Genomic DNA, 57551 nt, shown 5'->3' with positions numbered 1-57551 from the left:
CCAAAAAGGGCTTCTTCGATAGCCTGCGCAAAACGGCGTTTGCCCTCACCAACGCCGACGACAAGCGCGGCATGGTAATGCTGCAAAACACCGCCGCCCGCCGCGAAACGTACTCGCTGCGAAGCCTGGCTACTTTCCGCGCCCGGCTCGTGGAAAACGCGGTGCACGGCCTCCACCTCGAAATCAACGGCCAGGATGTGCAGTTTCGCCTTATTGGCGTATTCAACGCCTACAACCTGCTGGCCGTGTATGGGGCCGCCGTGCTGCTGGGCGAAGACGCAACCGAGGTACTCACGATTCTGTCGGGGCTGACGTCGGCGCCGGGCCGCTTCGAGCCAACGGTATCGGCGAAAACCCGCGTGACCGGCATTGTCGACTACGCGCACACGCCCGACGCGCTGGAAAATGTGCTTAGCACCATCGCACAGATTCGGCAGCCTAGCCAGCAGGTGATTACGGTAGTAGGCTGCGGCGGCAACCGCGACGCCGCGAAGCGGCCCATCATGGCCGACCTGGCTGTGAAAGGCTCCAACCGCGTGGTGCTCACCTCCGACAATCCGCGCTTCGAAGACCCAAACGACATTCTGGCCCAGATGCAGGCCGGCGTGGCGGCCCAAGACCTAGGTAAGGTGCTCACCATTCCAGATCGGCGCGAGGCTATCAAAACGGCGTGTGCTTTGGCCCAACCCGGCGACATTGTGCTGGTAGCGGGCAAGGGCCACGAAACCTACCAGGAGATAAAAGGCGTCCGGACAAGCTTCGACGACAAACAGGTTTTGCAGGAAATGTTCGATTTACTAGGGAAATAATTCGCCGACCTAGCCAAAAACCCTTAAAAAGACAACAGTTGACCGCAATCCAAAAAACGGAATCTTTGCAGTTTGGAATAATCTCAACTGCTACCTGCTGACCGCTGCGCCCATGCTTTATTACCTTTTCACGTACCTCTACAAACACTATCACATCCCGGGCGCGGGTGTGTTTCAGTTTATTTCGTTTCGGGCCGCCATGGCGGTTATTACCTCGCTGCTCATTGCGCAGGTTTTCGGCAAAAATCTAATTCGCATTCTCCAGCGCAAGCAGGTGGGAGAGAGTATCCGCGACCTAGGTTTGCAGGGCCAGATGGAGAAGAAAGGCACGCCCACGATGGGCGGCCTCATCATCTTGCTCGCCATCCTGGTACCCGTGCTGCTGTTTGCCAAGCTCGATAATATCTACATCGTCTTGATGATACTGAGCACAATCTGGCTAGGTCTGATCGGCTTCCTCGACGATTATATTAAGGTAGTAAAGAAGGATAAGGAAGGTCTCGCGGGCCGCTTCAAGGTGCTCGGTCAGGTGGGCCTAGGTATTACGGTTGGCTGGGTGCTGTTTTTCTCGAACGACGTTACGGTTCGTCAATACCTATTGCCCAGCGGCCAGCTCTCGGCCGTGGATGCCAGCACGGTGTACCAGGACGTGAAGCTGATGATTACGACTATCCCCTTCGCCAAGAACAACGAGCTAAACTACGGCAACCTGTTCCAATACGCAGGGCCATATTTCAACGGGCTCTACAGCTTCCTCTACATTCCCATTGTCATTCTCATCATCACGGCCGTCAGCAACGGCGCCAACATCACCGACGGCTTGGATGGCCTAGCGGCTGGCACTTCGGCCATCATTGGTATCACGCTGGCAATTTTTGCTTTCGTGAGTGGTAACTCGATTCTGGCTGATTATCTGGATATTATGTATATCCCCAACTCCGGGGAGCTGGTGATTTTCTGTACCGCCTTTGTCGGGGCTTGTGTCGGATTTCTCTGGTACAACAGCTATCCGGCCCAGGTATTTATGGGCGACACCGGCTCGCTGGCCATCGGCGGCATCATCGCGGTGCTGGCTCTGATTGTGCGCAAAGAGCTGCTGATTCCGATTCTGTGCGGGGTGTTTTTGATTGAAAACCTGTCGGTAATGGTGCAGGTCAGCTACTTCAAATACACGAAACGGAAGTACGGCGAGGGTCGCCGCTTGCTGCGCATGTCGCCCTTGCACCACCACTACCAAAAGCTAGGTTATCACGAGTCCAAAATCGTGTCGCGCTTCTGGATTGTGGGGATCATGCTGGCGGTATTAACGCTTGTGACTTTAAAACTACGCTAATGGTTTTTAGCCCGCAGAAGACGCAGTGTTTAACGCAGAGGGCGCTGAGTCGTTCTAGAACAGCCTCTGCGTCTTCTGCGAAATCACTGCGCCCTCTGCGGGCTAAAAACTTCTGAACGATAAATATGAAGATTATAATCCTAGGTGCGGCCGAAAGTGGAGTAGGAGCGGCGCTGCTGGCGCAGGCGAAAGGCCACGACGTGTTCGTGTCCGACCGCAGCCCGATCCAGCCTATATATAAGGAGAAGCTAACCAAAGCCGGTATCCGCTTCGAGGAAAATATGCACACGCTGGACGAGATTCTGACGGCTGACGAAGTCATCAAAAGTCCCGGTATTCCGGAGAAAGCGCCTGTCATTCAAGCTTTGCGCGAAAAGCAGATTCCGATTATTTCCGAAATCGAGTTTGCCGGCCGCTACACGCAGGCCAAGTGCATCTGCATCACGGGTACGAACGGCAAAACCACAACTACGCTGCTCACCTATCACTTGCTCAAAGAAGCAGGATACAAGGTGGGCCTGGCGGGCAACGTGGGTTATTCCCTGGCTGAGCAAGTACTGGAAGACAAGCACGAGTACTACGTGGTGGAGCTAAGCAGCTTCCAGCTCGATGATACTTACGAGTTCCGGCCCTGGATTGCGGTGCTGCTCAACATCACGCCCGATCACCTCGACCGCTACGGCTACTCGATGGAGAGCTATGCCCAGGCCAAGTTGCGCATCGCCAAGAACCTAGATGGAGCAGAGGACTTCTTCATCTACAACGCCGACGATGCGGTGATTCAGAAGTACTTCCAGGCCGTGTTCTGCGAAGCAACGTTATTGCCCTTCAGTCTGCACAAGCGTCCCGATTACCAACTGGCAGGCTATTACTGCGCCGAGCAGGAGCTATGCCTGCCCATGTCGGCCGTACGCACCGACGACGATGTGCATTTGAGTACGGCCGCGTCGTCGCTTATCGGCCAGCACAATCGTCAGAATACCCTGGCTGCTGTGCTGGCGGCCCGCGCTGCCGGCGTGCAGCCAGCGATGATAGAAGTGGCCCTAGGTACCTTCCGTAACGCCGACCACCGCCTCCAACCTGTGGGGGAAATAAACGGCGCTCGTTTTATCAACGATTCTAAAGCAACCAACGTGGAAGCCGCGTGGTATGCGCTGGACGGCATTAAGCAGCCTATTATCTGGATTGCCGGCGGCACCGACAAGGGCAACGATTATACCTCACTGATTTCCCTAGCCAAGGCCCGTGTGAAGGCGCTTATTTGCCTGGGAGTAGATAATGAAAAGCTGAAGGCGTCGTTCGGCGAGGTAGTGCCGCATTTGGAGGAAACGCAAAGCGTGGAAACCGCCGTGCGCCGTGCCGTCGAGCTAGCCCAGCCCGGCGATGTAGTGTTGCTCTCGCCCGCCTGCGCCAGCTTCGATTTATTTAAAAATTACGAAGACCGTGGGCGGCAATTCGCGGCAGCAGTAGAAGCAGTAGCCGAGGAGCGAAGTAGTGAAGCAAGTCATCGAGCTTAATTCTCTGTTCGTCACTCCTTATTTAATTAGTCACTCAGCCACTCTGTCATTCTATGGAACCCGTCAAACTCTGGCTGCAACGCAACCTCAAAGGTGACCCAGTTTTGTGGGGCATCGTGCTGCTGTTTTCATTTATCAGTATTGCGGTGGTGTACTCGGCCACGGGCACGCTGGCGTACAAGAAGATGGGCGGCAACACGGAGTACTTCCTCTTCAAGCACACGGGTCTGATCCTGGTAGGCTTGGTGTTCATGTGGGGAGCCCACCGCATCGACTACCGCTACTACTCGCGCCTGTCGCTGTACGCGCTGCTGCTGTCGGTGCCGCTGCTGCTGTTCACGTTCTTCTTCGGCGGCACCACCCTCAACGACGCTTCCCGCTGGCTGACTATCCCAATCATCAACCAAACCTTTCAACCCTCCGACCTAGCTAAGCTAGCTCTCATTGCGCACTTAGCCAGTATGTTGAGCCGCCGCCAGCAGCACGTGCAGGACTTCAAAACGACGCTGCTGCCCGTGATGCTGTGGGTCGGATTGATCTGCGGCATCATCATCATGAGTAACGCCTCTACGGCGCTGCTGTTGTTCGTGACGTGCCTGCTGCTGATGTTTATCGGGCGCGTGCCGCTGAAGCAGATGGTCGTGATGGTCGCCATTGGTTTGGTAGTAGGCGGGGTAGGCCTAGCTTCGGGACAGCGCTACAAAACGGTAGTGAGCCGCATATCAAGCTTCACCGACAAGTCGAAGCCAGTGCCGTTTCAGCTGGAACATAGCTATATTGCTATCGCAACGGGCGGCCTAACGGGGAAGGGACCAGGCAAGAGCACCGAGCGTAACATCTTGCCGCACCCGTACTCCGACTTTATTTACGCCGTGATTATTGAGGAGTACGGTATGACGGGCGGTGCTTTCGTGCTGTTCCTATATCTGGCTTTTCTCTATCGAGGGCTAAAAACGGTGATGAACAGCGCCGGGGCCTTCGGTGGACTGCTCTCGGCGGGGCTGAGTTTTAGCTTAGTCTTACAAGCAATGGTAAACATGGGCGTGGCCGTCGGCCTAGGTCCGATTACGGGTCTGCCCTTGCCGCTGCTGAGTATGGGCGGTACTTCGCTGATCTTCACAGGCATCAGCATCGGGATTATCCTGAGCGTGAGCCGTGGCGAGATGGAAGTACGCCCTATGACGGATCAGCCCAGCGATACGCCGCGCATTCCGAAGAAAACCGCATACGCTTAGCTAGCTTTACTGTCGAGCTTTGCGTATTGCCTAGCAACTAAGTAGGCATTCGCTCTTACTTGATTTAAGAACCAGGAAGCAGTACCAGCCAAACTCCGTTGAAACCACCCGTTCAACATTTCCACCCACCCATGCCTGCGTCTACATTTAACCAGAAAGCTGCCACTTCTCTCAGGCCTTACCGCGTCATTATCAGTGGTGGCGGCACGGGCGGGCATATTTTTCCGGCAGTAGCTATAGCCAACGAACTGCGCCGCCGTCAGCCGGAAGCGGAGATTCTGTTTGTGGGCGCTAACGGTCGGATGGAAATGACGCGAGTGCCGGAGGCGGGCTATGAAATTGTAGGGCTCGACATCAGCGGCTTGCAACGCCGTCTGACGCCGCAGAACCTGCTGTTTCCGGTGCGGGTATTCCGGAGCGTGCGCAAAGCGGGTAAGCTGGTCGAAAGTTTCCGCCCCGATGCGGTAGTTGGGGTAGGCGGCTATGCCTCCGCGCCGGTGTTGCTGGCCGCTACTTCGCGGGGCATTCCGTCGCTCATTCAAGAGCAGAACTCCTACGCAGGGCTCGTTAATAAGCTGCTCAGCCGCCGAGTCGACCGTATCTGTGTGGCCTACGAAGGCATGGAAAAGTTCTTCCCCGCCGCTAAACTCGTGCTGACGGGCAACCCCGTTCGGACGGAAATTGCGGGTGGTGATCGAGCGGAAGCGTTACAATTTTTTGGGCTTTCGCCTGAAAAGCAAACGCTGCTGGTGGTGGGTGGGAGCCTAGGTGCGCGCACCCTGAATCAAGCCACAGCGGCGGCGCTGTCGCGTTTGCGCGAAGCCGGCGTGCAGCTAATCTGGCAAACCGGCAAATTGTATTATCCCGAAGCCCAGCAACAGGCCGCCGGATACGCTGAAGCTGGACTGAAAGCGCTGGAGTTTGTGAAGCGCATGGACCTCGCTTACGCCGCGGCCGACGTGGTCATCTCTCGCGCTGGAGCGTTGTCGGTATCGGAGTTGTGCCTGACGGGCAAACCTAGCATTCTGGTGCCGTCGCCCAACGTTGCCGAAGATCATCAAACCAAAAATGCCTTGGCTTTGGTAGAGCGCGAGGCGGCCATCTTGGTTACCGATGCCGAAGCTCCTGCCAAGCTCTACGACCAAGCCCTAACCTTGCTTGCTAACCCGGGCCGCCAGCAGCAGCTCAGCCAGAACGTGCGCCGCCTTGCGCACCCCGATGCCACAACGGTGATTGTGGATGAACTCTTAGCCCTGATGGACCGCGCATGAATCCGGTAGCAGCCTTCCCTTACGTCTACTTCCTGGGTATCGGTGGCATTGGTATGTCGGCGCTGGCGCGTTGGTTTAAAGTCAACGGCCACCAGGTCAGTGGCTACGACAAGACCTGTACGCCACTCACGGAGGCTTTGGCTGCCGAAGGAATCATCGTGCACTACGAGGATGCCGTGGAGAATATTCCGGCGGAGGTGCGCACTAATCGGGCGCAAACGCTGGTGGTGCTCACGCCCGCTATTCCCGCTAACCATCAGGAATGGGCGTGGCTGCGCGAAAATGGCTACGATATCCGTAAGCGGAGTCAGGTGCTAGGTCTGCTTACGGCCGGGCAACGCACCATTGCCGTAGCCGGTACGCACGGCAAAACCACTACCTCATCGATGGTGGCGCACTTGCTTCACCACGCGAGCGTGCCGTGTGCGGCTTTTCTAGGTGGCATTGCTGTGAACCTAGGTTCCAACCTGCTATTGCCACCCAAAACAGAAGGCGAGCTGTTGGCCAATGTTCCGGTGGTAGTAGAAGCCGACGAATACGACCGCAGCTTCCTCACGCTGCACCCCGATGTGGCCATCGTGACTAGCACCGATGCCGACCACCTTGATATTTACGGCAATAAAGACGCCTTGGTAGAATCGTTCCGGCAATTTGTAAGTCAGATCAAGCCGGGTGGCATGTTGCTGCTCAACCACACCGCTGACCCTAGCTTGGCTGATGCCGTGCCCACTGGGGTGCGCGTGGTTCGCTATGGCCTAGATGCCGCGCAGGCCACCGACTTGTACGCAACCAACATCACGGCCCAAGGTCATCAGTTCCGCTTCAACCTGCACGCGCCACTCGGAGATGTGGCCGATTTAGAGCTGGCAGTACCTGGCTACCACAATGTGGAAAATATGTTGGCTGCTGCTTGCGTAGCCCAACTTGAAGGTGTTCAAGAAGATAAGCTTCGAACAGCCGTAGCAGCCTACAAAGGCGTGAAACGTAGGTTCGAATTTATCGTAACAGCGGGCCGGAAAGTATATGTAGATGACTATGCTCACCACCCGCGCGAAATAGAGGCGTTCTTACGTTCTCTGCGGGCGCTCTACCCCAAGCAGCGCCTCCGAGTGGTGTTTCAACCGCACCTGTTTACCCGTACCCGCGACTTTGCGCCCGGCTTTGCCGAAAGCCTGAGCCTGGCCGACGAAGTAGTGATGCTGGATATTTACCCGGCTCGGGAGCTACCTATTGCGGGGGTGACGTCGGATATGATTCTTTCGCAGGTGACGGCTCCGCGCAAAACCTTGCAAACCAAGGAGCAAGTGCTGGCTGCCGCTAAAACCGACACCGACTTTGACGTGCTAGCTACTGTTGGCGCGGGCGACATTGACCAATTAGTACCACAATTAAGGAGTATTTTAACCGAGCGCTGGAATGGAGCTGAAGCGTAAAGCCAACAACCTGATTTTCGCGACGGTGTGCTTAGTCTTGCTCACCGGGCTAGCTGTGTTTGCCGGCGTTCGGCAGGCAAGCCGGCCCGTGGGCAGCGTCATCGTGACCATCAGCAACGAATTCAACAACTACTTCATCAGCGAAAAGGAAGTAACGGCCCTGCTGACCCGCAACGGCCAGCAGCCGTTGGTAGGGGCTAGCCCGGATGACCTAGACTTGAAAGCACTGGAGGCGCGCCTAAAAGCACACAGCTTCGTGAAGGATGCGCAGGTGTACCGCGACCTAGCTGGCAACCTGCACGCCGATGTCCGCCAGAACCGCCCGATAGCCCGTCTCACCCACGCTGATACACGCCTCGACAGCTACCTCGACACGGAAGGCCAGCAGCTGCCGTTGTCGCCTTTGTTTACCGCCCGGGTGGTGCCGGTGCTGCGGGAGGGCAATGCGCCGTTGCAGGCTGGATTTTTTCGGGATTCCACCGGGCAGCGCTACCTCGAATTACTTCGCTATATTGATGAGCATCCGTTCTGGCGGGCGCAGGTGGCGGAGGTATTTATCGGGCCCAACGGTAAGGTTTCGTTCACCCAGCAAGTCGGTGACCAACGTGTTGAATTCGGCTTTCCAGATAATATTTCAGAAAAATTCGCGAAACTAATGGTATTTTACCGGCAAATTCCGCCGGCCCTGGGTTGGGACACGTACCACCGTGTCAACGTTGAATTCAAGGACCAGATCATTTGCGAATAACCGTACTGTACCTGCGACGCGCCTCGTTGCGTTTTCGAAGAACAACCTCTTGCAACTAAATTATCACTCTCTCTCGCCTGTCTCTACCCATGCAAAACGATAAGATTGTAGTCGGCCTCGATATTGGCACCACAAAAATTTGCGCCCTCGTTGGACGAAAAAACGAGTTTGGCAAGCTTGAAATCCTCGGCATGGGCAAAGCGGTGTCGGAAGGCGTCGTACGGGGCATCGTGTCGAACATCGACAAGACCGTTGATGCCATTAAAAAGGCCATCCGGCAGGCGGAAGAGCAATCGGGTATCAATATCGGCGTAGTCAACGTTGGTATTGCCGGGCAGCACATCAAGAGCCTGCAACACAACGGCAGCATCACGCGCGCTTCCATGGACAACGAAATCACCGTGGACGACGTGAACCGCCTGACCAACGATATGTATCGCCTCGTGACGCCGCCCGGTTCGGAAATCATCCACGTAATGCCCCAGGATTACAAGGTGGACTACGAGGAAGGTATCATGGACCCCGTTGGCATGTCGGGTGTGCGTCTGGAAGGCAACTTCCACATCATCACGGCCCAGAGCACGGCAATTAACAACATCAATAAGTGCGTGACCAAAGCCGGCTTAGAAATCGACAACCTGATTCTGGAGCCCCTGGCTTCGAGTATGTCGGTGCTGAGCGATGAAGAGAAGGAGGCTGGTGTGGCGCTGATCGACATTGGTGGCGGCACCACCGACCTAGCGATCTTCAAAGATGGGATTATCCGGCACGCAGCGGTGCTGCCTTTCGGTGGCAACATCGTTACGTCGGACATCAAGCAAGGCTGCCTCGTGATGCAAAATCAGGCCGAGCAGTTGAAGGTGAAGTTCGGCAAAGCCATTGCCGAGGAAGCCAGCGACTACGAAATCGTGAGCATCCCCGGCCTGCGCGACCGTGCCCCCAAAGAGATTTCGCTCAAGAACCTAGCTCATATTATTGAGGCTCGGATGGAGGAAATCATCGAGCTGGTATACGCTGAGATTCAGCGCACTGGTCACGGCGACAAGCTGGCAGCCGGCATCGTGCTGACGGGCGGCGGCTCGCAATTGCAGAACCTCGTGCAGCTAACGGAGTATATCACCGGTATGGATACCCGTATCGGCTACCCCAACGAGCACCTAGGTAAGAGCAAGATTGAGGCAGTGAAGTCGCCGATGTATGCTACTACCGTGGGGCTGGTGCTGTCGGGTTACCGCTCGATTGATGAGCGCGTTACCCGCACCTACGAAGAGGAGCCGCAGCAACAGCATGTGTTCCGCCCCGTAACTGAGGCTCGCCCGGCTACACCGCCTGCACCGGCGCAGCAGCCCGAACAACCTGCCCAGCCGAAGAAGCCTTCGGGTGCTGGCAAGTTCTTTATGGACATCATCAGCCGTACCAAAGGGCTGTTGATTGACGATTTTGACGATAAGCAGTATTAAAATGTAATGTTGAATTTTAAATGTTGAGTGTTGAATTAATTCGTTGAAACGGAGCTGTTTGACCCTCATTTAACATTCAACCTTCAACATTTAACATTTCTCAAATGAATTATAAATTCGACATCCCGGCGCAATCCAACTCCATCATCAAGGTGATTGGCGTGGGTGGGGGCGGCTCTAACGCTGTCAACCACATGTTTAGCCAAGGTATCAAAGACGTTGAGTTCGTCATTTGCAACACGGATAAACAAGCGCTGCAAAGCAGCTCAGTACCGAATAAACTCCAGATTGGCGTTGACCTGACCGAAGGGCTAGGTGCCGGCGCCAACCCGGAGCGGGGCAAGCAAGCCGCTATTGAAAGCCGCGAGCAAATCCGCGAATTGCTCAGCAATGGCACCAAGATGGTCTTTATCACGGCCGGCATGGGTGGTGGTACGGGCACGGGTGCCGCTCCGGTAATTGCGAAAGTGGCAAAGGAGCTAGGTGTGCTCACCGTAGGCATTGTGACGGCGCCCTTCATGTTTGAGGGCAAAAAGAAGCGTCAGCAGGCGGAGCACGGCATCAAGGAGCTGAGCGAAAACTGCGACACGGTGCTGGTGATTCTCAACGATAAACTGCGCGAGATTTTCGGCAATCTGCCTATCCGTGCCGCTTTCGCCAAGGCTGATAATGTGCTGAGCACCGCTGCGAAGAGCATCGCGGAAATCATTACTGTCACGGCAGAGGTGAACGTGGACTTCGAAGACGTGAAAACGGTGATGAAGGACAGCGGCGCTGCCGTAATGGGCAGTAGCATCACGGAGGGCGAAAACCGCGCTCATCGTGCCGCTGAAGAAGCCTTGGCTTCGCCGTTGCTCAACAACACCGACATTCACGGCGCGCAGAAGATTCTGCTCAGCATCATGTCGGGCGACCAGGCCGAGCTGGAAATGGATGAACTCACGGAAATCACGGAGTACATTCAGGATAAAGCTGGTCAGGACGCTGAGGTGATTTTCGGCCACGGCATCGACTCGACCCTAGGTCAGAGCATCCGCGTGACGGTTATTGCCACGGGTTTCGCTCGCGAGACGCACAACATCAGCATCCAGGGCCTAGGTACTAGGGCAGAGTCAACTGCGGGGCCTGATCCGCAGATCAACCTGTTCGACAAAGATCGGCAGGATGCGCCGGCACCCGTCGTGCCAACGTTTGGAGCGCCCGCACCAGTTGCTGCTGCTCCGGAGCCGCCGAAAGTGACCTTTGATCTGGAAACTTCACCTTACACGGCGCAAGTGCCGCCGGTTGCCGCGCCTTCGTCGCCGGCACCGGAGCCGGTGGTGTACCAGGCCGCACCGCAGCCGCAGCCAGTTCCGGCCCCCACGCCAGCTGCACGGCCATCGTTGGATGCCCGGGCGGAAGAGCGCCGTCGTCGTTTGCAGGAGCTCAGCAACGGCCTCACAAATGATGCTATCAAGGATCAACTCGATACGCCGGCTTACTTGCGTCGCCATGTGAAGCTGGAGAATGTAGTGCCCTCAAACGAGCGCAACATCTCTCGCTTCAACCTCTCCGACGACAACGAGCTACTAGGTGATAACCGCTTTCTGCACGACAACGTGGACTAAGCATTAGGTAGTAAATACAAAAAGCCAGGCCGGCTGAAGATTCTTCAGCCGGCCTGGCTTTTTGTATCAGGTTCATTCCTACCGCGGTACCGTTGTGGTTGAGTCGGTGAGCTGTGCCTGATTCATATTCATCGGATCAGCCATTTCGCGGTCGGCGGTAGAGGTGCGCGAGTGCGAGGCAACGCTACAGGCCGATAGGGCCGTGAGCAGGAGCAGGACGAAAAAGCGAGTAAGGTTCATGCAAATTAGAGCTACTTAAGGGTGGTCAGTTGGCAGAAGCCGGTGAGCGTCGTAAAAGGCGATTCAGCGGCTGCTCCACTGTATAATAAAGTACAATAGCTAGAATATTTAGTATGACAAAAAGCTTGCCTGAATTCTCAGTCCAATGCGTTGCCAGCCAATCGTGGATAAACCCCATGTGGATCAGATAAAAGACATAAGAGCTTTTGCCTAATAGCTGCAACGGCTTCGAGGCCAGCAGCCTCTGTAGCCAGGTGCGTTCAATAAGCAGGCCAGCAAAGAAGGTAATGATGCCGCCGGGTAGCGCCACGTTGTTCAGCGCGACACCGAAAGGGTGTTCCTGCCCATAGCTATAATCACCTTTCGTCCAAACCATAGCACTTAATGCGGCAGCTATCATCAGCAAACCTAGGCTGGTAAGCAGGCCAGGAAAGGCGTAGCGGCGGAGGCGCCCTTGGCGATACCAAATGGCTAGCTGCATGCCGGCATAAAATTCAAAGCAGCGCCCAAAAAAGGTGAACAGCAGCATAAATTTGAAATCACCGAACAAGCCATGATGCTGAAGCGAACCCAGCGTTAGCACCAGCAAACAACCTAGGCCTAGCAGCAAAAACGGTTGTAACCAGAGCTTTATCCGGCGTCGCAGGAGCATAAAAGCCAGAGGAGCAAACAAATAGAAACATTCCTCAACGGTGAGCGTCCAGCCCTGCGCGATGCCCGAGTACTTCATCTCATCGAAGAAGCCACGCAGAAAAAGGACGTTAAACAGCCAGGTACGAAAAGCGAAATGCCCTTCATCATAAAACCGCAGCAGGAAAAAGGCAGTGGTGAGCAGGAAATACATCGGGTAAATCCGAGCCACGCGGTTGCGCAGGTAAGTGCCCCACCAGCGCCGGTTCCATTGCTCAGTGCCGTAGTAGCGCAGGGTAATCAGGAACCCACTGAGTACAAAGAAGATCGGAACCCCGATGTGAAACTCCAGCACAATGCGGTTGAGCAACTCCGTAGATCCTTCCGCTTGAAAAGGGTTGAAGTGGTGGAGAAAGACCAGGTAAGCCGCCAGCGCCCGTACGCCCGTCAGAGCAGGCAGATAGGTAGTCGAAAGTGCACGCGGCTGGGGAGGCGCGGAGCGGAGGGTAGAAGGGGCCATGAGCGGAGAGATACAACCGCAAGATAGGAGCCTACCTAGCTCAGGTTACTGCTCTCAGCTGGAAACTTTTGGCTTCAAGGCTTGAATGGATCCGAGAAGCGCGGGTCCTGGATGAACGTCGAATCGGTGAGGCTGTTCAGGAAGGCAATAATCTGCTTTTTCTGTGTGGCTGTAAGCGCCAACTGGCTGCTAAACGGCGAGTTGGCAGCATCCAGCAGGTTGGGGTCCAGGTTAGGACTGGTCAGCTGGACATGGTCGCTGTAATGGTCGAGGACCTGCTCCAGAGTTTGAAACCGGCCATCGTGCATGTAGGGCGCCGTCAGGGCGATGTTGCGCAAGGAAGGCGCCTTAAATTTTCCATTATCAAAGCCTTGCTTGGTCACGCCACCCCGACCTAGGTCGGTGAACGTCGCATCGAGGCCGTTGTTGAAGAAGTCGCGGGCGGTGAACAGCGGCGCGCCGTGGCAGTGAAAGCAGTTGGCGCCGGGCAAGGTAACGGGTACCGGATGGGTATTGAACAGGTTAAGGCCTTGCAACTCTTGCTGGGTCAGCGAAGACCGGTCGCCGTTGTTGTACTTATCGAAGCGCGAGCCGGCGGAAATCAGCGTGCGCTCGAATTGCGCCAGCGCCTTGAGCGTATTTTCCTCGGTGATGATTTTCGAGCCGAATGCCTGCCGGAAGAGGGGCGGATACAGGTCCGTCTGCTGAAGCTTGGCTACGCCAGCGGCAAGCGACTGGTGCAGCTCTACCGCATTTTCAATTGGAATACGCGCCTGCGTTTCTACTGTCGTGGCGGCTCCATCCCAATTCAAACTATTTTCCCACAGCACGTTAGCCAGCGACATCGCCCCGCGTGGGTGCTCTTGCCCATCGATGCCCAGGGAGCGTGCGCGACCGTCGGTGAAGGCTTTGCTCTGCTGGTGGCAGCTGCCGCACGACATACTATTGTCGCGCGACAGTTTGCTTTCGTAAAACAGAAACCGACCTAGCTTCACGCCTTCTTCCGTCAGCGGATTGTCGGCCGGAATGGTGACGGTCTGCGGGAACTTGCTCGGCAAAGCCAGGCTGTACGGCGTCGTCACGACTGGCGTGTCATCGTCTGGTTCCTGCTCCGGGTCGTTCTTGCCGCACGCTACCAGCAGTAGAAAAGCCAGAGCCGATGCCCAAAGCCAGGGAAACAAGCGAGGAATATGGGGCACCATAGAGCGTAAGGCGAAAATTGTACTTTAAGATACTGATTTGCGGCCACAACACGGCAGAGGTAACCTAGGTTCAGGCGCGCATTACGCATCCTTAACGCGCTTACACCCGCCAGATTGCAGGGCTGTTTACTCGGTCTTCTTTTTGAGTAAGTACTTGGTTTGCTTGAAACTATAGCCCGCAGCCACCACAAAGCGTCCCGCGCTGGCCGGGTGGTCAGTCAGGGCTGTGTACACCGGAAGCTGAACGCTGGAGTTCAGCGAGAAGTTCTTGTAGTACACATCGAGACCGGGCCCGAGCAAGGCATTGTTCATCTCATGCTCGCCCGTTAAGCGTCCTTCCAGCTCTTCCCCGTTGGTTTTCTCGTAAAAGAACTGTGCTGAGGGGTACACCTGCCAGTCCGAACCTAGGGGCAACCGATAGAACAGGCTGGCAAACGTGGTGGTGCTGGGGGCGATGCTGTTCTCGAACCGATTGCGCGAGGCCACGCGGTAGCTGCTGTTCACGCTCAAACCTAGGTTGTGCCAGCTTCCGATGTAATTGGCGTACACGAAGCCATCGGTAGTGCCCGTACCAACCTGATTCAGAAGCGGGTAGCGTCGACCGTTGTGGTTTACCCGCTGAAAATCGCCGGTGGGCAGCTTCAGGCCACCACCCACAATCAGACGGCTCTGCACGCCGGCCGTTTCGATGTTCCGGATCAGGTGATAGCCGGCGAAAACCGTGACGTCGCCAATACCGGAGGTGTTCAGCTGCTTGCCGTTAATCTGCGAAGTGTTCATCACGTAGGGCACAAAAGCGTTCAGCTCCACGCGTTTAGATAGAAAGTACTTGCCGCGCAGCTCTATCACCCGGAACGCTTCGTAGTCGGTCGGGTCGCTTTGGTGCGAGTGCTCGTAGCCGGTGTCGTTGTTGAAATGGCTCGGAAAAAACGGGCGGACGTTATCCGGAAAAAACTGTGGCGTTTGCCCCAGCTGCCGGTAGCCATTGAAGATGCGGTAGCGGTGCATCAGCGAAATTCCGCTTTGATTGTCGTAAGGCGTGATGCCCATAAAGCAGCCGCATATGTCGCAGGCATAGCCCGCAGTGCTTAGGAGCAGAAGCAAAATGACGGTGAGAAAAATGTTCTTCATGAAGCTAGGTTGGTGCAGTACCAATATGATTTATAAGAAGTTATGTGCCAGGTGAGCACATGCGCCGTTCTCATTGCTGCCGCTCGGCGAGCCGCTTATCCTTGATAAACTGCTCATCCGTGAGCGTCGCTAAAAAAGCGAGCAAGTCGGTTTTCTCCGGCTTAGTGAGCGAAATACCCAGGCGGCCATCCGGCTGCCGGAGCAGTGGATCGAGGGTGGGCGAATCAACTACACCATTAGCGTAATGGTCGAGCACGTGCTTCAATGTCTGAAAGCGGCCATCGTGCATGTAGGGTCCCGTCAGAGCCACGTTGCGAAGCGAAGGCACTTTGAAGCGACCTAGGTCTGTTGAGAGGCCGGTAATATGCGCTCGACCAGAGTCAGCGGCGAAGCTGCGGTCTAGGCCATTATTGCGGAATGAATCATCACTGAACAGGTCGGTGGCGTGGCAAGCCGCGCATTTCTGCACAAACAACAAGCGGCCACGCTGCTCGGCGTCGCTGAACTGACCGCCCGCTTCCTGCCGCACGTAGTGGTCGTAGCGCGAGTTGGCTGAGGTAAGCGACGCCGTGAATTGTGCCAATGCCCGCAGAAACTGGTACGAATCGATAGGCGATGCGCCATACACCTGCTGAAAGCGCCGTTGGTAATCCGGGTCGGCGTTGAGCTTGCGGAGCGCGTTTTCCAATGTTTCATCCATCTCCACCGGGTTGGTAAGCGGCGCCAGTGGCAAGGTTTCCAGGTTTTGCGGGCCACCATCCCAGAAGAAATTTCGCTTCCAGCGCAAGTTTTGTAAGGCTGGCGCATTGCGCGTACCCAACAAGCCATCGACGCCGTGACTCACCCGATGATCAGCGTGCGCAAAGGCGACAAACTGCTGGTGACAACTCCCGCATGACACGTCGCCCGTGCGCGACAGCCGCGGATCGTAGAACAGCGTACGACCTAGCTCAAACACTTCCCGCGTCGGCGCATTAGTCTCCAGGGTGTATACCGGAGCCGGAAAATTGTTGGGCAGCACCGTACCGGGCACTGCTTCCGTGGGCCGCACATCGGAGTCGGGCTGACAGCCGGCTGCGAGAAGCCCTGCCAGCACAATAGCTGGCAGGATTTCCACCAAACGGTTCACAACCGGCTAGTTAGCGTGGATATGATCCACGGAAAACATACCTGCCGCGTAGTTGTCAGCAACACGCACGGCATTGGCGCCCGCGCTGTGACTGGTGCTGCTGGCGTCGGCGAAGCGCATTCCCGTGAACATCTTCAGCACATCTGCGTGGAAGTGAATCTCCGGCGTATGATCGGTGCGCACCATCACCGTTTTGCCATTAAAAGAAGGCGAAACCGTCCGGATGGTATTGTACGGCTTCATGAAGCCACCGATATGAAACACAAGCGCCTTACTAGGTGAATCCGGCGAAGTACCTTCGAGCTTAAGAAAGATGTAGCCTGAGTTCCAGCTCCAAAACATGTCATTGGAGGGGTCTAGTGCACCTCGTTGAGCCCCAGATACATTGTGCAGACTATCTACCCCGATGGTGAAGTTGATGCTGGTGTAGTCGCCGATGGGCACATCCGGAATCGTGAAGTGATGCGAAGTGGCATCCGATTCCTTCACTAAGTAATAGCTATCAGGCTGCACGAACTCCGTGCCGTCGGCCTTCTTTAGCTTAATGTTGGAGATGTAGTAGTTGAACTTCGTAACGGTGAAATGGTCGCCAGCTTCGGTAGTGTAGGTGCCTGTATTAAGCGCCAGTGGGGTAGTACCTACTACGTTCTCTATTTCAATGTCTAGTTCACCGGTGTTGCTAGCCGGTGAGGAATCGTCTTTATCGCAGCCAGTAAGGCTAATGGCAGTAATAGCCAGCGCTAGAAAAAGCGCGGAGAATCGAGAGAATAGCATTTTTCAAAAGCTTCGGGTAAAACAGAAAGACAGGTGCGCGCTGATGCAACCATAAGCTGTATCAGTGCAAGCACCGCAAATCGGAATTCAGACCAGAAGTGAAGGAGGATGAAAAATGCTGTGCGCCGGCGTAAATACGTAAGCCTCTGCTGCTACGGCTGCATACTGGTGCGCAGCAGACGGCCACCACATTGGCGCACTGATGAGAGGCCGATACGGAGCTAGGGCCTCGTACTTAACTTTTGCAGTGCCTGCCGGCGCTTTGCTTTCAGTCTCAGCTGCTTTGCGGAGTTGCTTGGCCAAGTGGCACTTGCCATTGCAATGCAGCTGAGGCTTGGCCTTGTTAACACAGAAAAGCTGCGTGATGCGCTCCTTGTGCACCTGGTAATCCAACACCATCAGCTCCTGACTGAACGTCTGAAGCAGGATGAGTGCGGAAAGAAACCAAGCGACCAGGCGAGCCATGCAGGAGCATGTTAGTGAGGTGGTAAATATACAGCTTGTACCTAGGTCGCCAGCTGCTTTCCAAAATTTCCTCCGGAAGCTACCAGCGTTAGAAGGCGAGGAGCTGCGTCGCTTGTTCGGCTAAGAGCTGCTGGTACAGTGGGTTCGTCAGCTCGCCGTCGGCCGTGAGGTGCTGATCAAGAAAGGGCAGCCGAACCCGCGTGGGGAGCACTGCCGTTCCCAGATACATCAGAATATCAGTCATATGGCTTAGGGCTAGCAAGCCGCCCTGACTCCCGGTACCCAGTCCTACCAGCGCCGCTTTCTTGCCCCGAATACCACCAGGGTAGGGGAGCCCATCAATAAAGGCCTTGAGTACGCCGGGATAAGAGCAGTTGTATTCCGGTACTACAAAAACCAGCTTTTTCGCTTCACTAGCAAGCTTCACGAGCTGGTTGAACTCGGTGTGCTGGCCAACATTCTCATAAAGAGCGCCCGTGATAAAGTCAGCCGGAAGCGTAGCCAGATCAAGAAGCTGGTACGCGGCGCCTTGTTTTTTCAATAGATCCGCATACAAATGCGCAATGCGAAGTGCCCGCGATTTTGGCCGGTTGGTGCCTGCAATAATGGTAATCATTCAGCTTTCGTAAAAGGGAAGTTAGCAGGTAACAGATAAGTGCGGTATTTGGCTAAGAAAGATGAGGATCAATTTGAGAAACCTAGGTTTGGGCAATGAATTAGCAATAAAAAAGCGAACCAGCAAGCTGGTTCGCTTTTTTATAAAATGCTGGTTCAGAAGGTTTAGGCTAGGTTGTTAGAAGTAGCCTTTGCCGAAATGAACTCGCGGTTTAGAATAGCAATGTTTTCAAGAGAGATGCCTACTGGGCATTCTGCTGCACATTGGCCAATGTTGGTGCAGGCGCCAAAGCCTTCCTTGTCCATTTGTGCAACCATGTTTTCCACGCGGGTTTTGCGCTCCACCTGGCCCTGGGGCAGCAAAGCTAGCTGAGATACTTTCGCCGATACAAACAGCATCGCTGAGGCATTTTTGCAGGCAGCTACACAAGCACCGCAGGCAATGCAGGTAGCCGCTTCAAAAGCACGATCAGCAATAGGTTTTGGAATCGGAATCTCATTGCCGTCAGGGGTACCACCGGTGTTCACGCTTACATAGCCACCTGCCTGAATAATGCGGTCGAAAGCTGAGCGGTCTACACTTAAGTCACGGTTAACCGGGAAAGCATTTGCACGCCAAGGTTCAATCGTGATGGTATCGCCATCGTTGAACTTGCGCATGTGGAGCTGACACGTAGTAGTGCCCTTCTCTGGACCATGCGCCCGGCCATTGATAAACAGATTACACGAACCACAGATACCCTCGCGGCAGTCATGGTCAAATGCTACCGGATCTTCGCCTTTGTGTAGCAAATCCTCGTTGAGCACATCCAGCATCTCCAGAAACGACATTTCCGGGGATATATCCTTTACATGATATTCCACGATGCCACCTTCGGCGTTGCGGTTTTTCTGCCGCCACACCTTCAGCGTGAGATTCATGGGTTTGGCATTCGGGTTACTTCCAGCCATTTTAGAGTCAATTAACAATTAGTAATGAGCAATGAACAATAAGTGCTGAGTATAAGTGGCTTTTAGAACCGCCAAAATTGCTCATTACTCATTGCTCATTGTCAATTGATTTTACTTATAGCTACGCTGCGTGAGCTTCACGTTCTCGAATTGCAGTTCCTCCTTGTTCAGGATTTCCGGCTTGCCTTCACCTGCGTATTCCCAAGCGGCTACGTAGGCAAAGTTTTCGTCGTCGCGTAGGGCTTCGTTTTCCGGCGTCTGGTATTCCTCGCGGAAGTGACCGCCGCAGCTCTCGTTACGTTGCAATGCATCTTCCACCATCAGCTCGCCTAGCTCGATGAAGTCAGCTACCCGGCCGGCATTTTCTAAGGCTTGGTTTAGCTCTTCATTGGTACCGGTTAGCTTCAGGTCGCTCCAGAACTCCTTGCGCAGCTTCTGGATTTCAGCTTTTGCGTGCCGCAAACCTTCAGCGTTGCGCGCCATACCGCAGTACTCCCACATGATATGACCTAGGGCCTTGTGGAACTCGGTAGGAGTCCGGTTGCCCTTGATGCTTATCAGCTTGTTAATCCGCTCCCGTACTTCAGCCTCAGCTTGCGCGAAGGCCGGATGCTGGGTCGTGACAGGCGTTGGCGGCGTTTGGGCCAGATAGTCGCCGATAGTATAAGGGATTACGAAGTAGCCATCAGCCAAACCCTGCATCAGAGCCGAAGCACCCAAGCGGTTAGCACCGTGGTCTGAGAAGTTGCACTCGCCGGTAGCATACAGCCCCGGAATCGTGGTTTGCAGGTTATAATCTACCCACAGGCCGCCCATTGTGTAGTGCACGGCCGGATAGATGCGCATCGGCAACTCGTAGGGATTCTCACCGGTAATCTTCTCGTACATCTCGAACAGGTTGCCATACTTCTGGCTCACCTTGTCCGCGCCCTCACGCTTGATTACGTCCGCAAAGTCGAGGTATACGGCCAAGCCGGTTGTACCCACACCGCGACCTTCGTCGCAGGCCTGCTTGGCATTACGCGATGCAACGTCGCGGGGCACCAGGTTACCGAAAGCCGGATACTTACGCTCTAGGAAGTAGTCGCGCTCATCTTCCGGAATCTGGCGCGGGTCACGCTTGTCACCCTTGGCTTTTGGTACCCACACCCTGCCGTCATTACGCAGCGACTCCGACATCAGCGTCAGCTTCGACTGGTAGTCGCCCGAAACAGGAATACAAGTCGGGTGAATCTGCGTGAAGCAAGGGTTGGCAAAATAAGCACCTTTCTTGTGAGCACGCCAAGCAGCAGTTGTGTTGCTGTATTTAGCGTTGGTGCTCAGGTAGAACACGTTGCCATAGCCACCCGTAGCTAGGATAACTGCATGAGCTGCGTGCGTCTGAATTTCGCCTGTGATGAGGTTGCGGGTGATAATACCACGCGCTTTGCCGTCTACCATCACCAGGTCCAGCATTTCGGTGCGGGTGTAGAGCTTCACCTTGCCATAAGCAACCTGCCGGCTTAGTGCTGAGTAAGCACCTAGCAACAGCTGCTGACCCGTTTGACCGCGGGCATAGAACGTGCGGCTTACCTGCGCGCCACCGAAGGAACGGTTAGCCAACAAGCCACCGTATTCGCGGGCAAAAGGCACACCCTGCGCTACGCACTGGTCAATGATGTTGACCGATACCTGCGCCAAGCGGTAAACGTTGGCTTCGCGGGCGCGGTAGTCACCACCTTTGATAGTGTCGTAGAACAAACGGAACACCGAGTCACCATCGTTCTGGTAGTTCTTGGCCGCATTGATACCACCCTGCGCTGCAATCGAGTGCGCGCGCCGGGGCGAATCGTGGTAGGTGAAGGCTTTTACGTTGTAGCCTAGCTCAGCAAGCGAAGCTGCCGCCGAAGCGCCTGCCAAACCCGTACCGACGATAATGACGTCGTACTTGCGCTTGTTGGCGGGGTTTACGAGCTTAACGTTAAACTTATGCTTCTCCCATTTCTCGGCCAATGGGCCCTCGGGAATTTTGGAATCCGGTAGCATCTTAGTGAGCGAGTTCTGGTTTGAAGAAGAAGAAGTACAAAGGCATAATCGCGAACCCGGCGCACACAAGAACAGCGAATGCGTAACCAATAGCGCGGATAATCGGCGTGTATTTGCGGTGATTCAGACCTAGGGTCTGGAAGGCACTGCGGAAACCGTGGATGAGGTGGTAGCACAAAGCAACCTGCGCCGCTACGTACAGCAGCACATACCACCATTGTTTAAAGGAGCTGTACACCAGGGTGTAGAGGTCCGCGTTGTTGTTAATATCGGGGTCCAGATCGCCGAACCGGGCCCGATAAAAGAAGTTATACATGTGCACCAGCAGGAAGACCAGAATAATGGTGCCTAGCAGTGCCATGCTACGCGAATACCAAGGGCTATTCTGACTCGGCCGGCTTTCGACATAAGCAACGGCACGCGCTGCCCGGTTCCGAGCCGCCAGCGTATACGACTCATAAATATGGAATACAAAGCCCAGCAGCAGCACCCATTCTAGAGTGCGAATGACAGGGTTGGTACCCATAAAGTGTGAGTAGATGTTGAAGGCGGCACCACCATCGTTTTTGAACAACTGAAAGTTGCCAATCAAGTGGACCACTAAGAACGAGCACAGAAACAAGCCCGTGATGGCCACCAGAACTTTGCGGCCGATGCTGCTGCTAAACGTGTTACTAATCCAACTCATAGGAGCTACTAGTGGGTAAAAAAGGTTGGTTGTAGTGGTCAAAGGTAAGGGGCACCCGTGTACGAAACAACGCAAATTATTCGTTTGGGCTGTACATGAATCTATCCTGCCCCAGTGCCGTTAGAACGTAACAACGCAATAGCTAACCTAGCTCTTCCGGTTTTTGTTAGGTTTTCAGAGGTTTTTTCTGCTCTTTTTTCGTGTTCCTGCTTCACAACCACGTTCCTGTATGATACTTCCGCTACCTGCTTCTACCAGGCGGTTGCTGCTGGCATTATGGGTAAGCTTACCCTTCTTGCTGCTGCTAACAGCTCCTATCGCTCGCGCCTCTCACCTTAGGGCTGGCGACATTCAAGCCAAAGTGGACACGACGGCCGGGCGTAATCCGCGACGCATCTTCTTCAAGATGATTCTGTACACGGATAACAACCCTGCAAGTGTACGCCAGCCTACTGCAACTATCTTTTTTGGTGACGGTACCAGCAGCGGCGTTGAGGCGATAAAGCGCTCAACAAACGATCCTATTCGAGTATCGAACACAACTGACCTTAACGTTTACTATTTCGAGCACACTTACAATGCACTCGGAACTTATACGGTGAGCTTCATTGGCGAAAACCGTAACAAGGACGTCTTAAACATTCCGGATTCTTTTAACCGGTCTTTTTATATCTCTACCACCATCACTCTCGATCCGGCCCTAGGTTTTAACCGTTCGCCGATTTTGACGGCCCCAGCTATCGACCGCGCCGGGCGTAATCAGGTGTTTCTGCACAATCCGGCTGCCTACGATGCCGACGGCGATTCGCTGAGCTATAAGCTGGTGCCGTGTCAGTATGTGCCGGAAGGCGTGGAAGGAACAGTACCGCCCAGAGGCACTAATCGCCCGAACAATCAGGTTTGTCCCGGTTATACCTACCCCGATAACCCTTCTTTTGGCGGGGCCAGCGTGCCGTATAGCGGTCCGCCGAGCGACCCTGGCGGTGGCCCCGTGCGGTTCACTCAGAACGTGCGCACCGGTCAGATTGTGTGGAATGCTCCGAACACCCTAGGGTATTATAATGCAGCCTTTGTAGTAGAAGAGTGGCGCCGCATTGCTGGTGCTCCAGCACGCCGCATTGGGCAGGTAATTCGCGACATGCAGATTATCGTGGAGGGAAATAATAACCTGCGGCCGGTTATTAAGGTGCCAAACGATACGTGCGTAGTGGCGGGCACCACCGTTTCGCGCGTTATTACCGCCACTGACCCAGACCGCAATCCGGTGAACTTGTTCGCTTACAGCGGTATTATTCCGCCGGCTACGTTCCGCCAGACGACCCTAGGTCCGCCTACGGCGCAGGGCACATTTACCTGGACAACCGATTGCTCCAATATTGCCAGTGAGCCCACGCAGATCGTCTTTAAAGCGCAGGATAATCCTACCAGCGGTTCGCCGCTGATTGATGAACGTGCGTGGCGCATTACGGTAATCGGACCGGCACCGACTAATTTCGTAGCACAACGGCTACCCAATAGTCCATCCACAACAGTGCTGACCTGGGACCGGTATGTGTGCCAGAACCCGGGCGCACAGATCCTGATCTACCGCAAGGAGGGCCCGTCTAACTGGCAGCCAGGGCCTTGCGAAACAGGTATTCCGGCCTCCACCGGCTTCGTGCAGATTGGTGCCGTAAACGGCAACCAGACCACTTTCACCGACGCCAACAACTCTGGGCGCGGCAGTACGTTCTGCTACCGCATCTACGTATCATTTCCCCGCCCGGCGGGAGGAGCCAGCCTGGCTTCAGCTGAGGCCTGCGTGACTTTGGAAGGTCCACGTACGGTACTGACCCACGTTACGGTGGATCGGACTGACACCGTTGCAGGGCAGATTACAGTGCGCTGGAGCAAGGCGAGCAGTAGTGACCCCATTGCATTACCGGCTACTTACCGACTTTTTCGGGCACCGGCTGGCAGTACGGTATTCACGCTCGCCCGTGAAACCAATGATCTGAATGACACTACCTATGTAGACAGCGGGCTTAACACGCGTGACAATGGCTATACGTACCGTCTGCAATTCACTCCTAGGGGCGTGACCAACCCAGATGTGCCGCCCACCGCCTCGAGCGTGCGGCTGAGCGGACAAGCCAACGAAGGAGCCACCCAAGTGAACCTAGCCTGGAGCTACACGGTGCCGTGGAACAATGCCACGCCCGAGCGCCCCACAACGATCTACCGGCGTGACCCTGGCAGCACGACGTTCGTGGCCGTGGGCACGGTGCCAAGTGGAGCCACCGGCGGCAGCTACGTTGACCGCAGCCCGGGTCTGGTACGCGGCCAAACCTACCGCTACTACGTGCTGACCAGCGGCACCTACAATACCCCGCGCCTGCCCGATCCGTTGCTCAACCAGAGTCAGGAGGTAGACGTGGAGTACGTGCCGGTGCCGTGTGCGCCGGTGCTCACGGTGGCGAACAACTGCGAAGCACTGGCAGCGACGGTGCTCACCCGCGCCGGTGTGTTCCCGGCTCCGGGCGAGACCTACACCAACACCCTGCGCTGGCAGCTGGGCGCGAACTCGCCAACGGGCTGCGACAACAGCGACATTGACCATTACGACCTCTTCTACAAGCTCAACGGGGAGAGCAGCTACCAGTTCTTAGCCTCGACCAAGGAACAGCAGTACGCGCACACCAACTTAGAGACGCAAACCTACTGCTACACGGTGCAGGCCGTGAACAAGTACAACCGACGCAGCTTGCCGAGCGACTCGGTTTGTGCCGACAACTGCCTGTTGTTCCTGCTGCCCAACATCTTCACCCCGAACGGGGATGGGGTGAACGACACGTTCCGGCCCAAGGTGGCGAGTCCCTTGCGCCGGGTGCACTTCACGGCCTACAACCGCTGGGGCGTGAAGGTGTATGAGAGCCAGAGCAACCCGCGCATTGACTGGAGCGGGGAGGGAGCGAACGGGGAAGGCACCAGCGGGGGCAAAGTCTCGGAAGGCGTGTACTACTACCAGGCTGAGGTGGAGTTTGCCGACCTGAACGGCACCAAAAAGACCTTCAAAGGCTGGGTCCAGATCAACCGCTAACCTAGGTTTGGCAATAGTCTGACGCATTGCCTACCTTCATGGAATCTAGTTAAAAAACCGGCTAGGTTCTCATATGCTTCGTCAGCTTTTTATTCGTTCTGAACGGTCATTATTAGCCCTACTAGCGCTGTTGCTGGTAGGGCTGATTTTTTTGCCCACTGCCCAGGCATCTCACATCCGGGCCGGCGATATACAGGTCAAGAGTGATACAACAGCAGCCCGCAATCCAAGGCGCGTGTTCTTCAAAATGATTCTGTACACGCAGACATCCAGCGATGCTATTGCGTACCAAGAAACTATCTTCTTCGGAGATGGAACAAGCACTGAAAAGGGTGCGGTAGTACGGGCCAACAATCCGGGTGGAGGAAAGGGAACCTCAATCGGGAATAATACCGATATAAACGTCTTTTACTTCGAGCACACTTATAATGCGCCGGGCACTTACACGGTGAGCTACATTGGCGAGTATCGCAACGCTAATGTGGTAAACATGAATAACTCGGCGAGCCAGACCTTCTACATCCAGACGACTTTTTCGCTGGACCCGGCCCTAGGTATTAACCACTCGCCGGTGCTGAAAGCGCCCGCCGTCGACCGGGCAGCTAAGGGGCAGGTGTTTCTGCACAACCCGGCCGCCTACGATGCCGATGGTGATTCACTATCCTATCGGCGGATTGAAAGCCGGCAGGTTGCTGATGGAGTAGATGCGACGCTTCCACCAAGGGGGGATTACCGGCCCAAGGTTACGATATGTGATAACTATACGTACCCGGACGCGGCCAAATTTGGCGGAACTACGGTGCCCTTCGGCGGCAACCCCTCCGGTAGTCCCGATGCTGAAGCGGGCAAACTCGGTGGAGGAGCCGATCCGGGGGGCAACCCTGGCACGTTCACCCTGAATAAATACACAGGTCAGATCGTCTGGAATGCGCCTAATCAGACCGGGTTCTACAACGTAGCCTTTATAGTGGAAGAGTGGCGCCGAATACCGGGGGCGCCCCCGCGGCGGATTGGGCAGGTGGTGCGCGATATGCAGATCATCGTCAATCCTAGCTCCAATCTGCGCCCCGCCATTATGATCCCCACCGATACGTGCGTCGTAGCGGGCAGGGCATTTAAAGGGAATGTGACGGCCACTGATCCGGACAATAATCCGATAACGCTGAACGCGTATAGTGGAATTATTCCGCCCGCCACGTTCCGGCAGCTGTCGAACAGCCCGGCAAACCGCGCCCGTGGGGTATTCAACTGGACGCCTGAATGCGCCAACATCGCCAGCGAGCCGACGCAAGTCGTCTTCAAAGCAACCGACCAGCCAGCGGCAGGAGTTGACCCGCTGATTGACGAGAAAGTGTGGCGCATCACGGTGGTAGGTCCGCCGCCGACCAATCTGGTAGCGCAGCGCTCCACCACCAACCCCGCAGCCGCCGTGCTGACCTGGGACCGATACGCGTGCCAGAACCCCGGCGCGCAGATCCTTATTTACCGTAAGGAGAATCCATCTTCCTTCAAGCCGGGCCCTTGCGAAACGGGCATTCCTGCTTCCACGGGTTTTGTGCGCATCGGCGCGGTGGCCGTTGATCAGCGCTCGTTCGTGGACGACCGCGCCGGACAAGGGCTGGAGCGGGGCAAAACCTATTGCTACCGCATCTACGTGGCGTTTGCGCTGCCAGCGGGTGGGGCTAGCATTGCCTCCGACGAAGCCTGCATTACGCTGGATGGGGCAAGCACCATCTTCACCAATGTGACCGTTGATCGGACAGATGCTACCAACGGCCAGATTACGGTGCGTTGGACCAAGCCGCGCATGGCCACTGCGTTCCCGCTGCCGCTACGCTACCGCCTCTCGCGGGCGACAGGCACCAGCGCGGCCTTCGATTCAGTGTACACTACCTTCAACCTGAATGATACCGTGTTCGTTGACCAGAAGGGGCTGAACACGCGAGATAATGCGTACACCTACAAGCTGGAGTTCTTCACCAACAATAACTCCAGCGGCAAGCCCGTGCCGGAAACGCCGCCCACCGCCTCGAGCGTGCGGCTGAGCGGGCAAGCTAACGAAGGAGCCACCCAAGTGAACCTAGCTTGGACGTATAGCGTGCCGTGGGATAACGCAACGCCTACACGTCCCACAACGATCTATCGGCGTGATGACCCCAATAGCACGACGTTCGTGGCCGTGGGTACGGTGCCAAGTGGAGCCACCGGCGGCAGCTACGTTGACCGCAGCCCGGGTCTGGTGCGCGGCCAAACTTACCGCTACTATGTCCAGACAAATGGTACGTACAACAATCCGAAGCTGCCGGATAATCTATTGAATAAGAGTCAGGAGGTAGACGTGGAGTATGTGCCGGTGCCGTGTGCGCCGGTGCTCACGGTGGAGAACAACTGCGAAGCACTGGCGGCGACGGTGCTCACCCGCCCCGGCGTGTTCCCGGCTCCGGGCGAGACCTACACCAACACCCTGCGCTGGCAGCTGGGCTCGAACTCGCCAGCGGGCTGCGACAACAGCGACATTGACCATTACGACCTCTTCTACAAGCTCAACGGGGAGAGCAGCTACCAGTTCTTAGCCTCGACCAAGGAACAGCAGTACGCGCACACCAACTTAGAGACGCAAACCTACTGCTACACGGTGCAGGCGGTGAACACCTACAACCGGCGCAGCTTGCAGAGCGACTCAGCCTGTGCCGACAACTGCCTGTTGTTCCTGCTGCCCAACATCTTCACCCCGAACGGGGATGGGGTGAACGACACGTTCCGGCCCAAGGTGGCGAGTCCCTTGCGCCGGGTGCACTTCACGGCTTACAACCGCTGGGGCGTGAAGGTGTATGAGAGCCAGAGCAACCCGCGCATTGACTGGAGCGGGGAGGGAGCGAACGGGGAAGGCACCAGCGGGGGCAAGGTCTCGGAAGGCGTGTACTACTACCAGGCTGAGGTGGAGTTTGCCGACCTGAACGGCACCAAGAAGACCTTCAAAGGCTGGGTCCAGATCAACCGCTAACCTAGACCACGGATTCCTCCGGTTTTTCGGAGTCCGCAGATTTCGTGGACAGATCGACTGATTTAGTTTAACGACAGATAAGCTAGGTTGCTGTATAGAAAAAGGCGCACGGGAGTGCGCCTTTTTCTTTTGCCCCAAGATTGCGCAGATTGCGCCACTTTTCGCGCCAGTCGTTGAAATCGTCTACACAACCCGCGTAATTCGAATAATCCGCCCAAATCCGTGGTCCACACAATGAAAGCAGTTATTTTTCCCGGTCAGGGAAGTCAGTTTAGCGGCATGGGCCGCGACTTATATGAGCAGCAGCCTGCTGCCCGTCAGCTCATGGATCAGGCCAACGAAATCCTAGGTTTCCGCCTGACCGACGTCATGTTCACCGGCTCCGACGAGGACCTGCGCCAGACCAACGTCACGCAGCCTGCCATTTTCCTGCACTCGGTGGCCTTGGCCGCCAGCCTGCCCGATCTGGCTCCGGCGATGGTAGCGGGGCACTCGCTGGGCGAGTTCTCGTCGCTGGTAGCCGCCAAGGTGCTGAAGTTTGAGGATGCTCTGCAACTGGTAGCCCAACGCGCCCAGGCCATGCAGGCCGCTTGCGAAGAACAGCCCGGCACGATGGCCGCCATCCTAGGTCTGGATGACGACACGGTGGCGCGTATCTGCCAGGAAATCAGCGCGGCCGGCAACGTGGTGGTGGCGGCCAACTTCAACTGTCCCGGCCAGCTGGTGATTTCCGGTAGCCAGCGCGGAATCGAAATTGCCTGCGAGCAGCTGAAGGCCGCGGGTGCCAAGCGTGCATTACCGCTGCCGGTGGGCGGGGCCTTTCACTCGCCGCTGATGCAGTCGGCGGAGGCAGCCCTGGCCCGCGCCATTGAGCAGACACCTTTTGCCGCCGGCATTTGCCCCATCTACCAAAATGTAGACGCCACTGCCCACCGCGACCCCGACGAAATCCGCCAGAACCTGGTGCGCCAGCTCACCGCCCCCGTGCGCTGGACTCAATCGGTGCAAAACATGGCCGCTGACGGCGCTACCGAGTTCGTGGAGTGCGGACCTGGGAAGGTATTACAAGGCTTGGTGAAGAAGATTGCGCCGGCTGTGACGGTTAGTTCGGCGGTGATGTAGATTCTCGAAATACAAAAACAGAACAGCCTGCTGATGATTCAGCAGGCTGTTCTGTTTTTGTATGGCTAACGTTTAATTATTGATATCCAGTCAAGTGGTACGCTTGAGGTAGAATTCAATTTTACCATACGTTTTTATCTTTTCCTATTGATGTGTATACCTCGTTTGCACTTCTTAACAGCCGATCTTTAAACGCATTTGGAAAGAATTTCATTTGTAATTTTGTCTTTAATAGACTCAACTGGCTCAAGAATGAATTCTTATTTTCTCTCAGCTTATTTGCTTCGTCTATGGTTAATATCTTGTTTATATTTTTATTAAAATCGACTTTTAATAGTGGAAATTCAGGTGTGCTCTCTCCTGTTAAAGTTACTTGGCTATTTAGTAGCTTACTAATTGAAATCATAAAATATTCAATACTTTCAAAATCGATTAATGAATTTATCTCTTTTGGATCAATATCAAACTCAATCTGATCGGATAGAAAGAAATAGCAATGTACATTGATTCCTTCTAAATATATCTTAAGCGTTTTGGCTTCTATCTCACCGGTTGCATCACTTAAATACTTGACTACATGCTCCTTGTTAATTTGGTTGCTGTCATCTTCGCCAAATCTCAAGTCGTAATTAGTATTTAGGAAGTCTATAAGCCTTTCCCATTTTCGAAGGGTTACGTCTTGAACGTAAATGTCAATTAGTGAACCGTCTGGCTCAAAAATCCACTTTATGTCATTCCAGTTTCTTGTCATGTTAAAGTGCTGACTACTATCTGTATTTATGTGGTATTTTTAATTTGTAAATAAGTAAATAGATTAGGCTAATTATTGAGGGGCAATCCTATGAAGTTGGGCTATGCGGAAAAAACATCAATTTTTACTACACCCAGCTCATCCGCACACACCGCCAATAATTGCGCCACCGTGCGACCTAGCTTTGGATGCACTACATCCGCCGCAATTTCGGCCAGCGGCACCAGCGCAAACCGGCGCTCGGGCAGGCGCGGGTGAGGCACTTGCAAGCTAGGTGTATCCAACACAGTATCGCCGTACAGCAGAATATCCACGTCGAGGGTGCGGGCGCCCCAGCGGACCAGCCGCTCGCGGCCCGCTAGCTGCTCCACGCGCTGGCAGGCATCGAGCAGCGCCTCCGGCGCTAAAGAGGTTGCAAGGCGCACCGCCTGGTTCAGAAAAGCCGGCTGATCTTCCAGGCCCCAGGCCGCCGTTTCGTAGAGCGCCGATTGGGCCGTGACGCGGCCGGCCAACTCACCTAGCTGCGCAACGGCCGCGTGGAGCGTAGCGGCCCGGTCGCCGAGGTTGCTGCCCAGCAGCAGGTAAGCGGTTGATGTGTTCACTAACCTAGGTTTTTGAAAAAGCTAATGGTGCGGTCAGCTACTTCCTGGGCGTGTTCAGGCAGCGTATGCTGGGGCCACGGATGGCCGCCACCAAACGCGTGATTGGCGCCGGGGAGAATGACCATCTCGGCATCAGGCTTCCAGCTTTTCAGGTCGTGCGCCATTTGCAGCGGCAAGGTTTCATCCTCGTCGCCGTGGAGTATGAGCAGCGGCTGCCGCAGCTTGGTGCGCACATTCACCGGAATATCGAGCCGGGTCCGGTTTGCCTGAAAGTCTTCGGCTAGCTGATAGTAAAGTGGCATTCGCTGACCCGTGCGGCCATTTTCGATGTACTGTACGCCGTTGGCCTGCCACTGGCGCATCACCTCGGCGGGCCAGCGCTGGTCGTAGTCGCTCATGGGCGCCCAACCGGCCACGGCTGTCACGCGCGGGTCTTCGGCCGCTTTCAGTAGCACCAAGCCGCCACCGCGGCTATGGCCAATCAGGAACAAGCGACCTAGGTCGAGTTCGGTGGCGGGTAGCGGCGTGGTGCCGGGTTGATGCAAGGCATCGAGCAGCGCACCTAGGTCGTCGAGCTCGATGCTGAAGTTATTGTGCCCGAAGGCCTCCATGTCTTCCAGGTCGCCGGAGCCACCGGGGACCACGCCATTGTGCGACAGATTAAGCTTCACGAACACAAAGCCTTGCTGGGCAAAATAATCAGCCAATACATTGAAATGGCCCCAGTCTTTGAAGCCTTTGAAGCCGTGCACAAACACCACCAACGGCTTGGGCTGCCCATCGGCCAAGTAGTGCGCATCGGCTTCAAATGGGCGAGAGTGGGAAGGGCTGGTCAGCAGAAAATCGACAATGGTAGGAGAGTCGGCCATAAAAGCTAGGTAGTAGAAACGAAAGCAAGGAAGCAAAAGACGGCTATAACGGCTCCAAAGTGCGGCAAAAACCTGCTACTTCGCGGTGTTACACGATTCCAAACCGTTGAGTAGGTTTGTCGGTTAGGAAACCGCCCCGCCCCGCCGTATCATTGCGGCGCCTTGAGTTGCTCAAGCTTTACGCATGAAAAGTACGCTGGACGTTATTAAGGCCCCGATTGCGGCCGAAATGGAGGAATTTGAACACAAATTCCGCGCGTCCATGCAGAGTAGGATTTCCCTGCTCGACAAAATCATGAACTACATCGTGAAGCGCAAGGGCAAGCAGATTCGGCCGATGTTCGTGTTCTTCACGGCCAAAATCAGCGGCGGCGACCCACTTCCCGAAGCAACGTTCCGCGGCGCGGCTCTCATTGAGCTGCTGCACACGGCCACCCTCGTGCACGACGACGTGGTAGATGAATCGAACTACCGCCGCAGCTTTTTCTCGGTCAATGCGCTCTGGAAAAACAAGATTGCGGTGCTCGTCGGCGACTATCTGCTGAGCAAAGGCCTGCTGCTAAGTTTGGAGAACAACGATTTTGAGCTGCTCAAAATCGTGTCGAATGCTGTGCGCGAGCTGAGCGAGGGCGAGCTGCTGCAAATCGAAAAAGCCCGCCGCCTCGACATCACCGAGGACGTGTATTTCGATATTATCCGCCAGAAAACGGCCTCGCTGATTGCCTCGTGCTGCGCCGTGGGCGCGGCTTCGGCCGGCGCCGATAAGGAAACCATTGAGCGAGCTAGGTTATTTGGCGAGAAAGTCGGCATTGCTTTTCAGATCAAAGACGACTTGTTCGACTACGGCACGGCCGAAATCGGCAAGCCCGTTGGCATCGATATCAAGGAGAAAAAGATGACGCTGCCGCTCATCTACGCACTGCAACAGGCCGATTGGCTCACCAAGCGCCGCGTCATATTCAACGTGCAGAACAACGACGGCCGCAAAGACCGGGTGCAAGCCGTTATTGATTTCGTGAAAAAATCCGGCGGCCTCGACTACGCCGTGCGCCGCATGCAGGAGTACCGCGATGAAGCCCTGCAACTGCTTTACACCTTCCCGGCTTCGCCGGCGCGCACTTCGCTGGAGCAGTTGATCAACTACACGATTGAACGAGAGAAGTAAGTCTGAACCACGGATTCGACGGATTTTTCGGATTCCACAGATTTTGTAGACGATTCGCTTCCGCTCTCTTTCTGATTTATTCGGAAAAAAGAAAAGCCTTCCCAGCAGTGGGAAGGCTTTTTTACTGACCAGAACCTAGGTTGTTAATCGGCCACGAATCCGTGTAATCCTAAGAACCCGACCGAAGCCATAGTTTTAAGCTTCCGGCTCGGCTACCTGGTAGCTTATTTTATCGGCCGTCACGTCAGACACATCGAAGCGGACGCCGTCGAAGGTGCTTTTCACGGTGATGCTGTGAATCATGTCGCAGCCGGGGCACTTGATTTCTTCGGTTTCGAACTGGTCGGTTGCGTCGAGCGACGAGGCGTCGGAGTCGGGAGCCGGCACACCGAGCAGGTCGGTAAATACTTCAGTATGACACTGGTTACACTCAAATTTTAGACCTACGGTGCGGCCTTGTAATTCTTCGAGCGGAGCTAGGGTATCGGTTTTTTGCTGAATCCACATAAGCGGTGATGGTTGGGTTTGGGAGAGTGGCGGTATTGCTAAAAGCAAGCTGGCTGCCTGCTCGTGTTAGGTGTACGCACAAAACCCCGCTTTATGTTGTGTTTTGAAAAAGAGAATCAACCTGTCATTCCGAGCAGCGCGAGGAATCTGCGGAAAGAAAGCTAGGTTATTGCCTCATATTCGTTGTCTCTGCTTGAGGCGCAGAATGCTCGGAATAACAAGCTGCTGTAAATGCCCATCCCTATGTCTGTTACCTCCTCAGTAAGTACTAAAAACCTGCCCGTGGTGCCGCGGTACAAGTCATTGCTCGGCTCTATGCTGCTGGCGGCCAACCCCATCCCGATTCTCAACAGCTACCTGGATACGTACGGCGATACGCTGATCCTGTACATCGGCGGCGTCCGCCCCACGCTGCTCACCCGCGACCCGGGCCTGGTGCAGCACATTCTGCAAAAGAACCACCGCAACTATCCAAAGTCGGAGTTTTCGCACGGTATTGCACGCTACCTAGGTCATGGCCTGCTCACCAGCGAAGGCAGCTACTGGCTCCAGCAGCGTCGCCTGATTCAGCCGGGCTTTCACCGGCAGCGCGTGGCCGGATTAGTGGAAGTAATGCAGGCCGAAATAAACGAATGCCTAAAGCCACTCGAACGCCAGCTGGGGCAGGAGGAAGGCGCCGTGGAAGTAGCGGTGCATAAGCTCATGACCAACACGGCGTTTCGCATTATCGCGCGTTCCACTTTCAGTACCAACATCAACAATGCCGAGCTGGAGCAGATGTCAGCGCTGCTCACGGCTATCCAGGCGTTTTATGTGCGTACCATTCGGCAGCCGTATCTGCGGCCGTGGCTTTCCCTGCGAAACCAGTTTCAGCAGCACGATAAGCTAGCCTCGGAGCTGCGCGAAATGGTGCGCGGCTACGTGCGGCAGCGCCAGCAAACGGCTGGCTCTTACGACGACCTATTGCAAATGCTGCTCGATGTACGCTACGAAGACACCGGCGAGCCGATGACGGAAGAGCAAGTAGTCGACGAAGCGCTGATCCTGCTCGTAGCCGGCCACGAAACGTCCGCTAATGCCTTGTCGTGGATGTGGTATTTGCTGGCCCAGCATCCGCAGGTAGTCACCCGCATGCGGACCGAAATGACGCAGGTGCTCGACGGCCGCTCAGCTTCCTTTGCCGATTTGCCGAACCTAGGTTACTCACTGCAAATCGTGCAGGAAACCATGCGCCTCTACCCGCCCGCCTGGATTGTGGACCGCGTGGCGCAGGAAGACGATTCGTATAACGGTATCAGCCTACCTAAAGGCACTTTGGTTTCCGCGTACCTGCTCGGCATTCACCACGCACCTAGCCTCTGGCAAGATGCCGAAACGTTCCGCCCCGAGCGTTTTGCGCCCGAGCAGATGAAGCAGCAACCGCCGTACGCGTACATTCCATTTGGCGGTGGCCCACGCCTGTGCATCGGCAATCAATTCGCCCTCACTGAAATGCAGTTGGTGTTGCTCGAAATGCTGCGCCGCTTCGAGGTAGATTGGGTCGAGCAACCACCAATTCAGCTGCAACCGCTCATCACGCTCCGCCCGCGGCAGGAGATTCGGCTGCAGTTTCGGAAACGAAGCTAGATTTTGCAGACGTAGGATAAAGCAAAGCAGACCGTCATGCTGAGCTTGTCGAAGCATGACGGTCTGCTTTGCTTTTGAAAGCTAGGTTGTTAATCCTTCACCAGCTTATCAATCGTCTGGTTGAAATCGGCTACCAACTCATCGTAATACTTGCCAGTGCCGGGGCCGGAGAAGCCCGTATTGATCTTCCGCACGTCGCCTTTTTTGTCGATGATGATGGTGGTGGGGAAGGCTAGCACTTTGTCTATCTGCGGCAGCGACTTCGAGGCGGCGTCCTTGTCGGCGATGCCCGCCACGGCTAGGTCGTAGCCAACCTTGAAGCGGTCCTTCATCTTGCGCAGGCGCTCGGCGGCTTTGGCGTACTCGGGGCTGCGCTCGTAACCTAGGCCGATGATTTCTACGCCGCGGCTTTTGTTCTTCTCGTACCACGGCGCCAGGAAGTTCGTTTCATCCATGCAGTTGGGGCACCACGAACCGAGCAACTGCACCACCACCACTTTGCCCTTGTACTTCGGGTCGGAAAGCGAGATGGCGCCGCCTTCGTAGATGCTCGGGAATTTGAAAGCTAGCTTTTTCTCGCCCGGCTTCATGAAGGTGAGCGAATTGGCGTCGGGCAGCTTGGCGTTAGAGTCTAAGTCCGCAACCCAAGTCTCATGGCCGCTCTTGCCGCTGTAGAAGTCGCCTGTAATAACATTTACAGTATTAGCAGGGTGCATCTGCGCAGTGAATAGAAAAGCATGACTGCCGTCAAAGGTGCTTAGCTTTAATTGGTTGCCATCAACTTCTCCAGCTAGATACCGGTAATCACCAGTGGTAGTAAGGAAAGTACCTGTTACCTCGCTAGACCCTTGCTCGAAAATACCTACAGCAGGATAAGTTTTGCCTTCTTCATCCTTGAAGGTAACTCGATAGGTTCCGCCAAATGCTTGATAAGCTTTAGGTTGTTTTTTTAGAAATAAGCTTTTCTCTCCTTTGGTCGCCGCAAACGGCACACGATACGGCTCCTTTGCGTCATACTTCACCCAAGCACCTTTCAGCTTGTCCTCGCCATCCTTGCGCACGACCAGTGCCGCATCGAAGGCACCTAGCTTGATGGTGGTTGAGTCGCCGGCGGCGGCTATTTCTTCGAGCTTCAGCTTCTCGGCGCCATTGCGCAGGTACACGGCCACGGGCTGGTTGTTGTTGCCGGTTTCGACGTCAAACAAGAACGGAATTTCCTGGCTTTGCGCTGAGAGCACGCCGCGCCAGGTACCAGCTTGCAGGTAGTTAGCATCCGGCGTGGAAGTGGCACCAGCCTCTTTTTGCTCGGAAGAATTGGATTGGCAGCCAGCCACCACCAGCGCAAGGCTAGCTCCGGCTACGATCTGCCGAATGGCGGAAGGAAAGAACATAGATTCAGAAGAAAAGAATGCTTGACTAAACTACTCCAATCTGGAATTAGTTTATATAAGAACGTCGCAAATATAAAGTTTGGGTGCCGCAACAAGGGGCGCTTATATTTGCGTACTGTTCAAAAAGCAGCTTACTTTTTCACTCTTTCCATTTCTCTATTATGGCGTTTGACATAGAAATGATTCAGGCCGTGTACGCCGGTATGGGCCAGCGCATTGAAGCCGCCCGTGCCGCTGTAGGCCGTCCGCTCACGCTAACCGAAAAGATTCTGTACGCTCACTTGTATGGCGGCCAAGTCAACAGTGCGTACGAGCGGGGCGTTTCCTACGTCGATTTTGCCCCCGACCGCGTGGCCATGCAAGATGCCACGGCCCAGATGGCGCTGTTGCAGTTCATGCAGGCCGGCAAAGACAAAACCGCCGTGCCCAGCACCGTACACTGCGACCACCTAATCCAGGCTCGCCTGGGTGCTGACCAAGATTTGGCCGAAGCTAACTCTGAAAACAAGGAAGTGTACGACTTCCTGGCCTCCGTTTCGAACAAATATGGCATCGGCTTCTGGAAGCCCGGTGCTGGTATCATTCACCAGGTGGTGCTCGAAAACTACGCCTTCCCCGGCGGCATGATGATCGGTACCGACTCGCACACGCCAAACGCAGGTGGCCTAGGTATGATTGCCATCGGTGTAGGTGGTGCTGATGCCGTTGACGTAATGGCCGGAATGGCCTGGGAGTTGAAGTTCCCGAAAGTCATTGGCGTGAAGCTGACCGGCAAGCTGAGCGGCTGGACAGCTCCTAAAGACGTAATCCTGAAAGTAGCCGGCATCCTAACCGTAAAAGGCGGCACCGGTGCTATCGTTGAATACTTCGGCGAAGGCGCTGAAAGCATGTCCGCTACGGGTAAGGCTACTATCTGCAACATGGGTGCTGAAATCGGCGCTACCACGTCGGTATTCGGCTTCGATGAGCGCCAGGCTGACTACCTGCGCAGCACCAACCGCGCCGACGTTGCCGAACTGGCCCAAGGCGTAGCCCAACACCTGCGCGCCGACGACGAAGTGTACGCTAACCCCGCTAACTTCTTCGACCAACTGATCGAAATCAACCTGTCGGAGCTGGAGCCGCACGTAAACGGCCCCTTCACGCCGGACGCTGCCTGGCCGATTTCGCAATTCGCTTCGGCTGTGAAAGAGCACGGCTGGCCCGAAAAGCTGGAAGTAGGCCTGATCGGCTCGTGCACCAACTCTTCGTACGAAGACATCACTCGCGCCGCTTCTATCGCCGAACAAGCAGTATCGAAGGGCCTGACGGTGAATGCTGAATTCACGGTAACGCCCGGCTCGGAACTCGTGCGCTACACCGTAGAGCGCGACGGTCTGCTCGACACGTTTGCTCAAATGGGCGGCGTCGTGCTGGCTAATGCTTGCGGTCCGTGCATCGGCCAGTGGGCTCGTCATACCGATGACCCCAAGCGCCGCAACTCGATCATCACCTCGTTCAACCGCAACTTCGCTAAGCGTAACGACGGCAACCCGAACACCCACGCTTTCGTAGCTTCGCCCGAAATTGTAACGGCTTTCGCTATTGCCGGTGACTTGACTTTCAACCCGCTCACTGACACGCTACCCACCAAAGATGGTCAGCAAGTGAAGCTAGATGAGCCACGCGGTGTAGAAACTCCTCCTCGTGGTTATGACGTAGAAGATGCTGGTTACCAGGCACCTGCTGCCACCGGCGTAGGTATACAGGTACTCGTTGATCCGGAGTCCGACCGTCTAGAGTTGCTGGAGCCCTTCAAGCCCTGGGAAGGCACTGACCTCAAAGGTCTGCGTCTGCTGATTAAAGCGCAGGGCAAGTGCACCACCGACCACATCTCTATGGCTGGCCCTTGGCTGATGTACCGTGGTCACCTGGACAACATCTCCAACAACATGCTGATCGGGGCCACCAACGCCTTCAATGGCGAAGCTAACGCCGTGAAGGACCAAGTGACGCAGGGGAATCCGTATTCGTCAGTGCCGCAGGTTGCTCGTAACTACAAGTCGATGGGTATCGGCTCGGTAGTAGTAGGCGACGAGAACTACGGTGAAGGTTCTTCGCGCGAGCATGCTGCCATGGAGCCTCGCCACCTAGGTGTACGCGCCGTGATTGTGAAGTCGTTTGCCCGTATTCACGAGACCAACCTCAAGAAGCAAGGCATGCTGGCTCTCACCTTCGCCAACAAGGCCGACTACGACCTGATCGAGGAGGACGACACGATCGACATCATTGGCCTGACGACGTTCGCGCCGGGCAGCCAGATCCAGGCTCGTCTGCACCACACCGACGGTGACACGGACCTGATCAACCTGAACCATACCTACAACCAAGGTCAGATTGAGTGGTTCAAGGCTGGCTCTGCGTTGAACCTGATCCGCTTGCAGGAAACGGGTGGCGCTCAGCTCTCGCAGAAGTAAGTAGCAAACCTAGGTACCTAGGTTCTGTAAAACGGCCGCTTCCTGAAAAGGAGGCGGCCGTTTTTGTATGAATAAGTTTGCGCTCTGCTGAGGCTGGCGCATTCGAAAGAGGCAGGTTGTCCAAAAAGCCCGTGTTTCCCGTGCAGATTTCTCATTCAGGACAGGCGTGTATTCTCAAATTGGGATAAGAGGACTTGGCTACAAAGCTTGGGAGCGGCTTGTAAAGAAATAATAATATAAAAATTTATATATTTAAATTATAGTTTTATATTTTTGTATTCGCCCTACCTATTTGCTCACGCCTGTTTTCCTCTGTGATGATGACCTGTTCCCAAGTTGAGAATTTTTTGCAGTTGCTGGGATTTCAGCCGGATACTGTTCCTCATGCCTATTGGCAGAATACCGTACAAGGGTGCATTCGGGTGCGGCATAATAGCGCGGGGCGGGGCATCCTGATCGAAGGACCGCAAGGGTTGGTAGGAGGAAACGTGAGCCACGGTCGGCACCTGCTCACGATGCTGTCCACAGCCGGGTGGACGGCCAGTGAAGTGCCGGAGAGCTAGGTAGCTAGGTGAGCTAGGTTGTTGCGGTATTTCTGCGGCGGCTACTCAGCCGCAGGAATGGGTGATGCGTATACGTATAGAGGCACACCGCCCAATACAGACCTGTTTTCTTGCTCCTCTTGCTTATGGCTGTAGCATTTACTTCCATCACTGCTGCACCAGAGCCGTCGTATGTATTTAACAATGCGGCCGGTTCAATAATGCTTATGCCCAAACAGGGCTATGTTCGTTTGGGCTGGGCCGGGTATCCAACCTCGGCGCCGGTGTGGCAGCAGCTGTTGGATCAGGCGCTTGTGCAACTGCAACACTATCAGTGGCATAAGCTGTTAGGTGATCAGCGGGTGCTGCCGCTGTTTGCCGCCGAAAACCAAGCATGGATACTGCTCGACAGGCTGCCGCGGGCCACACGGGCGGGCTTGCGCTACGGGGCAATTGTAGCTCCGCAGAATGTGCTGGTGCGGCTGGAAACGGCTGCTTTCCTGTGTGAGTTTAATGCGTATCCGATTACGTACTGCCTTTTTGCGGACGAGGCTGCTGCTATAGCGTGGCTGGAGCAGCAGCCCTAGGTTTGGTAGTAGCGTTGTCGTACGCTGCCGCCGCTTCATTGCGCTGCCTTCGTACCTTTACCGCATACGGTGATGGATTGCCACCGCGAGCCGCCGGATCCAACTGCTCCGCGCTGATGATTCCTACGCAACGGGCGGCCACGCGGGTCGGCCGGGTAGTTCATCCTGATGCTCGCTTTCATGGTCGGTCGTATTCTCTCCTTTCGTTGGCTGCCTGCACCTTTGCGGGCGCTGGCTATTACCTCGCATTTGCTGTTTTTGAGCCGTTGGGTGCTGCTTAGCCTCCTGATCGGAACATTAGCGGGTACTGCGTCCGCTGTTTTTCTGGTCTCGCTGGATTGGGTAACGCGCTGGCGGGAGCTGCACCTGTGGGTAATTGGCCTGCTACCCGCAGCAGGCTTTGTGATTGGGTTGGCTTACCACTACTTCGGCAGCCGGGTGGTGCGCGGCAACAACCTGATTCTGGATGAAATTCATGCCCCGCAAGGCCTGATACCGCTACGGCTGGTGCCGCTGGTACTCGGGGGCACGCTGCTCACTCATCTGTTTGGCGGCTCGGCCGGGCGCGAAGGCACCGCAGTGCAAATGGGCGGCGCCTTGGCCGATCAGCTCACTCACCTTTTCCGACTGCGCCCCCGCGACCGGCGCCTGCTGCTGATTGCGGGCATGAGCGCGGGCTTTGCTTCGGTTTTTGGAACCCCACTGGCTGGGGCTGTCTTTGGGCTGGAAGTGTTCCTGCTAGGTTCTGTCCGCTACGATGCCATTCTACCTAGCTTCCTGGCCGCCATCAGCGCCGACTACGTGACCCGTGCCTGGGGCGTGGGACACACGCATTACCCGCAGCTTGAAGCTTTCTCCATCACGCCGCTGGCCCTGATTTGTACCCTGATCGTAGGAATTTTATTCGGGTTGGTGGCCCGTAGCTTCGCAACGCTCACGCACTGGATCAGTAAACGATTTGGGCGCATCGGCTACCCGCCGCTACGGCCGGTAATTGGTGGTGTGTTGGTAGTTGCATTCGTGTGGGGGCTAGGTACCACGCGCTACATCGGGCTGGGCGTGCCCGTTATTGTAGAAGCCTTTCATACGCCGCTCGGCCCCGCGGACTTTGCCTGGAAGCTTTTGCTGACGGCGCTTACCTTGGGTTGCGGCTTCAAAGGCGGCGAGGTGACGCCGCTGTTTTTCATCGGGGCGGCGCTAGGCAGCGCCTTGTCGGTGGTGGTGCCGTTGCCAGTGGCCTTGCTGGCCGGCATGGGCTTCGTGGGCGTATTTGCGGGCGCGGCCAACACGCCTCTGGCATGCACGCTGATGGGCTTAGAGCTGTTTGGCGTGCAGGCAGGCGTGTACCTAGGTTTGGCCTGCGTCGTGGCTTACCTGTTCTCCGGACACGGCGGTATTTACTCGGCACAGGTTATTGGGCAAGCCAAGCACCCGCGTTTTGGGCGGCAGCAGGGCAAGCGGCTGGGAGATTTATAAAATAAAGGCCGAACGGAGCCTCCGTTCGGCCTGAAGAAAGTTTTGTTTACACAAGCAACCTAGCTCGCATCTTCCTCTTTCCAGGTAGAAGAAGTACCGCTACCATAGCGCGGATCATCGGCCGCATAAGCAGCGCGGCGGGTGCTTTCGTCGCTGTTTTGGGCTGCCGCCACCGCCTCCGGATCTTGGTTCTGCTCGACGTGACCACGCTGCCCCGCTGGGTCGGCTTGCCGGCTCACCTGGCCGTAGTCTTCAGTGGCGTTCGGGCGCTTCTTGCGGAACTCGCTGAACTCGTCGGGGTTGTCGTTTGAGCCGTCGTTGGATGCCTGCGCAGACCTAGGTTGGCCGGCATTCTCTGGATTACCAAACTCACCATAGTTTGGCGTGGCAGGAGTGCCCTGAGGCGTTGGTTGGGGCGTATTTTCCATGGAGAAGCGAATAAGGAGAAAGTAGGGTAACTGTTGAGTATACGTGCTTGCTCCTGTTTTGGCTACTATGCGGCCTCAGCGGAGCGGAGCGCATCAATTCGGTACTTAGAAAATACCAGCAGGGGGTTTGTTGCCGCAGGTCTCAAAGCGTAGCTACCTGCCCCTGCCTGTTTTCCCTGGGTTTTTGCACCAAGTAATAATAAGCCAGAATCAGCAGGCCAATCAGGAAGGGGATGATAGCCAGATGCTTGCCTTCGATGGTATGAGCAATCAGAACGGTATCGAAACCAACAAACTCGCTGATCATCCAGTAGGAGTTGGCCGCAATCCAGAACACAATAGCTAGGTTGTGCGCCAGCTCCGACTTGAGGCTGCGCGTGCGCCAACAGATGATAACGGCAATGCCGAGCGTGGGCAGAATCATCAGCAGGCCCAGCGGTTTCCACACCATGCACCAGCTAATGTCTTTCACCAGCCAGAACAGGATGTGCATATTCTCCATCTTCCGGTACTCGGCCGGGATGCTGTAAACTTCTTCGGAGGTTGGTTTCATGCGAAAAGCGGAAAGCCAAATCTACTCAGCAAAAAGGCTAGTAAAAAAGAAACCCGGCTACCTCCGCGTGGTAAGCGGAAGCGCCGGGATAGGAGGGTTTACCTGAAAAACGAAGCAGCAGTTAATTCAGCCACACCTCAGCCACCGACTCGAAGCGGTGGGGGGCGAAAGCACCGTAAGGACGCTCAGCGTAAAAACCCAGTACGTGAATCTGTGGCTCGCCGGTGCGGGCGTTGGTCATCACGCGCACAGGGTACACTTTGCCAGCAACCGGCCAATCACCGATATAGTCGGCAGGACGGCGGCTAGCATTCACGCAGCGGGCATATTGCTGCACGGGAAGCGGAGTAGGAAGCTTTACTTTCGACATATGCAAAGATACGAATGCCTGATGAAAACTAAAAATGTTAGCCAATTATATTTGTAAGATACCGCACGTCTATGATGCTTAGGTTCAGGAACTTTTTTAATACGATTTTAACTAATGTCTAAGTAATGAGGGCTATATAGCATAGATTTATTATGCAAGCATACTTTTTATAGCGCTATAATTATTAGCTATGCTATTTTTTTTAGTAGTGCTTGTTTTGAACTGCCCGTAACCAGTTAGTAGACAATAATCTAATGCTTGGAAGTGTTGTAAAAACCAGATAGTTGTAATAGCTGATGATTGATCGAGACTTTAGATGCTAGTTGCAAGCACAAACGAAAGGCCCCTCGTTCACAGTAGGTTATTCTGTGAGCGAGGGGCCTTAAGCTAGGTTGGGCCGTGTGGTTACGGCTGTACCAGAACGCGGCGAGTAAGCGTGTTAGTTGGGCTTTGCACCTGAATGACGTACATGCCCGCCGTGTAGCTACCTAGGTCGAGGTCGGTGGCGGTGCTGCGTACGGGCTGCTGATGGATGCACTGGCCAAGTGAGTTCAGCAGGCGCAGCTGTTGCCCAACAAAGGCCTGCGGAACTTCGACGCGCACCTTACCGGCCGTAGGATTTGGATACACCTGCCACTCGGTAGTAGCAGTAGCTTGGCGCGTTGGTAGCACCGTTGCATTGTAGTTGAGCTGAGCCGACGTAGCCGCAGTTTGCAGTTCGGCCAGCGAAGCGGCGCCGAGTACGGCAAAGGCCACCGTAACGGAGTCGCCGGGCGCCAGGGTCTTGATGGCTGCGCCTACTACCTGCGATACGTCGGTGCCGTTGGGCAAGCCCGCCGTGGGCTTGCTGGTACCGCTGCTCAGCGACAGGAACTTCTCTGCGCGGCTGAGGCCATCGCGCATGTAGATCGGCGAAGCCGCCGAGCCATTATTATCAATTGAATAGACCGTTGGCGTGCCGCCACGCAGCACTTTCACGCCCGTGTAGATGCTGGTAGCAACCGGCGAGTACACGTAGCCCAGCGAACGGCTAGCATCCCAGTCGGCGGCGTTGCGGGTAACCGTAAGCGGCAGGTCCCAGTCCATAAACAGGCCCGCGTAGAGGGGGCGCAGCGTGTCAGCAGTCACGTTAGTCATCGTGTACTCCACCACCACGTAGTTGCGCTGCCCGGCATTCGACCATGCATACGCGTGCTGGTTGATGCGCAGGCCTACGCTGTTCTTCTGCTGGGCGCTGGGGGCCGCATCGCGGAAGGTGCCGGAAGCTTCCTGAGTGGCCCGCAGCGGAACGGCATTCATAGCAAGCTGGTTGAGGGACGAGAAGTCGGTGCGGCTGTTGTAGGGTGTTTCGCGGACGCGGTCGGAAGTGCGGGTGGGGCTGGTTGCCACCATCAGGCCGCCTTCGGCCAGCAGCAGGCCGCTATTTTTGTAGGTGATGCTCTCACCCAGGTAAGACCCCAGGCCATCGTAGCCGATGTTGCCGCGGCTGGTAAGCGTGAGGCGCAGGTCGCCGGCGTCGAGCAGGACGTAGCCGGGGTTGAGCAGCAGCGTGATAAACTGGTCGCTCTCGTAGCCATGGGCCGCAAAGTGGTATTTGAGGATGGCCTTCGTATTAACCGGTACTGCGGCGTCGACGGATACCTGGAATGGTGCATCTTCGTTCGTGACGTGTTCCAGCGTGGCCAGCGAACCTACTACGCAGGTATTTTGGCGAACGGTTACGTAAGGGGAAAGCGACGTAAGCGTTATTTTAAGTTGATCAACGGGCAGCAGCATGTTCTGCACCTCCGTGATAATGCTCATCGCATCACCGGCCAGGAATACCTCGCGCGAAGGCGTAAACTTGCTGCTTATCACGCGGATTTCGCGTCGGTCGGTTTGAGTAACGGCGCGGTAGGCATTGATGCGACCGGTACCTAGCTTGCCAACGTAAGCACTATTATCGGCCAAGCCGTAGATATTGTCAGCCGTTTGGCGCAACTGGGCCGCTACCTGATCGGCAGTGTACTGCGGAAAGCGGGTCCTTACCAAGGCAGCCACGGCCGCTACCTGCGGAGCCGCAAACGACGAGCCGCCAACACCAATATAATCATTGAGATAGTCGCCAAACGTAGTCCAGATATTCTGGCCGGGCGCTGATACCGAAACTTTGTAGCTGTAGGTAGCGGCGCCACCTTTTACATCGCGGGTCGTCAGGGAAGCTACCGAAATAACGTGGTCGTAGCTGGCCGGGTAAAAGTCCAGCTCGGCATTGGTGTTGCCCGCTGCTGCTACCACCACTGCATCGCGGTTGACGGCAGCGTAGTTAATAACATCCTGCTCGAACTGCGAGCGGCCGCCCTCGCCGCCCCAGGATAGGTTAATAATCTGGCAGCCGTGATCAGCAGCGTACACTACTCCTTCAAAACCCGCGAAGTCGCCGGCGTAAGTGCTGGGATAAGCCTTGATAGGCAAGTACTTGCAGCGAAAGCCCACACCGGCTACACCAAGGCCATTGTCGGCGCGGGCAGCGGCAACGCCCGTTACTAAAATGCCGTGCACCTTCTCGTTGGTTAGCGGGTCGGAGGTGGGGTCGTTGTCATGATCGGCTAAGTCCCAGCCGTTGAAGTTGTCGACGTAGCCATCGTGGTCATTGTCGATGCCGTCGATGGGGTCGGCGTAGTTGTGCTTGATCTGCTCTTTCAAATCTTCGTGCAGCAGGCGCGTGCCCGTATCAACGATGCCGATAACGATGGAAGTATCGCCTTTGGTCACGTCCCAGGCGCGGTAGGCCTTGATGTTTTTCAGGTAGTATTGCTGGCCCGCTACCGAGTCGGCCAGTGGGTCGTTGGGCTGGGAGAGCAGCGGACGGCGGTAAAGCGGCTCGGCGTATTCCAGGGCGCCGGTTTGCATGAGGGCGCGGCAGGCTTTTTCCAGCGAGAAATCGGGTGCTAGGTCAACCTGATACACCAGCTGAAGATTGACGGCACCATGGCGGTCGGGGTCGGGGAGCAATGAGTGCGGAAACTTGAGGCGAAGATTCGTCGCACCTAGCTGCTCCAGCACGCTGGTGAGCACCGGAACGTTCGGCTGCGTAGCGCCAGCCTGGCTGCGGAATTCAGACTTGAGTTTTAGGACCAGCTTACCCGGTTGAGCAACCGGTGTTGATTGGGCGCATAAGCTGCTGATAGTGTCGGTAGAAAGGAATAGTACTAATAAAAGGGTGCGTAGAAATTCTTTCATAAACGAGCGGAAGAATAGGAGGAATACAGTTTCAGGAGCTTAAGAAGACATTTTTCGTGCCGTCTGCCTGATTTTATTCAATTCTCCTACTTTCCTACAAGTTTGCCTGTGTTCTACACAATTATGCTTGTTTATAGGTAAAGTTATAAGAGTAATCTTGGTTAATATCTAAGTTATTGAATGTTCTTAAGAGAGCTTTGGCTTACATTAAATAGGACTATCCCAGAATGAAAGAGATTTTGCTCAATCGTAGAATTAGCAACTTGCAGCCAGTTGTCCATAATTAAGAAGCTGATAAAGAGCAAGGTGATGCAAGCAATCTAGCCCTAGGGTTAAAGATGTTGGGTGTGATGAGAACCTAGGTTTGTACGGACGTGTGGGCGAAGCTGAGAAGGTAGTGGGCACGAAAAAGCCCCAACGCCGGAGGGCATTGGGGCTTTTGAATGGACAGCTATAAATGTGTTAGTTGCCGGTAGGACGCTCCTTGCCGGAAGCTTCAGGGGCACAAGATTTTGCCTGCACTTTGCCATCAGCCCCAAACTCGATGCGAATAGGCGTTGTGTCGGTGGCACTGCCGAAGAGATACGACCAAGTGGTACCGTTGCCGCTTTTGTCGTCCTGACCGGTGGGCTCGCCCATGAGGTGGCGCACCTGTTCCTGGGTCATCCCGATTTGGACCTTCGCGCAAGCCTCGGCATTCTTGTAGCTTTCTTGCGCTGTGCAGCCCGCCAAAAAGCAGCTGGCTGCAATGGCAACCGAGAGAATATAATTTTTCATAAACCAGGGGTTAGAACAGGTTTTGCAGGTCCTTGCGCAGGTTGTCGATGCCTCGGCGGATTTCATCCCAGGTGCTCGGCTCAGACGAGGATGTCTTTATTTCCTGCACCGACCCGAGCTGCTGAGCTAGCTTGGCGCGTTTCACTTCCAGGGCCGCAATGTGCTCGTGGTACGTGGCTTCGGAATGCGCGGTAGTAGTATGGGCGCGATTTTGGAGAATCTTGATTTTGGCCGTTAGCTCTTCGAGGGCTTGGTGAAGCTCGTGCTCGTTGAGTTGCGGCGCACGCATGTGTTCGGGGTGCGGAGTGTAGGTCATGGCGGATATAGCTAGGTTGGTACCGGCGGCAAAAGGCCGGCGCCAACAGGCGGAAAATCAGTCTAGCTGTTTGTACTGATTTTGCAGGCTAAAGGATGCCGCCACCCAGCAGAATAGCGCTTTCAGACGCCCCATTGGCGCGGCACACCTAGCTCACGGGCCAGCGGTGCCACTGCCGATTGCCACAAGCGTTCTAGCAGTTCGTTCACCGGCGGAGCTAGCTCTATGTGGTAATCGGGGTGGAGCTTATCGGCTTGGCGCAGAACGTCGTGGGTACGCTTGGCTAGGTGCTGAAGCAACGGCTGTGTGGGGCCGTGCAGGCGCGCTACGCAGGCGGGCTGATGCTCAAACACGCGACTAAGCAGCCGCACTGTCAGTTCCACTTCGCCGAGCGTATCGCCCGTGATTCTGGCGTGGTAGCCGATACGGGCTTGCAGCTGCCGCACAATAACCAGCAGATCATTAGGAGTTTGGTGAAAGCCGCGCACCGGGTCGTCAATCTGCGTGCGCAATGCCTGGCGGCGGTCTTCAAGGGCGTCGGGGCCTTCTAGCAGGCGGTAGGCTAGCTGCTCGGTCAGCACGGCATCCTGGCTGACGAGGCGGGTGAGCAGTTGGTCTTTTTCTTTCTGGGGCAGGTTGAGCAGGGCTTTGCGGAGGTCGGGGGAGAGCGTGGGCATGATAAGCTAAGGTTGTGCTACGCTGAGTGGTAGAAACGTGCGGCAACAACACCCAAACACAAAAGGTAGGTTTATTTCTCCTGCGGAAACTGATATTCCTGCAAAGCGGCTTTCGATTTAGGGGTGGGTGTTTCGGCCAGCTGTTCGGCGGGTACGGCCATGCCTTGCAGGGCCAGTTGGTGCCGCGCCTCGTCGAACTCATTCTCGCTCTTGGCAATAACCAAAGTAGCCACGCCATTGCCGATGACGTTGGTGATGGCCCGTGCTTCCGACATAAACCGATCAACGCCGAGCAGCAGCGCCACGCCTTCTACGGGAATGACTTTGGTAGCCGCCAGGGTAGAAGCCAGCACGATAAAGCCCGAACCCGTCACGCCCGCCGCGCCTTTCGAGGTGAGCATCAGAATACCAATGAGCGACAATTCCTGCCCCAACGACAGCGAGATGTCAAAAGCCTGCGCCAGAAAAATAACCGCAATCGACAGGTAAATGGAAGTGCCATCGAGGTTGAAGGAATAGCCCGTCGGAATGACCAAGCCCGCGACGGAGCGCGAGCAGCCCAGGCGCTCCAGCTTGTCGATCATGCGCGGCAAGGCCGACTCCGACGACGAAGTGCCGAGCACCAGCAGAATTTCCTCCTTGATAAAACCTAGGTAGCGCCACAAACTCAGCCCGTAAAACCGCATAATCAGGTTCAGCACCACGAAAATGAACAGGAACATGGTTAGATAAACTACCAGCATGAGCTTAGCCAGCGGCAGCAGCGTGGCAATACCGTATTTGCCAATCGTGAAAGCCATACCGCCGAACGCCCCCAGCGGAGCTAGCTTCATGACGATGGCCAGCACCCCGAACATAGCGTGCGAAAGCCGGTCGAAGGTCTGCATGAGCGGCTGACTGTAGTTGGAGGGTAAGCGGCTGACAGCCACACCAAACAGCACCGCGAACAGCAGCACTTGCAGCACTTCACCCTCCGCAAAAGCGCCCACCACGTTGTGCGGCACAATGTGGGTAATGAACCCCACCCAATCCATGCCGCCCGAGGTGGCTTGCGTGGTGTACTTCGCGGCTTCGGCTGCTTGCGCCGCCCCTTGGCTCGCTACCGAAGCGCGGGCATCGATGCCGTGGCCGGGCTTGGCTAGGTTCGCCGCCGTTACACCGATTGCCAGGGCTAGGGTTGTCACGATTTCGAAGTACAGCAGCGCCTTGCCACCCACGCGGCCCACCTTTTTCATGTCGCCCATGCTGCCAATGCCGAGCACCACCGTCAGGAAGATGATGGGCGCAATGAGCATTTTGATGAGGTTGATGAACGTGTCGCCCACCGGTTTCAGCGCCGCCCCGAAGCCGGGAAACAGCGACCCGACGACAATACCGAGGGCAATAGCCGTGAGGACTTGAAAGGTGAGGTTGGAAGTGAGTTTTTTCATGCTGCTGGTAAAAAGGACGAAGCCGACCTAGGTAGCCCTAGTCGGCTCGTAACGCAGGTTTGCGGCTGCGGTTCTAAAGATGCGTACGGCGAAAGCTAGGTTGCGGGCTTCGCGATTTTCCAGATGGAAATTAGGGCTAGGAGCAGGAGCAGGTAGAGAGAGCTACGCCAAAGTGGATGACCACAGTTTACAAGAAGTTAGGAAGACAATTATCAATGTATTTAGGACTGTATTCGGATTCAGGTTCCTCCGTAAGGACGTAAATAGTAAGTGTTTTACCACGATTATCAACAGCGTATTGATGCCAGTTATTTCTTGTTAACATATCCAAGACCCTGACTACATCACTGTATGATGCACCCGAGTAGAAGCGAAATCTGATGCCGTTAACAGAGTTAGGATATTTTCGAAGTCTATACAGGGATTGTTGAGCCGCTTGAATTGTCCACCGGTTGGAAAAAGCGTGATTAGTAAAGGTGTAGTCATGCCAAATCCTCAGTGCTTCAATTTCTTGTTGCGTGTAGCACCAGCGAGAAGCAGAGCCATCATCAAAGAAAGAGGGGGATCCATCACAGCGTGGCATGATAGTGAGCTTTAAAACATGCTGAGTTTGAAGCTTTTTATTTCTAGCAATCTGCATACACCCGAGCAGCAACAGAAACCCCAGCGCCAGCAGTCCCGGCGGAAACAGCAGCTTGCGACGATAACGACGAGGAAAGTACATACGTGTGGAAGTAGTGAGTTTGGACCTGTACAGCTAGGTGATGCCCAGCCGTGCCATTTTCCACACGGATGCTAGGTTAAGTGGCAGAAATATCTACAGAGCGCTTCGCCACGACAGCTAAACCTAGCTTTATTCTCCAAGCAGCGACTGATTCACATACACATACGTGTAGCGGTGCGCTACCTGCTCCGGCACGGCGGAAAGGTGCTGTTGCGTCCAGGTATCATCGTCGAAGATGCTTTGCAGCTGAGCTTCGATTTCATCCAGTGAAAGGTCCGTGAACTTGTCGTCGAGGGCGACGGCGCGCTGGCGTAGCTCGTCGAGCGTGGTGGCCAGGGTAGTAGGAGCAGGGGCGTCGGAAGTTGGGAGCTGCTGGAGAGCGGCTAGCACCTGCGGGGTGAGATATTGTTTCATTGGAGTGAAAAGCTAGATTATAACAAGGTAACGAAAACGAGTGCAGGTCGGGGGTGGAACCAGAACACGCACAGAATACGAACAAATCAGCTGGCTTCCCGTTGGGCAGAACATACTTTGTTTCCTGCTTGATGCCCCAACACTACTATCTGCTGCTTCTGCTGCCGATTACCGCCTTTGCCCAGACGCCCGCGCCCGACACCACGCGCACCGTGCGGCTGCCCGAAACCGTGGTGACCGGCTACGGCACCCGCCTGCCGTTGCGCCGCACGGCCGCCGCCATCGGCGTAGTCGATGCCGCTACCATTGGCCGTTTCAACCAAACCTCGCTCACCCAAGCCGTAAACACGCTGCCTGGCGTGCGACTGGAAGAACGAGCCACGGCGAGCTACCGCATCAGCGTGCGGGGCAGCACGCTTCGTTCGCCCTTTGGCGTGCGCAACGTGAAGGTGTACTACAACGATATTCCATTTACGGAAGCAGCTGGCACTACGCAACTTAACTTGCTCGATCCGGCCATCATCGGGCGGATTGAGGTGATAAAAGGACCGGCCGGCAGCGTGTACGGCGCTGGTACGGGCGGCGTCATCTTGTTCAGTAACCGCAAGCCTGCACCAGGTGAGGCCAGGGCCCAGGTGGGTTTCACGGCCGGGAGCTTTGGGTTGCAGCGCTACTCCGTAGTAGCCGAAAGTGGCACTGCCACCAGCTCGCTGCGGGTGCAGTATGTGCGTCAATCCGTGGATGGCTACCGGGAGCAAAGCGCTCTGCGCCGCGACGTATTTGCGTTGGATGGCGAGTTTACGCCTTCCGAGAAGCGCACCATCGCCGTACACGGGCTGTATACCGATATCGACTACCAGCTGCCGGGCGGCCTCACACGGGCCCAATACGAGCAGAACCCACGGCAGGCCCGGCCGGGCACGGCTACGGCGCCGGGTACGGTTGCGCAGAAAGCCTCCTATGCCTCGCGAACCGCCTTGCTGGGTGTAAGTCAGGAATATCGTTTCTCCGACCGTTTCTCCAACAAAACGACGCTCTACACGTCGGCTATAACTATTAAAACGCCATATCTGGTCGATTTTGAGCGAAATACGGGAGTTGGTTGGGGCGGACGCTCCAGCTTCAACTACCGCACCGCCATAGCCGGACGCGTGCTGCGCCTGAGCGCCGGCGCTGAGCTACAGAATAGCTTCGAGGATTCGCGCAACTACCAGAACCTAGGTGGCACGCCCGCCGCGTTGCGCTACGACGACGAAATCCGGACGGCGGCGGGGTTCGTGTTTGGGCAAGCGGAGCTAGAATTGCCGGCCGGCTTTCTGGCTACCGCAGCGGCCAGCTACAACCGCCAGCGCTACCGCATTGCGCGCATTTCGGATGCGGCTAAGCAGCCCAACAACTACCAGTTTGAGCGCGACTTCCAGCCGCAGGTGTCGCCGCGGCTAGCGCTGCTCAAGGAGCTGACACCGCGTATTTCGGCCTACGCCAGTGTCAGCAGCGGCTTTTCGCCCCCTACCGACGAAGAAATCCGACCTTCCGACGGCAGCCTGAACCGGGCTTTGCAGGCCGAACGCGGCACCAGCTACGAGCTAGGTGCCAAGGGCACGGCCTTCAACAACCGCCTCACGTTCGACCTAGCTTTGTTTGATTTCCGCTTGCGGCAAACCATCGTCACACGAACCACCGATGCCGGCACAAGTGTGTTTTTCAACTCCGGCAACACCCGACAGCGGGGCATAGAAGCAGCCGTGAGCGGCTGGCTGTGGCGGCAAAACCTAGGTACGTCTGCTGACCCTGGCCAAGTCCCGACGCAGTACGGCTTGCGAGCGTGGGCTAGCTTTGCTTATAACCACTTCCGCTTCGGTAGCTACCAAAACAATGACCAGGACAACAGCGGTAAGCGCCTGACCGGCACCGCCCCGCAAACCCTGACCGCTGGCCTCGATGCGAGCCATCGGTTAGGTTTTTACCTGAACCCAACCGTCAGCCATCAGGCGCGCATTCCGCTCAACGATGCTAACACCGACTATGCCACCGGCTACTGGACCTTTGGCACGCGCGCAGGCTGGCGCCGCACCCTGCTCAGCCACTTAGAAACCGACATTTACGCCGGTATTGAGAATGCACTAGGCCGGCGCTACAGCCTCGGCAACGACCTGAATGCCTTTGGTAGGCGGTACTTCCAGCCCGCGCCCGGCCGCAATTACTATGGTGGTGTGACCCTGGGCTGGAAAATCTGAACCCCGGATTCCACGGATTTTGTGGACGGTTCCGATTCGCTTCCGCTTTGTTTCTAGCCTAAAACAGAAAAGCCTTTCCGCTTGCGGAAAGGCTTTTCTGTTGACCCAATAGGTTATCAATAGCCCACAAAATCCGTGGAATCCGGGGTTCAGACACTAAATATTATCCTCGTTTGGGTCAGGGCCTTCGGTAGTGCGATTGGCAGGCTCGTTAGTGGGCCAGTTTCTGGTGCCACCACCATAGCGTGGGTCATCGCGGCGGTACGATTCGCGCTGGGCGTTGTAGCTGTCGTCGATATGGTCGAGCACGTCGGCGTTGTCTTGGTTTTGCGGCACGCTGCCCCGCTGATCAGGGTCGGTGGTAGAGGGAGCGGCGGCGCCATGTGGGTTATTTCCGGCGCTGCCTAGCACCTCGCCTTGGTCAGAAGGTACGCCAAAGGTGCCGTAGTGAGGCGTGTCGCTAGCCGTGTTTGGAACCGCATCCTGCCCGGCGACATGCGGATGCTGCCCTTCTCCAGCATCACCGTCCTGCTTACCTAGGTCGCGCCCAACCTTAAGGTTTTCGGCGCCAGTGCTAAAATCAAAATCAGACGACTTATCAGACTTAGAAGAATTTTCGTTGGTTTCCATCGTGTTTCGGAGTAGGTGAGAAAAGCAAAAGTGCCGGCGGGCGTTCTTTCTACGCAAAGGCAGCTAGCTTCGGCTATGCCAGGTGTTCCAAAAAACATTGGCCATTTTCAAAGCGGGTGCGTATGCTGCTGCAAATCCATTTGCGGACACCAGAACTGCATATCCTGCTAGCAAACTTCTCTACTACATGAAACCTACTATCCGACACAGTAAATCCGAGCAAACTTTCTACGCCACGCTCGACGGCTACGAGTCAGAGCTAGCCTACAGCCAGCCCACCAGCGACCTAATCGATTTCGTGCACACCTACGTGGATGAAAACCTGCGCGGCCAGGGTATCGGTGAGGCGCTGGCCGAAGCCGGACTGACCTTCGCCCGCGAAAATCAGCTACGTGTGCAAACGAGCTGCGAGTTTATGGCTGCTTACGTAAAGCGCCACCACGCTGAGTATCAGGATATACTCGCGTAGTGGCGATTCACAGAAGGTTCTTCTATAGCTAACCTAGGTTACTGGCCGCGGTTGTTGTCGTCGAGGTTACTAGATTGGGCAATAACCGGGTTCAGTACGCTGTCTTTCACACCCGACATGCCATCCGGGGCCGGCTCATCGAGGAGCTGGCCGTGGGTTTCGCGGTCGAGCATGGAAGGAGCCTCTACTTCTTGCGGAGCTTCGGGCTGGGCATCCTGCGGCTTTGGTGGGTTGCGGGGCTGTGGCTCCTGCATTTCAGGCAGCGTGAACAGGTTTTCGCCGGGGCGGTGCTCGTCCTGCGTGCCCTCAAAAAAGGCATTCGGGTCAGCCGCGTTGGCGGGCTGGTTCTGGGTTTCCCGCCGTGGCGGGTTCTCGTCAGGATTTTGGGCGGTGTTTTGCTCGGAGTCTTGCATGGGTAGAAAGGAGTAAATAAAAACAGGTGCCCAGAGCGGACACCTGCTTCTTACGCAATTTCGCCCGACCGTTGCCGCATCAGGCGCAAAAAATATGGCAGTACGGGTGCTTACTTGCCCGGCATCAGCACAGTATCAACTACATGCGTGATGCCATTGCTGGAAGGCACGTCAGGAATTGTCACGTTAGCCAGCCCGCCTTTCCGGTCGCGCAGCATCACCGAATCTTTGGTTTTCAGCACTGTTAGCTGCTCGCCTTCCACCGTGGTCAGGGTTTGTCCGTCTTGCAGATCGGCAGCTGTAAGGCGGCCCGGTACTACATGATAGGACAGAATCGTGGCTAGCTTGCTCTTGCGCTTAGGCATTACCAGCGCGTTCACCGTGCCGGTCGGGAGCTTATCGAACGCGGCGTTGGTGGGCGCAAACACCGTAAAAGGGCCAGCGGCTTCCAAAGTCTTGGCCATGCCAGCAGCCTCCACAGCAGCCACCAGTGTGGTGTGCTCGGTCGAATTCACGGCGTTGGCTACGATGTTCTTGTCGGCGGTCATCAGGGCGCCGCCCACCACCACGCCTGATGTCTCGTCGGCTGGCGTTAGCTGGAGGCTGGTGGGCTGCTGGGTTTTACTCTTCACTTTGGTGCCATCATCGGCTTTGCCTTTCAGCTTCATTTTGCCGTCTTTGGTCACCTTCGTCTTGGTCATCACGCCGTCTTCCTTGATCTTCTCTTTTTCATCATCGGCTTTCACCTTGGGCTTCGATTGCGCCAACGTGGGAGTCGCGGCACCTAGGGTTAGGGCCAAGCCAAGGGTAATGGTGGAGAGCAAGTACTTCGTCATACAAGGTTTTGGTGGGTGAGAAGGAGGAAAATTAGGGGAGCGGAAACGACTGATGCCTGTTTATACGGGTCCCTGATTTGATAAGGTTAGCCTTACTTCAAGGGGGTTACCGCATGTGTATAGCAATGAGCCACTTGTGGTAATACTCCGGAATATAGAAAAAGCCTTTGCGGTTGGCAAAGGCTTTTCAAAATAATTAGCACAAAAGAAAAACTATGGGGTTACCGATTGTACCTGGTCGCCCTTGATTTTAGCCTTCTTGTCCTTCTTGTCGATTTTAGCTTTACCTCCTTCAGTTTTCACCTTGGCGGTCTTCTTGTTCGATTTTACTTTAGTAGTGTCACCTTGTGCCAGTACAGCAGGTGCAGTAGCCACGGTTAGCGCTAAGGCAACCAGAGCTGCAGAAAACAGACGCTTCATGATGCAGAATAAAAGTGAAATGAAGATGTGCAGCCGGACCTTACGTGTCGGTTTTGGCTGCAACGATCCTCATACGCAGCCAGTAGGCCTAGGGTTGAGCCTTGGGTGAACAAGTAGCTTCGGTGCCGCACAACGACAAAGGGCACCCTACCTAGGGTGCCCTTTGTCGTTGTCTTTAGTAAAAGAGTTATTGTTGGCGCACAAAGCGTTGCACGTTGCGCTGCCCATTACTCACGAGCTCAAGCAGATACACACCAGCGGGTACGTGGCTCACATCAACAGTGCTGCCGACTTGGGCTTCACCAGCAATTATTTGCTGGCCCTTCACGCTATACACGCGGTAGTGAACTAGGCCATTAGCACCCGTTAGGGTAATGGCCCGCACGCTTGGGTTTGGGAAGAAGGAAGCCTCTGGCTTGCCGGCCCACTGCACGGAAGCTACCGGCGAGAACGATTCAGTGCCATCCAGATCTACCTGCCGCAATCGGTAGTAAGCTAGCCCTGCTACGGGGTGGCGGTCGGTGAACAGGTAGTTGGACATGCTGGACGTGGTGCCTTCACCCTGCAACTTGCCGATAGCCGTGAACGTCTTCGCATCAGTGCCGCGCTGCACTTCAAAATAGTCGCTGTTCTTCTCAGAAGCGGTGGTCCAGTGCAGGGCTACGCTTTTCTCCTGCGCTTCAGCGGTGAAGCGGGTTAGCTCGACGGGAAGCGGGGCGGAACTGCTGACTATTACATTGTCGATAAGTAGCGCAACATTGGTATTGGCAATCAAGGTAATACGAATGTTTACCTGCTTTATATTCATACCAGGCGGTAAAGTTACTGTAACCGTACCAGGACCTCCACCACTTGTAGTAGCATTAACAGCACTTGGGGCATATACAACGGTGGGCGTCCCAAGAACAGCAGATGCTTCCTGAGTGCTGCTATAGTCCCAGAAAGCTGCTGCCCCACTAAGAGGGCCTTTTACTGTTACTACAGGCTCATACGTTGAACCTCCGTTTGTGCTCAAGCTAAGAATAACAGAGCCAGCAGTAGTTAAGCCTTGATTGCTGCCAAGAGAAAAAGCGGCTAATCTGAACCTGATAGTAGCACCATCAGAATTAGAAAAAAATACAGGGTCAAAATCAAGTTGGGTATTATCGGCATTGCTGCTGCCGTCATTTACAAGCCCGAATGCTCTAGAGTCATTTATACCAACAGTTGAGGCCGGTGCAACACTAATTCCCGTAGCAGTGAACTGTGTGCTACTTCCTTGGTACACTTGGCCATTCTTTCCCGAGCCTGTATCAGTCGCTCGATAAGGAAGATTGACTGTGGCAGGTTCAAAATCTTGTGTAGTATTCTGTGCCCAGCTAGCTAATGGGCTCAGCGCCAGTAAAGAGGCACCTAGCAACGCTCGTGTTATAGCAGACTTCCTGAAAATCTGAGTAGGGAAAGACAAACGCATGAGTAGAATTTGTTTGTATAGGAGTAAGATGAAACTGGACAAATCTATTTTGGTATAAACTTACTATCCTTTTGTAATATATCAAGTGATAAGTCAATAAAAACTAAAGATTTTTATATATAATAAATTTAATATTGCGTTAGGTGCTGAAACATGGCTTTAGTTGTTTCTACGTAAGCGTTTGAATGTGAGGGGATAGACAAAATAAAGCGGCCGGGTGATCTACCCGACCGCTTATCTGGTTACTTAGTATGTCCGTTGCTTTAGTACTTAAGCAAGGCAGCAGACGAGTATCCGCTCATCTATTGTTTGATAAGGCGCTGTATTAACTGCGTAGTGGAGCTTTGCACCTGAATGAGGTAGGTGCCGGCTGGTAGCAGTCGTAAGTCGAGGCGGGGTTCGTCGCGCTTAACCGTAGTGCGTCGTACTAGCTTCCCGCTCAACGTACTGATCCGTACTTCAAAACGTTGATCGTCTGTTTCGGGCAAAGACAACATCGTGTAATCAACGGCCGGATTCGGATGCAAACCTAGCTTGCCGACGAGGGCAGCGGCGTGGTTCTGAATGCTAGCCACCGGCGAGTAGGTTGCGGTGCCGTCAAAATCGAGTTGGCGTAGGCGGTAGTAGCTGGTACCAAGCAGAGGCGAGGCGTCGGTGACGCTATAGGTGTGCGCGCTGGTGCTGGTGCCGTGGCCGGGTACTTCCAATACGGCCTCGAATGATCTACCATCAGCGCTGCGCTCCACCACAAACTTATTGTTGTTCTTCTCCGACGCCGTCGCCCAGCTCAGCAGCACGCCACCCTGACCTAGCTTGGCGCTGAAGCTGGTGAGCTCTATAGGCAACGGACTATTGGCGCAACCTGCTAGCTGCGAGCTTGCTGCAAATTGGCAGTAAGTAACACTCGCGCCAATAGTACCACGCGGATCATCAAAGCGGCCACTGTTAGAGCTGGTCCGGTCGCAGAAATCCAGGCGGCTTGTAGGGTCTGTACCAAAGCTTCCCTGATTGACGCTAAAGCCCGAAACCTGGACCGCTCCAAATCCCCCACCCTGGGTAGCACCCTGGAAGTTGCCGTCGTTCCGGAAATTACCGACGACGTCAATCAAGCCGTAGTTATTGACGGTGCCTGAGCTATTGTTAAGAAAGCCATCCACGTTAAAAATTCGTTGATTGATCGTGCCGCAATTGGTGATCAAAGCATTATTTGTAAGAAAGTTAG

General features: G+C 55.4%; 52 protein-coding genes and 1 riboswitch (2 of these 53 cut by a window edge). Of the genes, 20 read left to right on the top strand and 32 right to left on the bottom strand.

All coding sequences use genetic code 11. The features are described 5' to 3' along the window. The 9 genes from IEX74_RS16450 to ftsZ all read left to right on the top strand — a co-directional run. A protein-coding gene (locus tag IEX74_RS16450) for a UDP-N-acetylmuramoyl-L-alanyl-D-glutamate--2,6-diaminopimelate ligase (RefSeq protein ID WP_373285584.1) crosses the window boundary here: on the top strand, window positions 1-809 show its 3' portion. 679 nt of this gene lie to the left of the window's left edge; the window shows 809 of its 1488 coding nt (coding positions 680-1488); the start codon falls outside the window, past its left edge; the stop codon is at window positions 807-809. A gap of 112 nt (window positions 810-921) precedes the next feature. Then, window positions 922-2142, top strand: coding sequence for a phospho-N-acetylmuramoyl-pentapeptide-transferase (gene mraY / locus IEX74_RS16445; protein WP_188815113.1), 1221 nt, complete (start codon window positions 922-924; stop codon window positions 2140-2142). A 125-nt stretch (window positions 2143-2267) separates the two neighbouring features. Next, window positions 2268-3659: a UDP-N-acetylmuramoyl-L-alanine--D-glutamate ligase gene (gene murD, locus IEX74_RS16440; protein WP_188815112.1), complete on the top strand. Its 1392-nt coding sequence runs from the start codon at window positions 2268-2270 to the stop codon at window positions 3657-3659. A gap of 53 nt (window positions 3660-3712) precedes the next feature. Continuing rightward, window positions 3713-4894 carry an FtsW/RodA/SpoVE family cell cycle protein gene (locus IEX74_RS16435; protein ID WP_188815111.1) on the top strand — a complete coding sequence of 394 codons (1182 nt, stop codon included), beginning with the start codon at window positions 3713-3715 and terminating at the stop codon, window positions 4892-4894. A 131-nt stretch (window positions 4895-5025) separates the two neighbouring features. After that, window positions 5026-6165, top strand: coding sequence for an undecaprenyldiphospho-muramoylpentapeptide beta-N-acetylglucosaminyltransferase (gene murG, locus IEX74_RS16430; protein WP_188815110.1), 1140 nt, complete (start codon window positions 5026-5028; stop codon window positions 6163-6165). After that, window positions 6162-7598: a UDP-N-acetylmuramate--L-alanine ligase gene (murC, locus tag IEX74_RS16425; RefSeq protein WP_188815109.1), complete on the top strand. Its 1437-nt coding sequence runs from the start codon at window positions 6162-6164 to the stop codon at window positions 7596-7598. Before murG ends, murC begins: the two co-directional genes overlap by 4 nt. Next, window positions 7582-8346: a cell division protein FtsQ/DivIB gene (locus IEX74_RS16420; protein WP_188815108.1), complete on the top strand. Its 765-nt coding sequence runs from the start codon at window positions 7582-7584 to the stop codon at window positions 8344-8346. Before murC ends, IEX74_RS16420 begins: the two co-directional genes overlap by 17 nt. 89 nt (window positions 8347-8435) lie before the next feature. Next, window positions 8436-9806, top strand: coding sequence for a cell division protein FtsA (ftsA, locus tag IEX74_RS16415; RefSeq protein ID WP_188815107.1), 1371 nt, complete (start codon window positions 8436-8438; stop codon window positions 9804-9806). Between the two features lie 104 nt (window positions 9807-9910). After that, window positions 9911-11413, top strand: a complete 1503-nt coding sequence (ftsZ, locus tag IEX74_RS16410; protein ID WP_188815106.1) for a cell division protein FtsZ — start codon at window positions 9911-9913, stop codon at window positions 11411-11413. 78 nt (window positions 11414-11491) lie between these two features. Here ftsZ and IEX74_RS16405 read toward each other — a convergent pair whose 3' ends face one another. The 11 genes from IEX74_RS16405 to IEX74_RS16355 all read right to left on the bottom strand — a co-directional run bounded on the left by IEX74_RS16405 (window position 11492) and on the right by IEX74_RS16355 (window position 21783). After that, complete coding sequence (locus tag IEX74_RS16405) at window positions 11492-11653, bottom strand: hypothetical protein (protein WP_188815105.1); 162 nt, start codon at window positions 11651-11653, stop codon at window positions 11492-11494. Between the two features lie 25 nt (window positions 11654-11678). After that, window positions 11679-12803, bottom strand: a complete 1125-nt coding sequence (locus IEX74_RS16400) for an acyltransferase family protein (RefSeq protein ID WP_188815104.1) — start codon at window positions 12801-12803, stop codon at window positions 11679-11681. Between the two features lie 74 nt (window positions 12804-12877). Beyond that, the gene (locus IEX74_RS16395; RefSeq protein WP_188815103.1) at window positions 12878-14005 is read right to left on the bottom strand and encodes a cytochrome-c peroxidase; all 1128 of its coding nucleotides are present in this window, start codon (window positions 14003-14005) and stop codon (window positions 12878-12880) included. A gap of 126 nt (window positions 14006-14131) precedes the next feature. Further along, on the bottom strand, window positions 14132-15136 hold the full coding sequence (locus tag IEX74_RS16390; RefSeq protein WP_188815102.1) for a hypothetical protein: 1005 nt from the start codon (window positions 15134-15136) through the stop codon (window positions 14132-14134). A 70-nt stretch (window positions 15137-15206) separates the two neighbouring features. After that, window positions 15207-16265 carry a cytochrome-c peroxidase gene (locus tag IEX74_RS16385; RefSeq protein ID WP_188815101.1) on the bottom strand — a complete coding sequence of 353 codons (1059 nt, stop codon included), beginning with the start codon at window positions 16263-16265 and terminating at the stop codon, window positions 15207-15209. A 6-nt stretch (window positions 16266-16271) separates the two neighbouring features. Then, window positions 16272-17039 carry an MbnP family protein gene (locus tag IEX74_RS16380; RefSeq protein WP_188815100.1) on the bottom strand — a complete coding sequence of 256 codons (768 nt, stop codon included), beginning with the start codon at window positions 17037-17039 and terminating at the stop codon, window positions 16272-16274. Between the two features lie 87 nt (window positions 17040-17126). Then, the gene (locus IEX74_RS16375; protein ID WP_188815099.1) at window positions 17127-17504 is read right to left on the bottom strand and encodes a hypothetical protein; all 378 of its coding nucleotides are present in this window, start codon (window positions 17502-17504) and stop codon (window positions 17127-17129) included. A gap of 88 nt (window positions 17505-17592) precedes the next feature. Further along, entirely contained in the window at window positions 17593-18120 is a 528-nt protein-coding gene (locus IEX74_RS16370) for an NADPH-dependent FMN reductase (protein WP_188815098.1), read from the bottom strand. 164 nt (window positions 18121-18284) lie between these two features. Continuing rightward, a complete protein-coding gene (locus IEX74_RS16365) occupies window positions 18285-19040 on the bottom strand; it encodes a succinate dehydrogenase/fumarate reductase iron-sulfur subunit (RefSeq protein ID WP_188815421.1) in 756 nt (251 codons plus the stop codon). 141 nt (window positions 19041-19181) lie between these two features. Further along, the gene (locus IEX74_RS16360; protein WP_188815097.1) at window positions 19182-21095 is read right to left on the bottom strand and encodes a fumarate reductase/succinate dehydrogenase flavoprotein subunit; all 1914 of its coding nucleotides are present in this window, start codon (window positions 21093-21095) and stop codon (window positions 19182-19184) included. A 1-nt stretch (window position 21096) separates the two neighbouring features. Then, the gene (locus tag IEX74_RS16355) at window positions 21097-21783 is read right to left on the bottom strand and encodes a succinate dehydrogenase cytochrome b subunit (RefSeq protein WP_188815096.1); all 687 of its coding nucleotides are present in this window, start codon (window positions 21781-21783) and stop codon (window positions 21097-21099) included. A gap of 229 nt (window positions 21784-22012) precedes the next feature. Between IEX74_RS16355 and IEX74_RS16350 the strand changes: the two genes are divergently transcribed. From IEX74_RS16350 to fabD, 3 genes are all read left to right on the top strand, one after another. Next, a complete protein-coding gene (locus IEX74_RS16350) occupies window positions 22013-24862 on the top strand; it encodes a T9SS type B sorting domain-containing protein (RefSeq protein ID WP_188815095.1) in 2850 nt (949 codons plus the stop codon). 247 nt (window positions 24863-25109) lie between these two features. Beyond that, complete coding sequence (locus tag IEX74_RS16345; RefSeq protein ID WP_188815094.1) at window positions 25110-27866, top strand: T9SS type B sorting domain-containing protein; 2757 nt, start codon at window positions 25110-25112, stop codon at window positions 27864-27866. 234 nt (window positions 27867-28100) lie between these two features. Further along, a complete protein-coding gene (gene fabD / locus IEX74_RS16340; protein WP_188815093.1) occupies window positions 28101-28988 on the top strand; it encodes an ACP S-malonyltransferase in 888 nt (295 codons plus the stop codon). A 121-nt stretch (window positions 28989-29109) separates the two neighbouring features. Here fabD and IEX74_RS16335 read toward each other — a convergent pair whose 3' ends face one another. The 3 genes from IEX74_RS16335 to IEX74_RS16325 form a co-directional block, all read right to left on the bottom strand. Then, window positions 29110-29739, bottom strand: coding sequence for a hypothetical protein (locus tag IEX74_RS16335; protein ID WP_188815092.1), 630 nt, complete (start codon window positions 29737-29739; stop codon window positions 29110-29112). Between the two features lie 101 nt (window positions 29740-29840). Next, entirely contained in the window at window positions 29841-30341 is a 501-nt protein-coding gene (folK, locus tag IEX74_RS16330) for a 2-amino-4-hydroxy-6-hydroxymethyldihydropteridine diphosphokinase (protein ID WP_188815091.1), read from the bottom strand. Next, the gene (locus IEX74_RS16325; RefSeq protein WP_188815090.1) at window positions 30341-31210 is read right to left on the bottom strand and encodes an alpha/beta hydrolase family protein; all 870 of its coding nucleotides are present in this window, start codon (window positions 31208-31210) and stop codon (window positions 30341-30343) included. The genes folK and IEX74_RS16325 overlap by 1 nt, the downstream gene beginning before the upstream one ends. A gap of 184 nt (window positions 31211-31394) precedes the next feature. Between IEX74_RS16325 and IEX74_RS16320 the strand changes: the two genes are divergently transcribed. Further along, complete coding sequence (locus IEX74_RS16320) at window positions 31395-32375, top strand: polyprenyl synthetase family protein (RefSeq protein WP_188815089.1); 981 nt, start codon at window positions 31395-31397, stop codon at window positions 32373-32375. A gap of 195 nt (window positions 32376-32570) precedes the next feature. On the opposite strand, the gene IEX74_RS16315 is transcribed toward IEX74_RS16320, so the two are convergent. After that, on the bottom strand, window positions 32571-32882 hold the full coding sequence (locus IEX74_RS16315; RefSeq protein ID WP_188815088.1) for a hypothetical protein: 312 nt from the start codon (window positions 32880-32882) through the stop codon (window positions 32571-32573). 243 nt (window positions 32883-33125) lie between these two features. Here IEX74_RS16315 and IEX74_RS16310 point away from each other — a divergent pair, with 243 nt between their 5' ends. Next, window positions 33126-34508, top strand: coding sequence for a cytochrome P450 (locus IEX74_RS16310; protein ID WP_188815087.1), 1383 nt, complete (start codon window positions 33126-33128; stop codon window positions 34506-34508). 89 nt (window positions 34509-34597) lie between these two features. On the opposite strand, the gene IEX74_RS16305 is transcribed toward IEX74_RS16310, so the two are convergent. Continuing rightward, window positions 34598-35899 carry a peroxiredoxin family protein gene (locus IEX74_RS16305; protein WP_188815086.1) on the bottom strand — a complete coding sequence of 434 codons (1302 nt, stop codon included), beginning with the start codon at window positions 35897-35899 and terminating at the stop codon, window positions 34598-34600. 161 nt (window positions 35900-36060) lie between these two features. On the opposite strand from IEX74_RS16305, the gene IEX74_RS16300 reads away from it, so the two are divergent. From IEX74_RS16300 to IEX74_RS16285, 4 genes are all read left to right on the top strand, one after another. Further along, window positions 36061-38355: an aconitate hydratase gene (locus IEX74_RS16300; RefSeq protein ID WP_188815085.1), complete on the top strand. Its 2295-nt coding sequence runs from the start codon at window positions 36061-36063 to the stop codon at window positions 38353-38355. A 317-nt stretch (window positions 38356-38672) separates the two neighbouring features. Beyond that, window positions 38673-38918 (top strand): hypothetical protein, encoded by a 246-nt coding sequence (locus tag IEX74_RS16295; protein ID WP_188815084.1) that lies wholly within the window; start codon window positions 38673-38675, stop codon window positions 38916-38918. 125 nt (window positions 38919-39043) lie between these two features. Next, window positions 39044-39484, top strand: a complete 441-nt coding sequence (locus IEX74_RS16290; protein WP_188815083.1) for a hypothetical protein — start codon at window positions 39044-39046, stop codon at window positions 39482-39484. Between the two features lie 59 nt (window positions 39485-39543). Then, window positions 39544-39617: riboswitch (Fluoride riboswitch) on the top strand. 35 nt (window positions 39618-39652) lie between these two features. Further along, window positions 39653-40960 carry a voltage-gated chloride channel family protein gene (locus tag IEX74_RS16285; RefSeq protein WP_229755334.1) on the top strand — a complete coding sequence of 436 codons (1308 nt, stop codon included), beginning with the start codon at window positions 39653-39655 and terminating at the stop codon, window positions 40958-40960. A 59-nt stretch (window positions 40961-41019) separates the two neighbouring features. Here the strand turns inward: IEX74_RS16285 and IEX74_RS16280 are convergent, their stop codons facing one another. The 10 genes from IEX74_RS16280 to IEX74_RS16235 form a co-directional block, all read right to left on the bottom strand. Next, a complete protein-coding gene (locus IEX74_RS16280) occupies window positions 41020-41388 on the bottom strand; it encodes a hypothetical protein (RefSeq protein ID WP_188815082.1) in 369 nt (122 codons plus the stop codon). 142 nt (window positions 41389-41530) lie between these two features. After that, complete coding sequence (locus tag IEX74_RS16275; protein ID WP_229755333.1) at window positions 41531-41941, bottom strand: hypothetical protein; 411 nt, start codon at window positions 41939-41941, stop codon at window positions 41531-41533. 121 nt (window positions 41942-42062) lie between these two features. After that, window positions 42063-42311, bottom strand: a complete 249-nt coding sequence (locus IEX74_RS16270; protein ID WP_188815081.1) for a hypothetical protein — start codon at window positions 42309-42311, stop codon at window positions 42063-42065. A 405-nt stretch (window positions 42312-42716) separates the two neighbouring features. Then, a complete protein-coding gene (locus IEX74_RS16265) occupies window positions 42717-45533 on the bottom strand; it encodes a S8 family peptidase (protein WP_188815080.1) in 2817 nt (938 codons plus the stop codon). A 462-nt stretch (window positions 45534-45995) separates the two neighbouring features. Continuing rightward, on the bottom strand, window positions 45996-46310 hold the full coding sequence (locus tag IEX74_RS16260; RefSeq protein ID WP_188815079.1) for an outer membrane protein assembly factor BamE: 315 nt from the start codon (window positions 46308-46310) through the stop codon (window positions 45996-45998). A gap of 10 nt (window positions 46311-46320) precedes the next feature. Next, window positions 46321-46626 carry a sll1863 family stress response protein gene (locus IEX74_RS16255; protein ID WP_188815078.1) on the bottom strand — a complete coding sequence of 102 codons (306 nt, stop codon included), beginning with the start codon at window positions 46624-46626 and terminating at the stop codon, window positions 46321-46323. 122 nt (window positions 46627-46748) lie between these two features. Next, window positions 46749-47303 carry a hypothetical protein gene (locus IEX74_RS16250; protein WP_188815077.1) on the bottom strand — a complete coding sequence of 185 codons (555 nt, stop codon included), beginning with the start codon at window positions 47301-47303 and terminating at the stop codon, window positions 46749-46751. Between the two features lie 71 nt (window positions 47304-47374). Beyond that, window positions 47375-48733, bottom strand: coding sequence for a dicarboxylate/amino acid:cation symporter (locus IEX74_RS16245; protein WP_188815076.1), 1359 nt, complete (start codon window positions 48731-48733; stop codon window positions 47375-47377). 187 nt (window positions 48734-48920) lie between these two features. Then, a complete protein-coding gene (locus IEX74_RS16240; protein ID WP_188815075.1) occupies window positions 48921-49457 on the bottom strand; it encodes a LamG-like jellyroll fold domain-containing protein in 537 nt (178 codons plus the stop codon). A 129-nt stretch (window positions 49458-49586) separates the two neighbouring features. Further along, the gene (locus IEX74_RS16235; RefSeq protein WP_188815074.1) at window positions 49587-49871 is read right to left on the bottom strand and encodes a hypothetical protein; all 285 of its coding nucleotides are present in this window, start codon (window positions 49869-49871) and stop codon (window positions 49587-49589) included. Window positions 49872-50002: 131 nt separating this feature from the next. Between IEX74_RS16235 and IEX74_RS16230 the strand changes: the two genes are divergently transcribed. Then, complete coding sequence (locus tag IEX74_RS16230; RefSeq protein WP_188815073.1) at window positions 50003-52108, top strand: TonB-dependent receptor family protein; 2106 nt, start codon at window positions 50003-50005, stop codon at window positions 52106-52108. 156 nt (window positions 52109-52264) lie between these two features. On the opposite strand, the gene IEX74_RS16225 is transcribed toward IEX74_RS16230, so the two are convergent. Continuing rightward, entirely contained in the window at window positions 52265-52738 is a 474-nt protein-coding gene (locus IEX74_RS16225) for a hypothetical protein (RefSeq protein WP_188815072.1), read from the bottom strand. A 187-nt stretch (window positions 52739-52925) separates the two neighbouring features. Between IEX74_RS16225 and IEX74_RS16220 the strand changes: the two genes are divergently transcribed. After that, window positions 52926-53207, top strand: a complete 282-nt coding sequence (locus IEX74_RS16220) for a GNAT family N-acetyltransferase (RefSeq protein ID WP_188815071.1) — start codon at window positions 52926-52928, stop codon at window positions 53205-53207. Window positions 53208-53245: 38 nt separating this feature from the next. Here the strand turns inward: IEX74_RS16220 and IEX74_RS16215 are convergent, their stop codons facing one another. From IEX74_RS16215 to IEX74_RS16195, 5 genes are all read right to left on the bottom strand, one after another. Then, on the bottom strand, window positions 53246-53620 hold the full coding sequence (locus tag IEX74_RS16215) for a hypothetical protein (RefSeq protein ID WP_188815070.1): 375 nt from the start codon (window positions 53618-53620) through the stop codon (window positions 53246-53248). A 110-nt stretch (window positions 53621-53730) separates the two neighbouring features. After that, window positions 53731-54456: a fasciclin domain-containing protein gene (locus IEX74_RS16210; protein ID WP_188815069.1), complete on the bottom strand. Its 726-nt coding sequence runs from the start codon at window positions 54454-54456 to the stop codon at window positions 53731-53733. Window positions 54457-54669: 213 nt separating this feature from the next. After that, window positions 54670-54876: a hypothetical protein gene (locus tag IEX74_RS16205; RefSeq protein WP_188815068.1), complete on the bottom strand. Its 207-nt coding sequence runs from the start codon at window positions 54874-54876 to the stop codon at window positions 54670-54672. Window positions 54877-55063: 187 nt separating this feature from the next. Continuing rightward, complete coding sequence (locus tag IEX74_RS16200; RefSeq protein ID WP_188815067.1) at window positions 55064-55684, bottom strand: T9SS type A sorting domain-containing protein; 621 nt, start codon at window positions 55682-55684, stop codon at window positions 55064-55066. A 947-nt stretch (window positions 55685-56631) separates the two neighbouring features. After that, window positions 56632-57551, bottom strand: the 3' portion of a protein-coding gene (locus IEX74_RS16195; RefSeq protein ID WP_188815066.1) for a T9SS type A sorting domain-containing protein. 616 nt of this gene lie beyond the right edge of the window; the window shows 920 of its 1536 coding nt (coding positions 617-1536); the start codon falls outside the window, past its right edge — the gene reads right to left on this strand; the stop codon is at window positions 56632-56634.

It is taken from the genome of Hymenobacter cavernae (assembly GCF_014641455.1).
GTDB classification, from domain to species: domain Bacteria; phylum Bacteroidota; class Bacteroidia; order Cytophagales; family Hymenobacteraceae; genus Hymenobacter; species Hymenobacter cavernae.
This window is presented reverse-complemented; position numbering and strand designations above follow the sequence as displayed.

Excerpts from the sequence above, each read along its gene's own strand:
- IEX74_RS16225 (WP_188815072.1), bottom strand. The coding sequence starts at position 52,738 with ATGGAAACCAACGAAAATTCTTCTAAGTCTGATAAGTCGTCTGATTTT.
- IEX74_RS16390 (WP_188815102.1), bottom strand. The coding sequence starts at position 15,136 with ATGAAGAACATTTTTCTCACCGTCATTTTGCTTCTGCTCCTAAGCACT.
- IEX74_RS16365 (WP_188815421.1), bottom strand. The coding sequence starts at position 19,040 with ATGAATCTCACGCTGAAGGTGTGGCGGCAGAAAAACCGCAACGCCGAA.
- IEX74_RS16395 (WP_188815103.1), bottom strand. The coding sequence starts at position 14,005 with ATGGTGCCCCATATTCCTCGCTTGTTTCCCTGGCTTTGGGCATCGGCT.
- IEX74_RS16315 (WP_188815088.1), bottom strand. The coding sequence starts at position 32,882 with ATGTGGATTCAGCAAAAAACCGATACCCTAGCTCCGCTCGAAGAATTA.
- IEX74_RS16335 (WP_188815092.1), bottom strand. The coding sequence starts at position 29,739 with ATGACAAGAAACTGGAATGACATAAAGTGGATTTTTGAGCCAGACGGT.
- IEX74_RS16320 (WP_188815089.1), top strand. The coding sequence starts at position 31,395 with ATGAAAAGTACGCTGGACGTTATTAAGGCCCCGATTGCGGCCGAAATG.
- IEX74_RS16220 (WP_188815071.1), top strand. The coding sequence starts at position 52,926 with ATGAAACCTACTATCCGACACAGTAAATCCGAGCAAACTTTCTACGCC.
- IEX74_RS16300 (WP_188815085.1), top strand. The coding sequence starts at position 36,061 with ATGGCGTTTGACATAGAAATGATTCAGGCCGTGTACGCCGGTATGGGC.
- IEX74_RS16375 (WP_188815099.1), bottom strand. The coding sequence starts at position 17,504 with ATGGCTCGCCTGGTCGCTTGGTTTCTTTCCGCACTCATCCTGCTTCAG.
- IEX74_RS16215 (WP_188815070.1), bottom strand. The coding sequence starts at position 53,620 with ATGCAAGACTCCGAGCAAAACACCGCCCAAAATCCTGACGAGAACCCG.
- IEX74_RS16435 (WP_188815111.1), top strand. The coding sequence starts at position 3,713 with ATGGAACCCGTCAAACTCTGGCTGCAACGCAACCTCAAAGGTGACCCA.
- murC (WP_188815109.1), top strand. The coding sequence starts at position 6,162 with ATGAATCCGGTAGCAGCCTTCCCTTACGTCTACTTCCTGGGTATCGGT.
- IEX74_RS16420 (WP_188815108.1), top strand. The coding sequence starts at position 7,582 with ATGGAGCTGAAGCGTAAAGCCAACAACCTGATTTTCGCGACGGTGTGC.
- IEX74_RS16255 (WP_188815078.1), bottom strand. The coding sequence starts at position 46,626 with ATGACCTACACTCCGCACCCCGAACACATGCGTGCGCCGCAACTCAAC.
- IEX74_RS16370 (WP_188815098.1), bottom strand. The coding sequence starts at position 18,120 with ATGATTACCATTATTGCAGGCACCAACCGGCCAAAATCGCGGGCACTT.
- IEX74_RS16400 (WP_188815104.1), bottom strand. The coding sequence starts at position 12,803 with ATGGCCCCTTCTACCCTCCGCTCCGCGCCTCCCCAGCCGCGTGCACTT.
- IEX74_RS16295 (WP_188815084.1), top strand. The coding sequence starts at position 38,673 with ATGATGACCTGTTCCCAAGTTGAGAATTTTTTGCAGTTGCTGGGATTT.
- IEX74_RS16210 (WP_188815069.1), bottom strand. The coding sequence starts at position 54,456 with ATGACGAAGTACTTGCTCTCCACCATTACCCTTGGCTTGGCCCTAACC.
- IEX74_RS16235 (WP_188815074.1), bottom strand. The coding sequence starts at position 49,871 with ATGAAACAATATCTCACCCCGCAGGTGCTAGCCGCTCTCCAGCAGCTC.
- ftsA (WP_188815107.1), top strand. The coding sequence starts at position 8,436 with ATGCAAAACGATAAGATTGTAGTCGGCCTCGATATTGGCACCACAAAA.
- IEX74_RS16230 (WP_188815073.1), top strand. The coding sequence starts at position 50,003 with ATGCCCCAACACTACTATCTGCTGCTTCTGCTGCCGATTACCGCCTTT.
- IEX74_RS16405 (WP_188815105.1), bottom strand. The coding sequence starts at position 11,653 with ATGAACCTTACTCGCTTTTTCGTCCTGCTCCTGCTCACGGCCCTATCG.
- IEX74_RS16280 (WP_188815082.1), bottom strand. The coding sequence starts at position 41,388 with ATGGAAAATACGCCCCAACCAACGCCTCAGGGCACTCCTGCCACGCCA.
- IEX74_RS16345 (WP_188815094.1), top strand. The coding sequence starts at position 25,110 with ATGATTCTGTACACGCAGACATCCAGCGATGCTATTGCGTACCAAGAA.
- IEX74_RS16380 (WP_188815100.1), bottom strand. The coding sequence starts at position 17,039 with ATGCTATTCTCTCGATTCTCCGCGCTTTTTCTAGCGCTGGCTATTACT.
- murD (WP_188815112.1), top strand. The coding sequence starts at position 2,268 with ATGAAGATTATAATCCTAGGTGCGGCCGAAAGTGGAGTAGGAGCGGCG.
- IEX74_RS16245 (WP_188815076.1), bottom strand. The coding sequence starts at position 48,733 with ATGAAAAAACTCACTTCCAACCTCACCTTTCAAGTCCTCACGGCTATT.
- IEX74_RS16325 (WP_188815090.1), bottom strand. The coding sequence starts at position 31,210 with ATGGCCGACTCTCCTACCATTGTCGATTTTCTGCTGACCAGCCCTTCC.
- IEX74_RS16240 (WP_188815075.1), bottom strand. The coding sequence starts at position 49,457 with ATGTACTTTCCTCGTCGTTATCGTCGCAAGCTGCTGTTTCCGCCGGGA.
- IEX74_RS16275 (WP_229755333.1), bottom strand. The coding sequence starts at position 41,941 with ATGAAACCAACCTCCGAAGAAGTTTACAGCATCCCGGCCGAGTACCGG.
- IEX74_RS16270 (WP_188815081.1), bottom strand. The coding sequence starts at position 42,311 with ATGTCGAAAGTAAAGCTTCCTACTCCGCTTCCCGTGCAGCAATATGCC.
- IEX74_RS16265 (WP_188815080.1), bottom strand. The coding sequence starts at position 45,533 with ATGAAAGAATTTCTACGCACCCTTTTATTAGTACTATTCCTTTCTACC.
- IEX74_RS16290 (WP_188815083.1), top strand. The coding sequence starts at position 39,044 with ATGGCTGTAGCATTTACTTCCATCACTGCTGCACCAGAGCCGTCGTAT.
- IEX74_RS16205 (WP_188815068.1), bottom strand. The coding sequence starts at position 54,876 with ATGAAGCGTCTGTTTTCTGCAGCTCTGGTTGCCTTAGCGCTAACCGTG.
- IEX74_RS16360 (WP_188815097.1), bottom strand. The coding sequence starts at position 21,095 with ATGCTACCGGATTCCAAAATTCCCGAGGGCCCATTGGCCGAGAAATGG.
- IEX74_RS16305 (WP_188815086.1), bottom strand. The coding sequence starts at position 35,899 with ATGTTCTTTCCTTCCGCCATTCGGCAGATCGTAGCCGGAGCTAGCCTT.
- fabD (WP_188815093.1), top strand. The coding sequence starts at position 28,101 with ATGAAAGCAGTTATTTTTCCCGGTCAGGGAAGTCAGTTTAGCGGCATG.
- murG (WP_188815110.1), top strand. The coding sequence starts at position 5,026 with ATGCCTGCGTCTACATTTAACCAGAAAGCTGCCACTTCTCTCAGGCCT.
- ftsZ (WP_188815106.1), top strand. The coding sequence starts at position 9,911 with ATGAATTATAAATTCGACATCCCGGCGCAATCCAACTCCATCATCAAG.
- IEX74_RS16200 (WP_188815067.1), bottom strand. The coding sequence starts at position 55,684 with ATGAATATAAAGCAGGTAAACATTCGTATTACCTTGATTGCCAATACC.
- IEX74_RS16260 (WP_188815079.1), bottom strand. The coding sequence starts at position 46,310 with ATGAAAAATTATATTCTCTCGGTTGCCATTGCAGCCAGCTGCTTTTTG.
- IEX74_RS16285 (WP_229755334.1), top strand. The coding sequence starts at position 39,653 with ATGCTCGCTTTCATGGTCGGTCGTATTCTCTCCTTTCGTTGGCTGCCT.
- mraY (WP_188815113.1), top strand. The coding sequence starts at position 922 with ATGCTTTATTACCTTTTCACGTACCTCTACAAACACTATCACATCCCG.
- IEX74_RS16250 (WP_188815077.1), bottom strand. The coding sequence starts at position 47,303 with ATGCCCACGCTCTCCCCCGACCTCCGCAAAGCCCTGCTCAACCTGCCC.
- IEX74_RS16355 (WP_188815096.1), bottom strand. The coding sequence starts at position 21,783 with ATGAGTTGGATTAGTAACACGTTTAGCAGCAGCATCGGCCGCAAAGTT.
- IEX74_RS16350 (WP_188815095.1), top strand. The coding sequence starts at position 22,013 with ATGATACTTCCGCTACCTGCTTCTACCAGGCGGTTGCTGCTGGCATTA.
- IEX74_RS16310 (WP_188815087.1), top strand. The coding sequence starts at position 33,126 with ATGTCTGTTACCTCCTCAGTAAGTACTAAAAACCTGCCCGTGGTGCCG.